55 protein-coding genes and 1 riboswitch (2 of these 56 only partly in view) are annotated in these 56,308 nt (G+C 66.7%); of the genes, 38 read left to right on the top strand and 17 right to left on the bottom strand.

Features of this window, described 5'->3' with window-relative positions:
- Positions 1 to 1,245, bottom strand: partial view of a protein adenylyltransferase SelO family protein gene (locus ABU113_RS04690; RefSeq protein ID WP_454558325.1) — the 5' portion only. Its footprint begins 210 nt before the window's first position; 1,245 of the gene's 1,455 nt are visible here — the first part of the coding sequence; the start codon lies at positions 1,243 to 1,245; the stop codon falls past the left edge of the window.
- Between the two features lie 67 nt (positions 1,246 to 1,312).
- Positions 1,313 to 1,927, bottom strand: coding sequence for a TetR/AcrR family transcriptional regulator (locus ABU113_RS04685; RefSeq protein ID WP_454558324.1), 615 nt, complete (start codon positions 1,925 to 1,927; stop codon positions 1,313 to 1,315).
- Positions 1,928 to 2,098: 171 nt separating this feature from the next.
- On the opposite strand from ABU113_RS04685, the gene ABU113_RS04680 reads away from it, so the two are divergent.
- The 9 genes from ABU113_RS04680 to ABU113_RS04640 all read left to right on the top strand — a co-directional run bounded on the left by ABU113_RS04680 (position 2,099) and on the right by ABU113_RS04640 (position 9,049).
- Positions 2,099 to 2,962 (top strand): alpha/beta fold hydrolase, encoded by an 864-nt coding sequence (locus tag ABU113_RS04680; RefSeq protein WP_454558323.1) that lies wholly within the window; start codon positions 2,099 to 2,101, stop codon positions 2,960 to 2,962.
- Positions 2,963 to 3,037: 75 nt separating this feature from the next.
- Positions 3,038 to 3,739 (top strand): response regulator transcription factor, encoded by a 702-nt coding sequence (locus ABU113_RS04675; RefSeq protein WP_454558322.1) that lies wholly within the window; start codon positions 3,038 to 3,040, stop codon positions 3,737 to 3,739.
- The gene (locus tag ABU113_RS04670; RefSeq protein WP_454558321.1) at positions 3,736 to 5,346 is read left to right on the top strand and encodes a stimulus-sensing domain-containing protein; all 1,611 of its coding nucleotides are present in this window, start codon (positions 3,736 to 3,738) and stop codon (positions 5,344 to 5,346) included. Before ABU113_RS04675 ends, ABU113_RS04670 begins: the two co-directional genes overlap by 4 nt.
- A gap of 10 nt (positions 5,347 to 5,356) precedes the next feature.
- A complete protein-coding gene (locus tag ABU113_RS04665; RefSeq protein ID WP_454558320.1) occupies positions 5,357 to 5,782 on the top strand; it encodes an HPr kinase/phosphorylase in 426 nt (141 codons plus the stop codon).
- 9 nt (positions 5,783 to 5,791) lie between these two features.
- Positions 5,792 to 6,748, top strand: a complete 957-nt coding sequence (gene rapZ / locus ABU113_RS04660; protein WP_454558319.1) for an RNase adapter RapZ — start codon at positions 5,792 to 5,794, stop codon at positions 6,746 to 6,748.
- The gene (locus tag ABU113_RS04655; protein ID WP_454558318.1) at positions 6,745 to 7,146 is read left to right on the top strand and encodes a PTS sugar transporter subunit IIA; all 402 of its coding nucleotides are present in this window, start codon (positions 6,745 to 6,747) and stop codon (positions 7,144 to 7,146) included. The genes rapZ and ABU113_RS04655 overlap by 4 nt, the downstream gene beginning before the upstream one ends.
- Positions 7,147 to 7,157: 11 nt before the next feature.
- Entirely contained in the window at positions 7,158 to 7,427 is a 270-nt protein-coding gene (locus ABU113_RS04650; RefSeq protein WP_454558317.1) for an HPr family phosphocarrier protein, read from the top strand.
- Positions 7,428 to 7,536: 109 nt separating this feature from the next.
- Positions 7,537 to 8,067, top strand: coding sequence for a hypothetical protein (locus ABU113_RS04645; protein WP_454558316.1), 531 nt, complete (start codon positions 7,537 to 7,539; stop codon positions 8,065 to 8,067).
- A gap of 304 nt (positions 8,068 to 8,371) precedes the next feature.
- Entirely contained in the window at positions 8,372 to 9,049 is a 678-nt protein-coding gene (locus tag ABU113_RS04640) for a hypothetical protein (RefSeq protein ID WP_454558315.1), read from the top strand.
- A gap of 17 nt (positions 9,050 to 9,066) precedes the next feature.
- On the opposite strand, the gene ABU113_RS04635 is transcribed toward ABU113_RS04640, so the two are convergent.
- Positions 9,067 to 9,525, bottom strand: coding sequence for a GFA family protein (locus ABU113_RS04635; protein ID WP_454558314.1), 459 nt, complete (start codon positions 9,523 to 9,525; stop codon positions 9,067 to 9,069).
- Positions 9,522 to 11,216 carry a DUF885 domain-containing protein gene (locus ABU113_RS04630; protein WP_454558313.1) on the bottom strand — a complete coding sequence of 565 codons (1,695 nt, stop codon included), beginning with the start codon at positions 11,214 to 11,216 and terminating at the stop codon, positions 9,522 to 9,524. Before ABU113_RS04630 ends, ABU113_RS04635 begins: the two co-directional genes overlap by 4 nt.
- A 285-nt stretch (positions 11,217 to 11,501) precedes the next feature.
- Here ABU113_RS04630 and ABU113_RS04625 point away from each other — a divergent pair, with 285 nt between their 5' ends.
- From ABU113_RS04625 to scpA, 3 genes are all read left to right on the top strand, one after another.
- Positions 11,502 to 13,517, top strand: coding sequence for a putative bifunctional diguanylate cyclase/phosphodiesterase (locus ABU113_RS04625; protein WP_454558312.1), 2,016 nt, complete (start codon positions 11,502 to 11,504; stop codon positions 13,515 to 13,517).
- Between the two features lie 73 nt (positions 13,518 to 13,590).
- Positions 13,591 to 15,507 (top strand): PhoX family protein, encoded by a 1,917-nt coding sequence (locus ABU113_RS04620; protein WP_454558311.1) that lies wholly within the window; start codon positions 13,591 to 13,593, stop codon positions 15,505 to 15,507.
- 217 nt (positions 15,508 to 15,724) lie between these two features.
- Positions 15,725 to 17,869, top strand: a complete 2,145-nt coding sequence (scpA, locus tag ABU113_RS04615) for a methylmalonyl-CoA mutase (protein ID WP_454558310.1) — start codon at positions 15,725 to 15,727, stop codon at positions 17,867 to 17,869.
- Positions 17,870 to 17,940: 71 nt separating this feature from the next.
- Here scpA and ybaL read toward each other — a convergent pair whose 3' ends face one another.
- The 7 genes from ybaL to ABU113_RS04580 all read right to left on the bottom strand — a co-directional run bounded on the left by ybaL (position 17,941) and on the right by ABU113_RS04580 (position 27,749).
- Positions 17,941 to 19,596: a YbaL family putative K(+) efflux transporter gene (gene ybaL, locus ABU113_RS04610; protein WP_454558401.1), complete on the bottom strand. Its 1,656-nt coding sequence runs from the start codon at positions 19,594 to 19,596 to the stop codon at positions 17,941 to 17,943.
- 178 nt (positions 19,597 to 19,774) lie between these two features.
- The gene (locus ABU113_RS04605; protein WP_454558309.1) at positions 19,775 to 20,785 is read right to left on the bottom strand and encodes an aromatic ring-hydroxylating oxygenase subunit alpha; all 1,011 of its coding nucleotides are present in this window, start codon (positions 20,783 to 20,785) and stop codon (positions 19,775 to 19,777) included.
- A gap of 67 nt (positions 20,786 to 20,852) precedes the next feature.
- The gene (locus ABU113_RS04600) at positions 20,853 to 22,022 is read right to left on the bottom strand and encodes an oxidoreductase (RefSeq protein WP_454558308.1); all 1,170 of its coding nucleotides are present in this window, start codon (positions 22,020 to 22,022) and stop codon (positions 20,853 to 20,855) included.
- Positions 22,019 to 22,834, bottom strand: coding sequence for an SDR family oxidoreductase (locus ABU113_RS04595; protein ID WP_454558307.1), 816 nt, complete (start codon positions 22,832 to 22,834; stop codon positions 22,019 to 22,021). The genes ABU113_RS04600 and ABU113_RS04595 overlap by 4 nt, the downstream gene beginning before the upstream one ends.
- A gap of 95 nt (positions 22,835 to 22,929) precedes the next feature.
- A complete protein-coding gene (locus ABU113_RS04590) occupies positions 22,930 to 24,735 on the bottom strand; it encodes a carbamoyltransferase family protein (RefSeq protein WP_454558306.1) in 1,806 nt (601 codons plus the stop codon).
- Positions 24,736 to 24,790: 55 nt separating this feature from the next.
- Complete coding sequence (locus ABU113_RS04585) at positions 24,791 to 26,494, bottom strand: FAD-binding protein (RefSeq protein ID WP_454558305.1); 1,704 nt, start codon at positions 26,492 to 26,494, stop codon at positions 24,791 to 24,793.
- 64 nt (positions 26,495 to 26,558) lie between these two features.
- Positions 26,559 to 27,749 (bottom strand): Rieske 2Fe-2S domain-containing protein, encoded by a 1,191-nt coding sequence (locus ABU113_RS04580; RefSeq protein ID WP_454558304.1) that lies wholly within the window; start codon positions 27,747 to 27,749, stop codon positions 26,559 to 26,561.
- Between the two features lie 364 nt (positions 27,750 to 28,113).
- Here ABU113_RS04580 and ABU113_RS04575 point away from each other — a divergent pair, with 364 nt between their 5' ends.
- Positions 28,114 to 29,295, top strand: coding sequence for an NAD(P)/FAD-dependent oxidoreductase (locus ABU113_RS04575; protein WP_454558303.1), 1,182 nt, complete (start codon positions 28,114 to 28,116; stop codon positions 29,293 to 29,295).
- A 2-nt stretch (positions 29,296 to 29,297) separates the two neighbouring features.
- Here ABU113_RS04575 and ABU113_RS04570 read toward each other — a convergent pair whose 3' ends face one another.
- Together ABU113_RS04570 and ABU113_RS04565 are read right to left on the bottom strand one after the other, a co-directional pair.
- Complete coding sequence (locus ABU113_RS04570) at positions 29,298 to 30,383, bottom strand: helix-turn-helix transcriptional regulator (protein WP_454558302.1); 1,086 nt, start codon at positions 30,381 to 30,383, stop codon at positions 29,298 to 29,300.
- A 134-nt stretch (positions 30,384 to 30,517) separates the two neighbouring features.
- The gene (locus ABU113_RS04565) at positions 30,518 to 31,003 is read right to left on the bottom strand and encodes a 2,4'-dihydroxyacetophenone dioxygenase family protein (RefSeq protein ID WP_454558301.1); all 486 of its coding nucleotides are present in this window, start codon (positions 31,001 to 31,003) and stop codon (positions 30,518 to 30,520) included.
- A gap of 184 nt (positions 31,004 to 31,187) precedes the next feature.
- Here ABU113_RS04565 and ABU113_RS04560 point away from each other — a divergent pair, with 184 nt between their 5' ends.
- The 6 genes from ABU113_RS04560 to ABU113_RS04535 all read left to right on the top strand — a co-directional run bounded on the left by ABU113_RS04560 (position 31,188) and on the right by ABU113_RS04535 (position 37,892).
- A complete protein-coding gene (locus ABU113_RS04560) occupies positions 31,188 to 33,422 on the top strand; it encodes a TonB-dependent receptor (protein ID WP_454558300.1) in 2,235 nt (744 codons plus the stop codon).
- A 184-nt stretch (positions 33,423 to 33,606) separates the two neighbouring features.
- Positions 33,607 to 34,392 (top strand): SDR family NAD(P)-dependent oxidoreductase, encoded by a 786-nt coding sequence (locus ABU113_RS04555; protein WP_454558299.1) that lies wholly within the window; start codon positions 33,607 to 33,609, stop codon positions 34,390 to 34,392.
- A gap of 10 nt (positions 34,393 to 34,402) precedes the next feature.
- Complete coding sequence (locus ABU113_RS04550) at positions 34,403 to 35,191, top strand: glucose 1-dehydrogenase (RefSeq protein WP_454558298.1); 789 nt, start codon at positions 34,403 to 34,405, stop codon at positions 35,189 to 35,191.
- Between the two features lie 33 nt (positions 35,192 to 35,224).
- Complete coding sequence (locus ABU113_RS04545; RefSeq protein WP_454558297.1) at positions 35,225 to 35,770, top strand: VOC family protein; 546 nt, start codon at positions 35,225 to 35,227, stop codon at positions 35,768 to 35,770.
- Between the two features lie 28 nt (positions 35,771 to 35,798).
- A complete protein-coding gene (locus ABU113_RS04540; RefSeq protein ID WP_454558296.1) occupies positions 35,799 to 37,520 on the top strand; it encodes a thiamine pyrophosphate-binding protein in 1,722 nt (573 codons plus the stop codon).
- Positions 37,521 to 37,631: 111 nt separating this feature from the next.
- Positions 37,632 to 37,892 (top strand): Lrp/AsnC ligand binding domain-containing protein, encoded by a 261-nt coding sequence (locus tag ABU113_RS04535; RefSeq protein WP_454558295.1) that lies wholly within the window; start codon positions 37,632 to 37,634, stop codon positions 37,890 to 37,892.
- 11 nt (positions 37,893 to 37,903) lie between these two features.
- On the opposite strand, the gene ABU113_RS04530 is transcribed toward ABU113_RS04535, so the two are convergent.
- Positions 37,904 to 38,488 (bottom strand): lambda-exonuclease family protein, encoded by a 585-nt coding sequence (locus ABU113_RS04530; protein WP_454558294.1) that lies wholly within the window; start codon positions 38,486 to 38,488, stop codon positions 37,904 to 37,906.
- Between the two features lie 92 nt (positions 38,489 to 38,580).
- On the opposite strand from ABU113_RS04530, the gene ABU113_RS04525 reads away from it, so the two are divergent.
- The 12 genes from ABU113_RS04525 (at position 38,581) to ABU113_RS04470 (ending at position 47,536) form a co-directional block, all read left to right on the top strand.
- Entirely contained in the window at positions 38,581 to 39,756 is a 1,176-nt protein-coding gene (locus ABU113_RS04525) for an aromatic ring-hydroxylating oxygenase subunit alpha (RefSeq protein ID WP_454558293.1), read from the top strand.
- Positions 39,757 to 39,764: 8 nt separating this feature from the next.
- Positions 39,765 to 40,151 (top strand): nuclear transport factor 2 family protein, encoded by a 387-nt coding sequence (locus tag ABU113_RS04520; protein WP_454558292.1) that lies wholly within the window; start codon positions 39,765 to 39,767, stop codon positions 40,149 to 40,151.
- Positions 40,152 to 40,214: 63 nt separating this feature from the next.
- Complete coding sequence (locus ABU113_RS04515; protein ID WP_454558291.1) at positions 40,215 to 40,829, top strand: ribonuclease D; 615 nt, start codon at positions 40,215 to 40,217, stop codon at positions 40,827 to 40,829.
- Entirely contained in the window at positions 40,826 to 41,467 is a 642-nt protein-coding gene (gene lptC / locus ABU113_RS04510; RefSeq protein WP_454558290.1) for an LPS export ABC transporter periplasmic protein LptC, read from the top strand. Before ABU113_RS04515 ends, lptC begins: the two co-directional genes overlap by 4 nt.
- 51 nt (positions 41,468 to 41,518) lie before the next feature.
- A complete protein-coding gene (locus ABU113_RS04505) occupies positions 41,519 to 42,031 on the top strand; it encodes an LptA/OstA family protein (RefSeq protein WP_454558289.1) in 513 nt (170 codons plus the stop codon).
- 157 nt (positions 42,032 to 42,188) lie between these two features.
- Entirely contained in the window at positions 42,189 to 42,992 is an 804-nt protein-coding gene (gene lptB / locus ABU113_RS04500; protein WP_454558288.1) for an LPS export ABC transporter ATP-binding protein, read from the top strand.
- Between the two features lie 20 nt (positions 42,993 to 43,012).
- Positions 43,013 to 44,611, top strand: coding sequence for an RNA polymerase factor sigma-54 (rpoN, locus tag ABU113_RS04495; RefSeq protein ID WP_454558287.1), 1,599 nt, complete (start codon positions 43,013 to 43,015; stop codon positions 44,609 to 44,611).
- Between the two features lie 183 nt (positions 44,612 to 44,794).
- On the top strand, positions 44,795 to 45,373 hold the full coding sequence (gene hpf, locus ABU113_RS04490) for a ribosome hibernation-promoting factor, HPF/YfiA family (protein WP_454558286.1): 579 nt from the start codon (positions 44,795 to 44,797) through the stop codon (positions 45,371 to 45,373).
- Positions 45,374 to 45,473: 100 nt separating this feature from the next.
- Complete coding sequence (gene ptsN, locus ABU113_RS04485) at positions 45,474 to 45,938, top strand: PTS IIA-like nitrogen regulatory protein PtsN (protein WP_454558285.1); 465 nt, start codon at positions 45,474 to 45,476, stop codon at positions 45,936 to 45,938.
- 206 nt (positions 45,939 to 46,144) lie between these two features.
- Complete coding sequence (locus ABU113_RS04480) at positions 46,145 to 46,429, top strand: DUF2061 domain-containing protein (RefSeq protein ID WP_454558400.1); 285 nt, start codon at positions 46,145 to 46,147, stop codon at positions 46,427 to 46,429.
- Between the two features lie 65 nt (positions 46,430 to 46,494).
- Positions 46,495 to 46,806 (top strand): alkylphosphonate utilization protein, encoded by a 312-nt coding sequence (locus ABU113_RS04475; RefSeq protein ID WP_454558284.1) that lies wholly within the window; start codon positions 46,495 to 46,497, stop codon positions 46,804 to 46,806.
- A gap of 76 nt (positions 46,807 to 46,882) precedes the next feature.
- Positions 46,883 to 47,536, top strand: coding sequence for an MT-A70 family methyltransferase (locus ABU113_RS04470; RefSeq protein WP_454558283.1), 654 nt, complete (start codon positions 46,883 to 46,885; stop codon positions 47,534 to 47,536).
- A 100-nt stretch (positions 47,537 to 47,636) separates the two neighbouring features.
- Here ABU113_RS04470 and ABU113_RS04465 read toward each other — a convergent pair whose 3' ends face one another.
- Positions 47,637 to 48,215: a BglII/BstYI family type II restriction endonuclease gene (locus tag ABU113_RS04465; protein WP_454558282.1), complete on the bottom strand. Its 579-nt coding sequence runs from the start codon at positions 48,213 to 48,215 to the stop codon at positions 47,637 to 47,639.
- A 101-nt stretch (positions 48,216 to 48,316) separates the two neighbouring features.
- The gene (thiC, locus tag ABU113_RS04460) at positions 48,317 to 50,236 is read right to left on the bottom strand and encodes a phosphomethylpyrimidine synthase ThiC (RefSeq protein ID WP_454558281.1); all 1,920 of its coding nucleotides are present in this window, start codon (positions 50,234 to 50,236) and stop codon (positions 48,317 to 48,319) included.
- A 39-nt stretch (positions 50,237 to 50,275) separates the two neighbouring features.
- Positions 50,276 to 50,381: riboswitch (TPP riboswitch) on the bottom strand.
- 123 nt (positions 50,382 to 50,504) lie between these two features.
- Here thiC and ABU113_RS04455 point away from each other — a divergent pair.
- The 5 genes from ABU113_RS04455 (at position 50,505) to ABU113_RS04435 (ending at position 53,117) form a co-directional block, all read left to right on the top strand.
- Positions 50,505 to 50,885, top strand: a complete 381-nt coding sequence (locus ABU113_RS04455) for a PilZ domain-containing protein (RefSeq protein ID WP_454558280.1) — start codon at positions 50,505 to 50,507, stop codon at positions 50,883 to 50,885.
- 5 nt (positions 50,886 to 50,890) lie between these two features.
- A complete protein-coding gene (locus ABU113_RS04450; RefSeq protein WP_454558279.1) occupies positions 50,891 to 51,235 on the top strand; it encodes a DUF1491 family protein in 345 nt (114 codons plus the stop codon).
- Positions 51,236 to 51,392: 157 nt separating this feature from the next.
- Positions 51,393 to 52,145, top strand: coding sequence for a cell wall hydrolase (locus ABU113_RS04445; RefSeq protein ID WP_454558278.1), 753 nt, complete (start codon positions 51,393 to 51,395; stop codon positions 52,143 to 52,145).
- A complete protein-coding gene (locus ABU113_RS04440) occupies positions 52,142 to 52,534 on the top strand; it encodes an Hpt domain-containing protein (RefSeq protein WP_454558277.1) in 393 nt (130 codons plus the stop codon). The genes ABU113_RS04445 and ABU113_RS04440 overlap by 4 nt, the downstream gene beginning before the upstream one ends.
- 55 nt (positions 52,535 to 52,589) lie before the next feature.
- Positions 52,590 to 53,117: an MmcB family DNA repair protein gene (locus ABU113_RS04435; protein ID WP_454558276.1), complete on the top strand. Its 528-nt coding sequence runs from the start codon at positions 52,590 to 52,592 to the stop codon at positions 53,115 to 53,117.
- A gap of 35 nt (positions 53,118 to 53,152) precedes the next feature.
- Here ABU113_RS04435 and ABU113_RS04430 read toward each other — a convergent pair whose 3' ends face one another.
- Complete coding sequence (locus ABU113_RS04430) at positions 53,153 to 55,060, bottom strand: HD domain-containing phosphohydrolase (protein ID WP_454558275.1); 1,908 nt, start codon at positions 55,058 to 55,060, stop codon at positions 53,153 to 53,155.
- Positions 55,061 to 55,174: 114 nt separating this feature from the next.
- Here ABU113_RS04430 and ABU113_RS04425 point away from each other — a divergent pair, with 114 nt between their 5' ends.
- On the top strand, positions 55,175 to 55,852 hold the full coding sequence (locus tag ABU113_RS04425; RefSeq protein ID WP_454558274.1) for a transglutaminase-like cysteine peptidase: 678 nt from the start codon (positions 55,175 to 55,177) through the stop codon (positions 55,850 to 55,852).
- Positions 55,853 to 55,930: 78 nt separating this feature from the next.
- Positions 55,931 to 56,308 carry the 5' portion of a TetR/AcrR family transcriptional regulator gene (locus ABU113_RS04420; protein ID WP_454558273.1) on the top strand. Its footprint extends 204 nt past the window's final position, so only the first 378 of its 582 coding nucleotides appear in the window; the start codon lies at positions 55,931 to 55,933; its stop codon lies beyond the right edge, outside the window.

Below are 56,308 nucleotides of genomic sequence, written 5' to 3'. Positions count from 1 at the left end.
GGCGGCAAAAGGCATGAAGGCCTCGCCAGCATAGCTGTCGCGGGCCGGCGAGCGCGCCCGCCGCGCGGCCGAGGCCGGACCGCCGAACCAGTCGAAGTAGAAGCGGTCGAGGCCGACACCGGTGCCCGCCAGCGCCCCCTCCATCGCCGCCAGCAACGCCTGGTCGGCGGCGGCACCGCGCGACCGCACCCCCAGCCGGGCCAGTATTCTGGCGGTGATCGCCGCCTCCAGCCGACCGGGAAAGGTTTCCAGCGCCGGCACCAGCGCCTCCTTGGGCACGATCAGCAGCAGCGCGCGGGCCAGCTGATAGACGTTCCAGTGCAGCGCCTCGATCTGCCGGCCGTAGGCATAGAGGCCGTGCTCGTCGAAATAGGCGGCGGTGAAGCCGGGGTCGAATACCGGCGCGAAGCGGTAGGGGCCGTAGTCGAAGCTCTCGGCGGTGATGTTGATGTTGTCGGTGTTGAGCACGCCATGGACGAAGCCCGCCGCCATGTAGCTCGCCGCCAGATCCGCCGCGCCACCGACCGCGTAATCGATCAGCGCCGCCACCCGGTCATCGAGCGTCGCCGCCGGCCCCGGCCCGCCGGGCACGAACTGCGCCAGCACATAGTCGACCAGCCGGGTCATCGACGCCTGGTCCTGCAACGCCGCCAGCCGCTGGAAGGTACCGTAGCGGATATGGCTGTGGGACAGCCGCACCAGCACCGACGACCGGGTGGGCGACGGCTCGTCGTGGCGGCTCAGCGCCTCGCCGGTCTCGATCAGCGAGAACGACTTGGAGGTGGAGACGCCCAGCGCCTCCAGCATCTCGGTGGCCAGCACCTCGCGCACACCGCCCTTGAGCGTCAGCCGGCCGTCGCCGAACCGGCTGTAGGGGGTCTGGCCCGAGCCCTTGGTGCCGAAGTCGAGCAGACGACCGTCGCGTGGGTCGCGCAGCTGGGCGAACAGGAAGCCGCGGCCGTCGCCGATGTCCGGGTTGTACACCCGGAACTGGTGGCCGTGGTAGCGCAGCGCCAGCGGCGCCGGCAGCGAACCCGGCAGCGGCTCGAACCGGCCGAAGTGGGCGATCCACTGGTCATCGTCGAGCGCGCCCAGCCCCATCCGCTCGGCCCAGCGCTGGTTGCGGAAGCGCAGGATGTGGCGGGGGAAGCCGGCCGGCGCGACGACATCGTAGAAGGCATCGCCCAGGGCTTCGATGGCCCGCTCGGGCCGGAAGAACGGGGTGGAAGGGGAGGGAACGGTCATGATCGTCAGATAAGGCGTCGGCCGCCGGCGGAAAGCCCTGGCACCGGATTACCGGTCATCGCGCTGTTCAGGCAGCGACCCTGCCATGCCAGCCGCAGGAGCATTCGACAAAGCGGATCAACTCGGCCATCACGTCTTCCGGCTGCGCATCGGGCTCCGGGCCGAAGCAGCGCATCAACGCATCATGGACCGCGGCATGGATGAACGAGGCCGCCAGCGGAATGTTGACGTGGCAATCCGCCTTGCAGCCCACCGTGGCGCGCAGCATGTCCTCGACGAACTTGACCGACACCTCGCGGGCAGCGGTCGAGAATGGCTGACCTTCCGGATCATCCTCCTCGACACCGATCAGGTCGGTGGGCTTGCCATAAGTGGCGCAGAACTCGAACACCCGGGGGATGGTGATCGCCGGTGTCAGTTCAGCCATGTCCCTGGCGTCACCCCGCATGGCGGCGATCAGACTCTGCGCCCACTCCCGGCCCAGCGCCGCCAGCAGGTTCCGCTTCGACCCGTAGTGGTAGAAAATGGAGCCTTCGGCGACTCCGGCGTGGGCGGCGATATCCGCCGTCGATGTATTGACGTAGCCTCGCGTCCGGAACAGCGTGCGGGCGGCATCGAGAATGCGTTCCCGCGTCTCTTCCGGTTTGTAGCGCCGTGCGCGTTCGACCGGTTGCTCCGCCAACAGACTCTCCTCACCTAGGATACGCATGACCGGCCCATGTATTGAGCCTGCCTCAGGGGTATCACGGGAAACGTTGACGGTCATCGGTAAAATGTCCAAGTGCTTGAGGCTGAGCCGGGGTTCGCGCCATAAGCGGCAGATATGGCACCCGGCGCGGGCAACGGAGGAACGATGAAAGCGTTCGAGGATCGCTATTTCTGGTCGCGTGACGGCTTGCGCCTGCATTATCGCGATTATGCCGGTCCCGATGACCGGCCAACCGTGCTGTGCATCCCCGGCCTGACCCGCAACGCCCGGGATTTCGAGGGCGTCGCCGGTGCGCTGGCGGGCAGCTGGCGGGTGTGGTGCCTGGATCTGCGCGGCCGGGGCGACTCCGGCTACGCCAAGGATCCACTCACCTACACACCGCTGGTCTACCTGCAGGACATCGAAGCCCTGCTTGCGGAAGCCGGCGCCCGCAAGCTTGTGGTCATCGGGACATCGCTGGGCGGCATCATGGCGATGCTGATGGCCGGCACACTCAATCAGCATCTGGCAGGCGTCCTGCTCAACGACATCGGGCCGGAGATCGACGAGGCCGGCCTCGCGCGGATTCGCGGCTACGTCGGCAAAACCGGGCCCTGGCCGACCTGGATGCACGCGGCCTGGGCAATGCGGGAGCTGGCGGCCGACATCTACCCCGATTTCACCATGGAAGACTGGCTGCGCATGGCCAAGCGCGCCTGCTACCTGCAGCCCAACGGTCGGATCGCCGTCGACTACGACCCCGATATCGCCACGCCCTTCAAGATGCCCAGCGGTGCTGTCGCCATGGACCTGTGGCCAGCCTTCGACGCCCTGGCCGGCCTGCCCGTGGCCGTGGTGCGCGGCGCCACCTCCGACATCCTGAGCGCGGCGACCTGCGCCGGCATGCGCCAGCGACGGCCCGACCTGATGCTCACCGAGATTCCGCGTGTCGGCCACGCCCCGACGCTCGACGAACCCGCAAGCCGGACGGCGATCGACGCCCTGCTGGCACGGGTGATCCCGGGTTGAGACTCCGGGCCTTGATGCCCCGGGATTACCCGGGCAAATAGATCACTGCCATATCCTTGTGGGACCAAGCCACCCGTGTCCGCCACCATCGCCCTCGTCGATGACGATCGCAACATCCTGACCTCCGTCAGCATCGCGCTGCAGACGGAGGGTTATACGGTGCGTGTCTATTCCGATGGTGCCACAGCGCTCAAGGCCCTGCTGGAGAACCCGCCCGACCTGGCGGTGCTCGACATCAAGATGCCGCGCATGGACGGCATGGAGTTGCTGCGCCGGCTGCGCGAAAAATCTCGGATCCCCGTCATCTTCCTGACCTCGAAGGATGATGAGATCGACGAGGCGCTGGGTCTCGCCATGGGTGCCGACGACTATATCGGCAAGCCATTCTCGCAACGGCTGTTGATCGAGCGCATCCGCGCTGTTTTGCGTCGCGCCAGCGCCCGCCACGATGCCGATGGCCAGAACGAGCCGGAGGAACAGGCCATGGTGCGCGGCCGGCTCACCATGTACCCGGCCAAACATGAAGTGACCTGGGAGGGCAAGGATGTCTCGCTCACCGTCACCGAATTCCTGATCCTGCAGGCCCTCGCCCAACGGCCGGGTTTCGTCAAATCACGCGATCAGCTGATGGACGCCGCCTACAGCGACGACGTCTATGTCGATGACCGCACCATCGACAGCCACATCAAGCGGTTGCGCAAGAAATTCCGTGCCGTCGACGATAATTTCCGCGGCATCGAGACGCTGTACGGCGTCGGCTACCGGTTTAACGAATGATCCGTGGCGACGCGAGCGCGCGACCGCAGCAGCCCCGCTTCCTCTCGCCCCTGACGGCCCGCATCCTCGCGGTCAACGTCTTCGCCTTGCTCATGCTGGGTGGCGGCGTTCTCTACCTCGACGAATTCCGCATTCGCCTGATCGAACAGCGACGCGGAGAACTGTCGGCACAAGCGGCGCTGATGGCCGACAGCTTCGCCGAGATCGCGGCGCTGGAACCACTGGATCCCACCCTGGACCCGCGACGGACCAGCGAGCTTCTGGCGACCCTGGCCACCGACGCCCTGGCCCGGGTGCGCATCCTCACCCCCGACGGCCGGCTGCTTGCCGACAGCGCGCTGGTGGTGCCGGGACATCGCGTCGAGGCAACGTCGCTGAAGAAGCCGGGGTGGCGACGCGAGGCCGCGCAGTTTCTTGACCAGATGATCGAAACGATCGGTTCATCACCAACGCTCCCCCCCTATGACGAGCCGTCGCCCGCGCAAATCCGGCGCCTGCCGGAAGTCGCCACGGCGATGCAGGGACAGCCGGACAGCGCACTGCGCCGGCGCGCCGAGACCGGAACCACCGTGGTCAGCATCGCGGTGCCGATCCAGCGCGTGCACAAGGTGCTCGGCGTGGTGCTGCTGACGGGCGACACCCGCGACATCACCAAAGTGGTGCGGGCCGAGCGGCTGGCCTCGTTCCAGCTGTTCTGCCTGGTGTTCGCGCTGACCCTGTTCCTCTCGGTCTTTCTCGCCCGCACCATCGCCCGACCGATTCGACGGCTGGCGCTGGCCGCCGACCGGGTCAGGCTCGGCCGCGCCCGGGATGTCGCTGTGCCGCGCCTGCCCCGACGCACGGATGAAATCGGTCAGCTGGCGCGGGCGCTGTCGGATATGACACAGGCCCTGCATTCCCGGATGGACGCTATCGAATCGTTCGCCGCCGACGTCAGTCATGAGATCAAGAACCCGCTCAGCTCCCTGCGCAGTGCCGTCGAATCGCTGGGCCGTGTCAAGGACCCGGCCCTGCAGGCCCAGCTGCTGGCGATCATCCGCGATGATGTGGCGCGCCTTGACCGACTCATCACCGACATCGCGGATGCCTCGCGCATGGACGCCGAACTGTCGCGGGTGAAATTCGAGCCGGTTGACCTGGGCGAAATGATTGCCACGCTGCTCGATGTGTATAAGCTGACCGGCCAGAAACAGGGCGTCAGCATCGCTTACGCCCGCCCGCCCAAGGGAGCGGCAGTGGTCATGGGCATGGAGGTTCGTCTGGGACAGGTCGTGCGTAACCTGATCGACAATGCCACCTCTTTCTCGCCCGCCGACGGCAATGTTCGCGTCATGCTGTCGGCGACATCCGACCAGGTCAGGCTGATCGTCGACGACGACGGGCCGGGCATTCCCGATGGCAACCTGCACGACATCTTCCGCCGATTCTACTCCGAGCGCCCCTCGGGGGAGGATTTCGGCCAGCATTCCGGCCTTGGCCTTGCCATCTCCAAGCAGATCGTCGAGGCGCACGGCGGCACCATCCAGGCCTTCAACCGCCGTGACAATGGACGGGTACTGGGGGCACGCTTCATCGTCGAGCTGCCCCGATCAGCCACAGGCCGATGAGAGGCGGGTAATGGGAAGCTCACCATATGTCCATGGCAGCTGCGTGGCGATCGGCGGGCGGGCGGTGTTGCTCACCGGCCCCTCCGGGTTTGGCAAGTCCGATCTGGCGCTGCGCCTCATTGACCGGGGCGCCATGCTGGTTGCCGACGATTATGTCGCACTGTCGTGCGATGGGGACCGGCTGATCGCCGCCCCGCCGCCCCGCATCGCCGGCCTGCTGGAGGTTCGTGCCGTCGGACTTGTCCGCCTGCCCTATCTGCGGCGGGCACCTGTGGCGCTGGTGGTGGACCTGGGAGTGGAGGATGAGCGACTGCCTGAATCGCACTGGTGGCTGCATGGCGGCAGCAAAGTCCCATCGGTCTGGATCGATGCCATGCGTGATGATGCCCCGCTGAAGGTCGAGATCGCTTTGTGCGACATCCGGCTTCCGCTATAAGACGCCGCCATGCCGAAACGTCGCAAGCCAGCCCGCCGGGCGCCATCGACCCGAATATTGCTGGTCACCGGCATGTCCGGCGCCGGCAAGTCGTCCGCCCTCAAGGCCGTCGAGGATCTGGGCTATGAAGCGGTCGACAACCTGCCGATCAGCCTGCTGACCAAGCTGCTGGCCACCGAGGACATCCGCCCCGACCAGGGCGCCGAGCGCCCGCTGGCCATTGGCATCGACAGTCGCACCCGCGCCTTCGATGCCGAGGCAATCGTACAACATCTCAAGGAGTTGCGTGAGAAGCGCGGCCTTGATGTCCATGTCCTGTTTCTCGATTGCGCGGGTGAGGAACTCGCCCGCCGCTTCTCCGAGACCCGACGCCGCCACCCCCTGGCCCTCGATCGCCCGGTGATGGATGGCGTGGCGCGCGAGCGCGAGCTGATGTCGCCGCTGCGCCGCTGGGCCGACGTGGTACTCGATACGACGGACTACACCATCCACCAGCTGCGCCGGTCGATCGCCGATCGCTTCGCGCTGACCCGCTCCGAATCACTGACGCTCACACTGATGTCATTCGGGTTCTCGCGCGGCGTGCCGCGCGACGCTGATCTCGTTCTTGATCTGCGCTTCCTGTCCAATCCGCACTGGGTGGATGAATTGCGACCCCTGACCGGCCTGGATCAAGGCGTTGCGGAGTATATTGAGGGCGATCCGGCCTTCGGCGAATCGTTTCGCCGCCTCCATGACCTTGTATCCTACCTTCTTCCGCTTTACCGGAAGGAAGGGAAAGCCTATCTCACCGTCGCTTTCGGCTGCACCGGTGGCAAGCACCGATCGGTCTTTGTGACGGAACGAATGGCTGCAATGCTCAAGGGAGAGGGTCACGCCTTGTCGGTCGTTCACCGCGACCTGCGGGCACAGACCCATGGCGCGGACCAGCCATTGACCGAGGGACCAGAGAGTATCGTCGTATGATTGGATTGGTGTTGGTCACCCATGGCCGCCTGGCCGCCGAGTTCATCTCCGCCATGGAGCATGTTGTCGGCCCCCAGGAAGCGGTTCGCGCCATCTGCATCGGCCCGGATGATGACATGGAGGCGCGCCGACGCGACATCGCCGAGGCGGCGGAAGCCGTGGACTCCGGCACCGGCGTCATCCTGCTGACCGACATGTTCGGCGGCACCCCCTCCAACCTCGCCATCTCGCTGATGGGCAAGCCCAATGTCGAGGTCATCGCCGGCATCAACCTGCCAATGCTGATCCGGCTGGCCACCGTACGGCGGACCATGGACGTGACCGCCGCCGTTGAGGCGGCCCAGGAAGCCGGACGCAAATATATCTCCGTCGCGTCGAAGATTCTCGCCGGGGTGTGATAATGGGCGACATGGCGCTGGCGCAAACGGTAACCATCCTGAACAAGCGGGGGCTGCATGCCCGGGCATCCGCCAAGTTTGTCACCCTCGCCTCCCGTTTCAATGCGCAGGTGACCGTCAGCAAGGATGGGTCCGACGTCGTCGGAACCTCGATCATGGGACTGATGATGCTGGCCGCCGCCATCGGCGAGGAAATCCGGATCGCCGCCTCAGGGCCGGAGGCGCCCCAGGCGCTGGCATCGCTGGTGGCCCTGGTCGAGGCCAAGTTTGAAGAAGACTAGAACCATGCGGCCGTGTCGACTGGCTGCGTTGACCATCCTTTACGTGTCCGCCGCCGTTTGCGTCCTCGGCATCACGCCGGCACGGGCGGATGTCGACCCGGCATTGCTGGTGCGCCAGCCCGACGGTGCATACGCGCCGGCGCCTCTGGTCGGCCTTCCCGGCACCGTGGCCGAGCAACCTTGTTTGAAATACAACAACTTCTGGTGTCTCAAAGGCACGCAGTGGCGGGGCCAGACCAAGGTCGGCACACATCGGCTGGCTGTGTTCGCGGACCCCGCCGACGCCGCGCGCGCGTTTGCCATCACCCTGCAGGCCTATCGCTTCAAGCATGGTCTGAGCACACCCACCCAGATCATGAGCCGGTTCATCCTCAACCCCGGCTGCCTGAAAGGCGGCAGAAGCAAGGCCGGCTGCGCCAGCATGTGGAAGCTGGTCGACCGCCATGCCGGGCGCCTTGCCGGCGCGCTTGGCATCGGCCCGCACGAGGACACCGGAGTCTTTGTCGATCGAACGCGCGTCAATATCGAACGTGCCCGCATCCTTTTCCGGGAGGTCGCGCACATCGAAATCGGCACCACGCTGCGCGTTCGGGACTCCGTCACCGACGAGGGCCTGACGCGTGCCGGGATCAGCTGGTAATCGGCACGGCAGCACGCCGCTTTGACGGAAAACCGGCGGCGATCGCGGTACCGGGGCGACCGTTAACCAATAGACAACCAGATGATATTCAAAGGGAAATCAACAAAGTACCGGCGCGCACTTGCATTATTGTCAAGAATTCGTCAAACAACGCCCGCGTCTGGCGACAAATGCCGGCGCACGACGGGATGTTTCGGCCGATGGATTGCCGTGCAACATCTCAGGCTCTTGGAGCCCGTTGTTTGACGTGCTTTCGCGTGTGTCAAAACAACAGTTGTATGTAGTTGACCCAAGGAGATGACCCATGCTCCGCATCTGTGTCGCCACTGCGGCGATGCTCTTGCTCGGCGTTGGGCCGCACCAGGCCACAGCAGGCGCCACGGCGCCACACGCCATCGCACGACCGGCGCCCACGCCGGTTCACACGGATACCCATCCCCACCTGCTGATCCGCCAGCGCGGGGGCCATTACGCGCCAGGCAGCCTGTCCAGGTTGCCGCGCTCCGAAGCCAACCAGGTCTGCCTTGCCTACAATAATTACTGGTGCCTGAAAGGAACCAGGTGGGAAGGTCAGGTCCGCGTCGGCAAGCAGCGGCTGGCCGTCTTCGACAACGGCACACAGGCCGCCCGCGCCGTCGCCCTGACCCTTCAGGCCTACCGTTTCAAGCACGGGCTGCGCACGCCCCGCCAGGTCATGACCCGCTATGTGCTCAGCGCCGAGTGCCGCAAAGGCGGCCGCGCGACCCCGGGCTGTGAAACCATGTGGCAGAAGGTGGACCGCTATGCCGCCCGCATCGGTCAGGCATTGGGCATACGCCCGGACGATCCGATGGGCGTCTTCAAGGCGCGCAACGTCGTCGACCGCCAGCGCGCCCACACACTGTTTCGTGAAATGGCCCACATCGAAGTAGGCGACAGCGTGCGGGTTCGCGAGGAAGTGCTGGACGAAGGCCTTCGGCGGGCAGGCATCGCCGCCGCCTGAGGACGCCACCTCCCGATTTACGGCCTGATCTCGCCTGGTCTGGTGCCAACGCCGTAGGCCGCTTCCCAGCGGGCAACGATCTCCGGTGAGTCGTCGACCCGCTTGCCTGGCAGTCCATCCTCATGACTCCATCCGGGCACCCGGCTTTCGATGCCGAAATGGCTGCTGGGGTGCACGGCGACCGGGTCGTCGAGGCTGCCGATCGTCAAGTCCATACGATCGGAGTCGGGAAAGGCGAAGCTCAGCGGCGTGCCGCAACGGGCGCAAAAACCCCGTTCCGCAAGGCGTGACGAATGGTAGAGATCGGGGCCCAGCGTCGCCCAGTCGACGGCGGCCTTGGGAACATTGACAAACGCCGCAAAGACGTTGCCCACCGCCTTCTGACACATGCGGCAGTGGCAATAATACGCCTCAGGCGACTCGGTTTCCACGCGGTAGCGCTTGGCGCCGCACTGGCACCCACCGGTCAGAATCATGATCCTGCCTCCTGTTGATGGCGTTGTTTCCGGCCCGCGATCCAGCCATCAATATGCGCCTCCAGCACATCAAGCGGCACCGCGCCATTCTCCAGCACCGCATCGTGAAAGGCTCTGAGATCGAAAGCCGGCCCCAGCGCCGCTTGCGCCCGCGCCTTGAGAGCGCGGATGCGCAACTCGCCGATCTTATACGCCAACGCCTGACCGGGCCAGGTGATATAGCGGTTCACTTCCGCCTCGATGTTGTGCGGGCTGAGCGCCGTGTTGGCTGTCATGAAATCGATCGCCTGCTGCTTGGTCCAGCCCTTGGCGTGCAGTCCCGTGTCCACCACCAGACGGCACGCGCGCCACATCTCGTATGACAACCGCCCGAACTGGGTTTCCGGTTTGTCGTAGAGCCCCATGTCATGGCCAAGCGTTTCAGCATAAAGCGCCCAGCCCTCGACAAACGCGGTGAAGAAGCTGGTGTACTTGCGGAAATCGGGAAGATTCAGCTCCTGCTGAAGAGCAATCTGCAGATGATGACCCGGCACGGCCTCATGCACGGTCAGCGACGGCAGTTCGTACAGCGGTCGCTGATCAAGATGCGAGGTATTCACCCGGTACACGCCGGCCCGGCCCGCCGAGCCGGCGCCGGGTTCATAGTAGGCCGTCGTCGTGCCTTCCGCCTGATCAGCCGGAATTGGCTTCACCGTATAGGGAAGGCGCGGCAGTCGACCAAACAATCTTGGCAACTCGCCGTCGATCCGCTTGGCCAGCGCTCCGGCATGCAACAGCAGTTCATCGGGACTCCGTGCATAGAAACGCGGCTCCTCCCGCAGATAGCGGGCGTAGGTCTGGCGACCGGCAAACCCGGCGGCGAACGCCACCTTGTCCATTTCCTTCTGGATGCGCGCCACCTCATCGAGACCGATGCGATGAATCTGGTCAGGTGTCAGTTCGGTCGTCGTCATCGCCCGGGCGCGATAACGGTAATAGTCCGCTCCCTGCGGCAAGGCAGACGCGCCAACGCTTTGGCGGCAGCGTGGCGCATATTCCCCGGTGTAGAACGCCAGAAAATCCCGATAGGCCGGGATGACCTTGTCTCGCACCAGCGACAGGGCCCGCTTTTTCAGGTCTGCCCAGGCCGCATCGTCAATGCTGTCTGGCCGCCGGCCAAACGGGCGCATGAACACCGACTGGTCAACATCGTCGACAATGTGGGCCTCGATGGTCTTCTCGAACCCCACCATCGCCGCGCAGGGCTGGACGAACCCTCCCGACAGGGCCGCGCGTGTCGTGGCGATACCCTCGGCGTTCAGACGCGGATATTCCGCCAGACGGCCAAGATAGCTGTCGTAATCGGCGCGAGTGAAAAACGGCACCGCATCGGGCAGGCCGGCAAACTGGGTATGCCAGGCGCTGTAGGTGGTGAACAGCATCAGCCGCTGACCGAAAGCCAGGCCGTCGTGTTCCGTCTTCATATCGCGGATCAGGATGGCGCGATTGACCCGCTCCGCCGCTGACAGTCGAGCAGGGTCAATCGCCTCCGCCCGCCTGATCAGCGCCTCCAGCGACGCCCTCTGGCGATCCATCGCCGCGACCGACTGATCACCCAGCCTGCCATCCAAACGGCGCACGCCCAGTGACGTCGCCAGCACCGGATTTTCGTTCAGGACATAGGTCCAGTGATCATCCAGCAGTGTGGCCAACGCCTCAGACTCTGGCCGTCCTTGGACCTCCGCCGTCGACGCCGGTTGCCCCGCCCCCAACAGCAACACCAGCCCGACAGCAACCAACAGCCCTCTCGTCATCCGTACCTCCCCCTTGTCGGGCCGACATCAGCTTCACTCTACTCCAACCCCGGCAACGGCCAACTGTCCATCGCCCCGGCGTCGGGAGACCATTAACCGTCCTTTCACCTCGACTCGACACTATGACGACTGGGGATTGGGTTGAGTGAGACTGCCACAACTTTGTTGGGGTTGCGTAGGCCTATGACCGCGAAGCATACCGACACGGCTGAGATGCCGGCTACCGCCGCCGAAGCGACACGGCGCATTGTCCTCGGGACAGTCGGGTATCGCCGCCTGCCAGCGCTACTGGCGCTTGCCTACGCACTGGTGGGAGCCTTGTGGATTGCAGGCAGCGATCACCTGGTGAACAGCCTGCCCATGTCCGCCCAGCAGGTCGCCATACTGCAGACCTACAAGGGCTGGTTCTATGTCGGACTGACCGCCATCCTGCTCTATTCGGTCCTGTGTGTGACAGGCCGGCGCATTTGCGTGCATCAGGCACAGCTGCGTCATTATGGCGAACGGCTGGAACTCGCGCTTTCGGCCACCAGCAGTGGCGTATGGGAGTGGCATCTCGACAGCCGCACCCTGGTGCTGTCGCCCCAATTGAAAACGTTGCTGGGATTACCCAATGATGCAACGTTGCCAACCGACATTCTGCGTCAGCGGATGCATCCCGACGATCGGGAGCGCGCCACCGCAACGATGCGGCGCATGCTGCATCGCCCCTTCAAGGAGCAGGCCGACCAGTATCGCCTGCGACACAGCGATGGTCATTACTGCTGGGTCGGCATGCGCGGTCGGGTGATATGCGATGCCAATGACGTCCCAACCTGCCTGGTCGGCGTTGCCACAGACATCACCCATTCAAAGGAAGCGGATGTCCGCATCCAGCAACTGATACACTTCGACGCCCTGACCGGACTTCCCAATCGCGTCATGTTCATCGAAAAACTGCGTGAAATGTCAACCGGACCGTTGCTCAAGGACGAGCAGGTTCTGGTGGCCCGCTTCAACATCGAGCGTTTCCGCGAAATCAACAACGAGCTCGGCATGCGCGCAGGCGACCTGCTGCTGCGCAAAATGGCCCGCCGGCTGGAACGCGGCACGGGCGCTCTGGGTGTTGTCGCTCGCGTGGGGCCGGACGACTTCGGCGTGGTGGTCCGCGGGCTCATTGGTAACGCCACCACTCAGCAACTTGCTGAAAGATTGAGTCTGGCCGTGAACAAGCCCTACCGGCTGAACGGCGAGACGGTCCACCTGCGCGTAACGATGGGGGTCACCGTATTCCCGGCCGACGCGGCGGCGCCGGAGACCCTGCTGTCCGACGCTGAACTGGCGCTGGGGCGAGCGCGCGAACAGGGTCATCACCCCGTCGAGTTCTACGCCGCCGGCATGAACGAATCCTATCGCCTGCGATCCATGCTCACCCGTGACCTGCGCCAGGCTTGCGAGCGGGGTGAACTGCTGTTGCACTATCAGCCGATCTTCAGCGCACGTGACCAGACCCTGCAAGGCTTTGAAGCGCTGATGCGCTGGCGGCACCGGCAACTCGGCATGGTGCCGCCGTCCACCTTCATCCCGCTGGCCGAAGACATCGGCATGATCGGCGCGCTGGGCAACTGGGCGCTGCACGAGGCCTCCCGGCAGGTGTCGCAGTGGAACCGGATGGCCGGCACGACATTGATGGTGGCGGTCAATGTGTCGCCGCTGCAAACCCAGACCAACAACTTCATCGATCAGGTGGCGGCCGTACTGGCGCATACCGGCCTGCCCCCCCAGTGTCTTGAACTGGAGGTAACGGAAAGCGCGCTGATGGCCGACCCCGTGGCGGCAGCGGACCGGCTGCGTCAGCTGCGCGCCCTGGGGGTCCATGTCGCGATCGACGATTTCGGCACCGGCTATTCCTCGCTGGCAGTACTCAAGCAGTTGCCCGTCAGCAAACTCAAGATCGATCGCGCGTTCGTCAACGACCTTGATGGTAACGGCGAGGGCGTCCCCATTGTCACCACCATTATCGATCTCGCGCGCTCGCTCCAGCTCACTGTTACGGCAGAAGGCGTCGAGACAACCACCCAACTCGACTTTCTGCGCGATCACGGCTGCGACACAGTGCAGGGTTTCCTGCTTGGCAAGCCGCTACCGGCCGACCAGGCGGAACATCTGCTGCCACGGCCCGGCGCACCACGAACGGCAATCGGCGCAAAGAGCTGCTGATCTGTCATCGAACCGACACAGAGCCCTGCCAGAGGGAAGGCACGTTCTACCCTTCCTCTCGTGAGGCTCCCCCATGGCTGGTCTACCCTTCGCCGACATTGTCACGCATCGCTTTGGCCGCCGCGATGCCCTGAAAGCGGCGCTGGCCACATCCGCACTCGCTGTCCTGCCCAGCCCCTTGCGCGCGGCCGACGTGCGCGCCGGTGCAGCATCGCCCTCCTTCGAGTTCGGCGAAATCAGCCACGGCGTCGACGAAACCCACCATGTGGCGCCCGGCCACGATGCCGCGATACTGCTGCGCTGGGGTGACCCGGTGCTTCCAGGCGCACCTGCCTTCGATCCGATGCGCCAGACCGCCGCCGCGCAGGAAATGCAGTTCGGCTACAACTGCGACTACATCGGTTTCATCCCGATCAGCGCTGATCGCGCACTGCTATGCGTCAACCATGAGTACACCATTCCGCAACTGATGTTCCCCGGACTCATGAAGTCCTCCGGCGACGGCGTCACACTGGACCCGTCGGCCTATACGCCGGAAATGGCGCAGATCGAACTGGCAGCCCATGGCGTCTCGGTTATCGAACTGCGGCGCGATGGCGCGGGATGGGCAACGGTCGCCGACAGCCGGTTCAACCGGCGCGTCAGCTGCCGGTCGACCCCCATCGCCATCAGCGGCCCCGCCGCTGGCCACGACCGGATGAAGACCGGCGCCGATCCCGCCGGCCGGATGGTGACCGGGACCATGAACAACTGCGCCGGCGGCGTGACGCCCTGGGGCACCTACCTGACCGGCGAGGAAAACTTCGACCAGTATTTCCGGGGAGTGCTGCCTGAAGGTCATCGCGAGACGGAAAATCATTTCAACTATGGTATCGGTGCCGGCGGCTTCTCCCGGTTCAGCCTCGCCCAGAAGCGTTTCGACGTCAGCCATGAGCCCAACGAACCCAACCGTTTCGGCTGGATTGTCGAAATCGACCCGCAAAATCCGTTGTCAACGCCGAGGAAGCGCACCGCACTTGGCCGTTTCAAGCACGAGGGGGCGGAAACAGTCATCAACCCTGACGGTCGGATCGTGGTCTATTCGGGCGACGACGAGACCTTCCAGTATGTCTACAAGTTTGTCACCAAGGGGCGCTACGACCCGCGCAATCGCGCCGCCAACGTCGACCTGCTGGACGACGGCACGCTCTACGCCGCCCGCTTCGATGCCGATGGCTCGCTCACCTGGTTGCCCCTGATCTTCGGACACGGGCCACTGACTGCTGAAAATGGCTTTGCCAGCCAGGCGGACGTGGTCATCGAGGCCCGCAAGGCCGCGACTCTGATGGGTGCCACACCGATGGACCGGCCGGAGGATGTGCAGCCCCACCCCAGCAATGGGCGGGTCTACGTCATGCTCACCAACAACACTCGCCGCCAGGCCGGCGAGATTGATGCCGCCAACCCGCGCGCCGTGAACACCTTCGGCCATATCGTCGAACTGGTGGCCCCGGATGGCGATCATGCCGCCACCACGTTCCGCTGGGAGATCCTGTTGCGCTGTGGCAGCCCGTCGGTCGGCACCGTTGGCGCCACTTACAACCCGGTGACCAGCGCCAATGGCTGGTTTGGCTCACCAGACAACTGTGCCATTGATGCCGACGGCCGTCTGTGGGTCGCCACCGACCAGGGGGCGGCCTGGGGACAAACGGGCACCGCGGACGGTCTTTACGCCATCGAAACAGACGGGGCTCTGCGAGCAACCAGCCGCATGTTCTTCCGCGTGCCGGTGGGCGCCGAGCTTTGTGGCCCCTGCTTCACGCCCGATGGCCGCGCGCTGTTCCTGTCCATCCAGCACCCGGCAGCCGATGGCACCCGGGATTACGCTCCCTTCGGGCGCGACTCGTCGTTCGAGAACCCAGCCACCCGGTGGCCGGACTTCCAGCCCGACATGCCGCCGCGTCCATCGGTCGTGCTGGTCACGCGTCATGATGGAGGCCGCATCGGCTGAATGGCGAGCCGTGCAACGCCGGACGGCGGCAGCATGGCTTGCATCCGGCGTCGATCTCGCATTTTACAATTTTTGCAGGTTGCGGGGCGCCCGCCCGCCGATATTCGCATCTCGGCGCTTCAAATCTGTCACAAAATTTGCAATGCGATCATCGAGCATAGGTGCGTCCAGCGGGGATTCGGCCCGGGCGACGCGCGGACCGGAAGTCGAGGATCACATGTCGGAATCAAAAACGATCGCGGATTGGCAGGCGCTGGCACAGAAGGAGCTGGGCGAGACGCCACTCGACACGCTGACCTGGCAGACGCCCGAGGGCATTGCCGTCAAGCCGCTCTACACCGCCGCCGACACCGCCAGCCTGGAGGAAGACCTGCCCGGCTTCTTCCCCTTCACCCGTGGCGTGCGCGCGACCATGTACGCCAACCGGCCGTGGACCGTCCGTCAGTATGCCGGCTTCTCGACCGCCGAGGAATCCAACGCCTTCTACAAGCGCAACCTCGCCGCCGGCCAGATGGGCCTGTCGGTCGCCTTCGATCTGGCCACCCACCGCGGCTACGATTCCGACCACCCGCGCGTGGTGGGTGACGTCGGCAAGGCCGGTGTCGCCATCGACACGCTGGAGGACATGAAGATCCTGTTCCAGGACATCCCGCTCGACAAGATGTCGGTGTCGATGACCATGAACGGCGCGGTCATCCCGTGTCTGGCCTTCTACATCGTCGCGGCCGAGGAACAGGGCGTGTCGGCCGACAAGCTGTCGGGGACCATCCAGAACGACATCCTCAAGGAGTTCATGGTCCGCAACACCTACATCTACCCGCCGGCGCCCTCGATGCGGATCATCGCCGACATCATCGAGTACACGGCCAAGAACATGCCGAAGTTCAACTCGATCTCCATTTCCGGCTACCACATGCAGGAAGCCGGCGCGACGCAGGTGCAGGAGCTCGCCTTCACGCTGGCCGACGGCATGGAGTATGTCCGCGCGGCCATGGCCAAGGGCCTCGACGTCGATGCCTTCGCCGGCCGCCTGTCGTTCTTCTTCGCCATCGGCATGAACTTCTTCATGGAAGTCGCCAAGCTGCGCGCCGCCCGCCTGCTGTGGGCACGCATCATGAAGGACTTCGGCGCCAAGAAGGCCAGCTCGCTGATGCTGCGCACCCACTGCCAGACCTCGGGTGTCAGCCTGACCGAGAAGGACCCGTACAACAATGTCGTCCGCACCGCGCTGGAAGCGCTGGCGGCGGCGCTGGGCGGCACCCAGTCGCTGCACACCAACGCGCTCGACGAGGCGATCGCGCTGCCGACCGACTTCTCCGCCCGCATCGCCCGCAACACCCAGCTGATCCTGCAGGAAGAGAGCGGCATCACCAAGGTCGTCGATCCGCTGGGCGGCTCCTACTACGTCGAGAGCCTGACCAAGGAGCTCGCCGACAAGGCCTGGGCAATCATCCAGGAAGTCGAAGAGATGGGCGGCATGACCAAGGCCGTCGAATCCGGCCTGCCCAAGCTGCAGATCGAGGAAGCCGCGGCGGCCAAGCAGGCGCGCATCGACCGGCGCGAGGAAGTGGTGGTCGGCGTCAACAAGTACCGCCTGGCCAAGGAAGACCCGATCGACATCCTCGACGTCGACAACAACGCCGTGCGCGAGGCGCAGATCGCCCGCATCAACGCGGTCAAGGCCGGCCGCGACGAGGCCCGCGCCCAGGCCGCGCTCAACGCCCTGCGCGATGGCGCCAGGGGTCAGGCCAACCTGCTGGCGCTGGCGGTTGATTGCGCCCGCGCCCGCTGTACGCTGGGCGAGATTTCCAGCGCCATGGAGGATGTGTTTGGGCGTCACCGTGCCGAGATCAAGTCTGTGAGCGGCGTCTATGGCGCGGCCTACGAGGGCGATGGCGCGTTCCAGGCGCTGCAGGGCCGCATCGACGCCTTCGCCAAGGCCGAGGGCCGGCGGCCGCGCATCCTCATCGTCAAGATGGGCCAGGACGGCCATGATCGCGGCGCCAAGGTGGTGGCCACCGGCTTTGCCGACCTCGGCTTCGACGTCGATGTCGGTCCGCTGTTCCAGACCCCGGCGGAAGCTGCCCGTCAGGCCATCGACAACGATGTCCATGCCGTCGGCGTCTCCAGCCTGGCGGCCGGCCACAAGACGCTGGTGCCGGCGCTGATCGAGGAGCTGAAGGCCCAGGGCGCCGGGGATATCCTGGTGTTCTGCGGCGGCGTCATCCCGGCGCAGGACTACGACTTCCTGTACAAGGCCGGCGCCTCGGCGATCTTCGGCCCCGGCACCAATCTGGTCGAGGCCGCCGGCGGCGTGCTGGAGCTGATCGAGGCCAAACAGGGCCGGCAGGCGGCGGAATAGCGACCCCGCTGCCGTACCGCAACAGGTCAGCCCGACAAGGGGGGACGTGAACTCTCTCCTCCGCGTCCCGCCTACAAGGTGGCGGTAGCCGGCATGGCCAGACTTAACATGCGGCGCGCGGTCTCGTCCTCGCTCATCACCACATGAGTGCTGCCGAGGCGGCGCAGGTGCGCCACCTCGGCGTCCGAGTGGGCGCGCACGATGATGGCCAGGTCAGCACTGGCGTGGCGGGCCTGTTCCACCACCTGACCAGCGTCGAACCCTTCCGGGATGGCCACCAGCAACTGGGCGGCTTTCGCGAGATCCGCCTTGGCGAGAACTTCGGGACTGGCGGCGTTACCCACAATGACCTCGGCGCCATCCCGTCGCGCCGCCTCGGCCTGCTCGGCGATCTCCTCGATCACCACCAGCCTCGTCCGGTTCACCATGAGGGCCTGGCCAACACGCCGGCCGACCCGGCCATAACCGACAAGGACGACATGACCACCATGAGCGTCCGGGGCCGGCGGCGGCGTGCCGGGGGCTGACTGCTCGGCAACTCCCAGGGCCTCGGGATCGAGCCGGCCGATCCAGTTGAACAGGAACGGATTGATGAGGATGGAAAACATCGCGCCGGCAAGAACCAGATCCTGCCCATCCGGCGGCAGCAAATTCAGGCTGACCCCGAGGGCTGCAAGAATGAACGAGAATTCGCCAATCTGACCCAGGCTGGCCGATATAACCAGCGCCGTACCATGCGGATGCCCGAACAGGCGGACGATGACATAGCTCGCTAGCGACTTGCCCACGATGATGATGGTCACCGTGGCCAGCAGCGGCAGCGGTTGCTCGATGATGATCCGCGGATCAAACAGCATACCCACCGAGACAAAGAACAAGACCGCGAAGGCATCCCGCAGAGGCATTGTCTCTTCTGCCGCCCGCTGGCTCAACCGGGTTTCACCAAGGATGATCCCGGCAAAAAATGCTCCCAGCGCGAACGAAACGTCAAACAGCATCGCCGCCCCGAAGGCCACCCCCAGCGACATCACGAGCACCGCAAGGCGAAAGAGCTCCCGCGAACCGGTGTGCGCGACATAATGCAGCAGTGCAGGAATGGCGCGACGGGCAATCAGGAGCATGAAGGCAACGAAACCCGATACCTTGAGCAAAGTCAGCGCCAGTGCGCCGACAAATGCGCCGAACGTAACGCCCGCGCCGGTAGCGGCACTGGCAACGGCAGGCAAGAGAACCAGCGCCAGTACCATCGCCAGATCCTCGACGATCAACCAGCCAACGGCGATACGCCCCCGTTCGGTGTGGAGGAGATTGCGCACCTGCAAGGCCCGGAGCAGCACCACCGTGCTCGCCACCGATAACGCAAGGCCGAAGACGATGCCCGCTCCCAGTGACCAGCCCAGCAGCATCGCCAGCCCGACGCCGGCAAGCGTGGCCACCGCAATCTGGCCGATAGCGCCCGGTACCGCCACATGACGAACAGACAGCAGGTCACGCAGCGAGAAATGCAGTCCGACGCCGAACATCAGCAGAATGACACCGATTTCCGCCAGTTCCGCCGCCAGTCCGCCATCGGCGACAAACCCCGGCGTGAAGGGGCCGACAATGATACCCGCCAGCAGGTATCCCGCGAGAGGCGACACACGCAACCGATGGGAAAGCAGGCCGAAAATGAAGGCGACCGTCAGGCCGGCCACAATGGTCGGGATGAGAGGTCCATGTTGCATCAGCGATCGCCAGACACCTATTTGCCCCCTTTGGCGACGCCGTCGCGGAGAAAGCCCATCCTCACGGCGACCGCCGTGTTGCCAACATCATTGCTGCGCAGGCTTTAAAGATATGCAGGCCATCGCCTCCAGACAAGGCCGGGCATGCTGCGACGGCACTCCGCCTTATGTTGGCGCCCCGTCACGCGACAGGATAGAATTGCCGGAACCAGGCGCGGTACTGCAGGATCGGCCCGTCGCCATCGCACAGCAGGGGTTGGGCGCGATAGATCTTGTTGTCCCAGATCGGCAAGTCCGCTTCAACGCCCGCATAGTCGCCGCGTTGGCCGACCTGTTCCTCGATCAGCTCGTCGATCATCCGCTGGCGGAAGCCATCCTCGTAGGGCGGATGGAAAAAGGTGAAGCGCAGACGCGTCAGCGCGGTGTCGAGCGGCGTGATGGTCATGATGTTGAGCAGGCTGACATAGCGCTCCTGGCGCAGGATCTGCAGACCCGGCCCCCATTGCTGGAGGTTGAGCCGGTAGTCGCAGCTGTGCATCTGGCCGTCCTCGCCCTCGATCGGCAGCTGCGTATTGATCAGTGTCTGGCGTAGCGGTCCCGCGTACTGCGACTGGCCGTTGGGCACCACCGGCTGACCGTGGACATAGACCAGGTGGGGGCCATCGACGCTGTTCTCGCCGATCTCCTGGGCGATGGTGTGGATGTCGTGCACCGGCCCCGCCCGCTGCCGCCAGTCCGCCGGCACCGCCTCGACCAGCGCGTCGAGAGACCAGTCGGGCGCCGCGCCCGCCGGGTGGTACCAGGCCCAGATGCCGCCGGCCGCCTCGCGCACCGGCAGTGCCCGCAGCGCCGGCGCGCGTTCCAGCACCGGCGGCATCTTGCGGGCATAGGGAATGTCGCGGCAGAAGCCGGCGGTGTCGTAGCCCCACTTATGAAACGGGCAGCGCAGCAGCGCCCCGTCGACGACGCCGCCGACACCCAGATGGGCGCCCAGATGCCGGCAGTAGGGCTCCACCACACCGGCGGTGCCGGCCTGATCGCGGAACAGCACCCACTGGCCGCCGAACAGCGTCAGCGTGCGCACGGCGCCGGGCGCCAGCTCATCGGCCGGACACAGGTGATACCAGCCGACCGGGATCGGCAGGCCATAGCGTTGGGCGGGCGCAAGCGGCGACGGGGCGATGCTGGCCATGACGAGGTCTCCTTGCCGTAAACAGGGCCATAACGGGGCCGCAAACAGGGCCGATGACGGGGCGGCGCTAGATCAGGGTGGCGAAGGCGGCGGGCGAGAAGGCCGGCAACGGCGCCCCCTGGCGCAGCTTGCGAGCCCAGTCGGGATCGGCGAGCAGCGCGCGGCCGACCCCCAGCAGGTCGAACTCGCCGCGCTCGATCGCCACCACGGCGCGGGCGACATTGTCCTCCGCCGGCACCACCGCCATCAGCGAGTCCTTGAGCTCGCGGCTGAGGCCGACGCCGCCGACGGCGATCGCCGGCACGCCGGTAAGCCTGCGCGTCCAGCCCGCCAGCGACAGCGGCGACCCGGCAAAGGCAGGGCGATGGAACACCCGCGTGCTGACATCGAAAAGGTCGACGCCCGCATCGACCAGCGGCGCCAGCAGTGCCGCCAGCATGTCCGGCGTGTCGACCAGCCGGGCGTCATAGTCCTGCAGCTTCCATTGCGAATAGCGAAACGCCACCGGCAGCGCCGGCGCGGCGGCGCGCACCGCCTCGATCACCGCCACCGCGAAGCGGGTCCGCGCCGCCAGCGTGCGGCCCCAGGCGTCGACGCGACTGTTGGTCTCGGGCCACAGGAAGCTGTCGATCAGGTAGCCATGGGCGCCATGCAGGGCGATGCCGTCGAAGCCGGCCGTCTGCGCATGGGCGGCCGAACGCCCGAACGCGGCGATGACGTCGGCGATGTCGTTGTCCGTCATCGCCACGGTGGGCGGGCGCACCGCCTCAAGGTAATCCGGCGGCGCGCTGGTGCTGCCGTCGAGCGGGCCCCAGCGACCATCGGGCCGGCACGAGACAGCGCGCGGCTGCGGCCCGCTGCCGGGGCGCCGCAGCGGGCCCTGATGCCAGAGCTGGGCGAAGATAAGCCCGCCGGCGGCATGCACGGCATCGGTGACCGCCCGCCAGCCAGCGATCGCCGCCGCGCCCTGCAGCACCGGCATGTTGCGCTCGCCAAACGTGCCCTCGCCCAGCGCGGCGGGATGATCGACGCCGATGCCCTCGCTCATGATCAGGCCCACGTCGGCCGCCGCGCGCCGGGCGTAGTAGCTGGCGGTGGCGGGACCCGGCACACCGTCCTCGGCCATGCAGCGGGTCATCGGCGCCATGACGATCCGGCTGCGCAGATCGAGGCCGGCGAGGCGGCAGGGCGAGAACAGCAACGCCGTCCGGGCGTCGATGGAGACGGCGACGTTCATGCCTGGGCTCCCGGCGTGATGGACAGTGTCAGCGGGGTCCAGCGCAGGCATTCGGCAAGGTCCGCCTCCAGTTTGCCACGGACCAGCTGCAGCGCGTCCTGGCCCAGCACCAGAGTGGCCGGCGGCGCGCTCATCAGGCCGGCCTCGACGATGGCGGCCGCCGCCCGGTCGAGGTCGCCCAGCAGCGCCTGATCGAGCCACTGCGCCCAGCGCTCGCGGATGAAGCCATAGGCCGGCAGGCTGTCGGCGTGCGCCATGTTGGCGCCGAACGCGGTGGCCAGCGCGCCCGGCTCGGCGACCATGACGTGGATGCCCAGCGGCGCCAGCTCGCCCACCAGGGCCGTCGACAGTCCCTCGATGGCGCATTTCGACGCGGCATAAAGGCCCAGCCCGCCGACGCCGAACCGCGCCACGGCGGAGGAGATGTTGATGATCCGTCCCGCCGCGCGGGCGCGCATCACCGGCAGCACGTGGCGGATCATCCGCAAGGTGCCGAAGAAATTGGTGTCGAACACGGCGCGCGCCTGCGCCTCCGTCACTTCCTCCACGGCGCCGAACAGGCCGAAGGCGGCATTGTTCACCAGCACGTCGATGGTGCCGAAACGCGCCAGGCCCGCCGCCACCGCGTCGGCCACCATCGCCTCGTCCCGGATGTCCAGCCGCAGGGCCAGCGCCTGCTCGGGGTAGGCCGCGGCAAGCGGCGCGATGGCCGCCGGATCGCGGGCGGAGACGATCACCCGGGCGCCGCCGGCCAGCAGGCGGCGGGCCAGCGCCTGACCGAGACCGGACGAGGCGCCGGTGACGAACCACACACGTCCCGGTTCGGCGGCGGCCTCAGGGGCGCCCCCGGGCGCGGGCGACCCCGCGTGCCGGGGCGTGTTCCGGGGGGGGAACTCGGCGGCGGACATCACGCCAGCTCCCCGGCGAGCTGGCTGGCCGGCGCCGAGGCCCCCTCAGGCCGGGTCGCCAGATCCTTGGCCAGCAGATAGGGGCCGACGAACAGGCAGTCGATGCCGGTGCCGAGGAAGGTCTGCACGCCATCCTCGATGCTGTGGACGATCGGCTTGCCCATCACGTTGAGGCTGGTGTTGAGCAGCATCGGCACGCCGGTGCGGGCGGCGAACGCCTCGATCAGCCGGTGGTAGAGCGGATTGCGCGCACGGGTGACGCTCTGAGCGCGCCCGGTGCCGTCGGCATGGCAGACCGCCGGCACCCGCGCGCCCATCTCCGGCCGGAAGGTCAGCGTGCGCTCCATGTACGGGCTGTCCTGATAGTCGCTGAAATAGTCGGGACCGGCCTCATGCAGCACCGAGGGCGCGAACGGCCGGAACGCCTCGCGGAACTTGACCACCGCGTTGACCCGGTCCTTCATTTCCGCCCGGCGCGGATCGGCCAGAATGCTGCGGTTGCCCAGCGCCCGCGGACCGAACTCCGCCCGGCCCTGCATCCAGCCCACCACCTGGCCGGCGGCGATACGGCGGGCGGCTTCCGCCACCAGCACCGCCTCGTCGTCGAAGCGCGCCCACGGCAGGAACGGTGCATGACGACGGATCGCCTCCAGCGCATGAAGGTCGATGCTGGAACCCAGATAGGGCGTGTGGGCGTCACCGCCGGCGATCACCCCTTCGCCATGATCGCGCGCCGCCAGCATGGCGGCACCGGCGGCGTTGCCATCGTCAGCCGGCGCGCAGGGCACGAACAGCTGATCGAAGGCCCCCAGCCCGGCAATGCGGCCGTTGAAGGAGGAATTGAGGCCGCAGCCGCCGGCCAGCACCAGCACCTTCTCGCCGGTACGCCGGGCCAGCTCCCGGATCAGCGCGGTCGAGATGTCGGCGAAATAGCGCTGGAAGGTGTGGGCATAGTCCGCCGCCTTCTGGAAGTCCCGCTTGTGGCTGACGGGGTTACCGGCCAGCTCAAGGAAGATGTCCACCGCCTGGTCGGTGCAGTTCACGCTCAGGCCATCGACCGTGTAGAGCGCCTGCAGGCGGCGGTAGAGCGCCTCGTCGGTGCGGCCGTAGGGCGCCAGCCCCATGATCTTCCATTCCTCGCCCGCCACCGGCTCGAAGCCGCAGGCCAGGCAGACGAGAATGCCATAGTAAAGCCCGAGGCTGCCGTAGCAGGCGACCAGCGCCCCGCCATAGGGTTCGGTCTCGATGGGGTGCAGATCGCCGTCGCGATAGTGCCAGAACGCCGTGCCGCGCCCCTCGCCCTGGCCGTCCATCACCATCACCGCCGCCCGCTCGAACGGGCTGCTCCAGGCGCCGAACGCGGCGTGGCAGAGATGATGGTCATAGGCGCGGGTCTCGACCACCCGGCGGCCCAGCGCGCCAGCGGCGCGATGCAGGCCATGGCCGGCGATGTCGATGCTGGGCTTCATGAAATGGTCCCAGCTGTCGCGGTGGAACGTCACCAGCTGTTGCAGCACGTCGCGATGCTGCGGCAGCGCGGCGATGCTCTGGCGCAGCAGATCATTCTCGGCATGCCAGATGGCATCGGCCTGCGCGCTCCAGCTGCGGGCCAGCACGATCTCGTCGCCCGAGGCATGTTGGGCCAGCACGTTGCGGCAGTAATGGTGGTCGTCGGGCGCCATGCCGACCGCGAACTTGCTCTGGCGATACCGCTCGGCGGCCTCGGCAAAGGCCAGCGCGCGATTCTCGACCAGGGCCACGGCACCGTCGTGCCCCGTGCAGGACAGGCCAACAAATGTCTTCACCGAACCCATATCAGCACCTCTTCTCGGTTGATGCGTTGGCGGACGTGACGACCCGTCATGGCGCCATGTTGTAGCCGGCGATGTGGCGGGCCGCCTGATAGGCGAAGGTCATGGCCGGCCCGAGCGTGGCGCCGGGGCCGGGGTAGGACGGCAGCACGGCGGCCGCGCAATTGCCGTTGGCGTACAGGCCGCCGATGGGCCGGCCGTCGTCGGCCAGCACCTGGCCGTTCTCGTCGATGTCCAGCCCGCCGTTGGTGCCGAACTCGCCAAGATAAATCCGCACCGCGTAAAACGGCGGTCGGGCAATCGGCGCAAGACACGGGTTGGGCGTGACCGCCGGGTCGCCGTAGTAGCGGTCGTAGACGCTGTTGCCGCGACCGAAGTCGGCATCCTCGCCGCACGCGGCAAAGCCGTTGAACCGCGCGATGGTGGCGCCCAGCCCGGCGGCATCGATGCCCACCGCGCGGGCGAGATCGTCCAGGCTGTCGGCGCGGGTGAGGAATTCCGGGCAGAAATAGGCACGCGGGATCATCCAGTCCGGCATCAGCCGCGAGGTCAGGATCGGGCTGACGATGTATTTGCGCCGGAAGTCGGCATCAAAGATCAGCCACAGCCGGCTGGTGTCGGTGCCGCTGGCGTGCAGGCGATGGCATTCGCGCACATAGAGCTGGTAGTTCATCGACTCGTTGGCGACACGCTGGCCGCGCGCATCGACGACGCAGCTGCCGGGGTAGGATTTCTCCATGATCGACGGATAGGGGTGGGCGATCCCCGGCACTCGGAAGGTCGGCACCCACCAGGCGCCTTCCATGCGGCGCAGCCGGGCACCGTGGCGGCGCGCCAGCGCCACCGCCGTGCCGGTATTGGCCTTGTGGGTGGTGCTCCAGGCAGCCTGCGTCGGTTGCGGCAGATACTGCTCGCGCAGCGCCTGGTCATGCTCGAAGCCGCCGGTCGCCAGCACCACGGCCCGTCGGCAGCCGATCCGCCGGACACGACCGGCCTGCTCGACGACGACGCCGGTCACCCGGCCCTGCTGCACCACCAGATCCTTGAGCTCGACGCCCAGCGCCACCGGCACCTGGCGCTCTTCCAGCGACCACAGCAGCCGGGCGACGCCGGCGCTGCCGCAGGTGGCGCGGCGCGACTGGCGGGTGTGCCGCCGCTGCGGCAGATCGAGAAAATAGTGCAGCAAAAGTTTTGCTGCGGCCCATTGCCAGCCCGGCGCCTGAACGTTGAAGCTGTGTGCCTCGGTCTGGGTCATCGGCACGCGGTTGAGAATGCGCAGGATCGGGTGGCCGTCCTTCAGGCGCCGGCCGCGGTCCGCCAGCCGGGTGATGTCGACCGGTTCGGGCTCCAGCGAGCGATGGCCAGCGCGCGCGCCCGGCAGGTCGGAGAAATAGTCGGGATAATGCGCCAGCGAGACATAGCGCACCCGGCTGCGCTCATGCAGGAAGCGCAGCATGCGCGGGGCCTGCTCGATGTAGGTTTCCACCAGGCGTGCCGGCACGTCGTCCGCGCCATTGGCCGCCAGGGCATAGTCCCGGGCCTCGTCGAGCGAATCCTCGATGCCCGCCGCCGCCGCATAGTGATTGCCGGGCACCCAGATGCCGCCACCGCTCAGCGCGCTGGTGCCGCCGACCTCCATCGATTTCTCGATGACCATCACATCGCGCACGCCCATGTCGTGCAGGCAAAGGGCGGCCGTCAGGGCACCGTTGCCCGAACCCACGACGACCACATCGCGAGAGTCATCCCACATCGCGTTTACTCGAATCAGGTGTTGGCAGTTGAAGCGGCTGGCCGCGTGCGGCCGGCGCGGTCGGCTAGCTGAAGTCCAGGTCGTAGCCCTCGATCATCCGCTGGAACTCGGGCGTGAAGAACGTCGACTTCCACCAGCCGATATATTTGTCGATGATCTGGTCCTTCGCCCGGTAGGCCGGCTGGTACAGCCGCAGCTTGTCGGCGGTGTAGAAGGGCGGGTCCTCCTGACCGACGTAAAGGTGGTTGGCGAACATGTGCGCCTGCAGCCCCACGGCATTGAGCGCCTTCTGCACCGGGCGGGTCTTGAACGCCTTGATGGTGCGCGCGCCATGGCACATGAACAGCTCATAGGTGAAGGGGTCGATCGGCGTCACATACAGCCAGGACAGCAGGTCGATGCCGAACTGCGGCTCCCACCAGCGGCTCTTGGCAAGCCCGGGACCGATGCCCGCCGCCGTCACCCGCGTCAGCACCTCCGGCAGCGCCTTCTTGCTCCCCGGCGGGCGGGCGAACATCCGCCGCAGTCCGCGCAGGCGACCGGCGCGTGGATAGGCCTCGTCCACCTTGTGCACGTTGCGGGCCAGCAGCTCGAAACTGAAATAGCACTCCCGGCCATCGGGCGAGACGGAGAAGGCGTGATCGCACACCGGCTCCGGCGTGCCGTGCACGGTCTGGAAGTGCATGTAGTCGGCGTTGGCCATCAGCGGCACCAGCATGTCGCCGTTGAACACGCCGACCGACTGGGTATCGTAGAGGAAATCATCCTCGTCGACCTCGGAGAAGCCGAGATTGGGCACCGGCAGCGGCGGCGCCGTCCAGTCCCGCTGCCGCAGCGCCAGCACGAAGCCGTGATATTCGATGGTCGGGTAGATCCGCAGCGGCCCCGGGCGGCCATTCTCGATCTGGCGTTGCGGGTCGAAGCGCAGATGGTGGTAGGGGCAGACCATGATGCCGCCTTCCAGGCAGCCGCCGTTCTTGTAGCTGTCGAAGTGGGCGCCCAGATGCGGACAGTGCGCCTGGGTGCAGATCACCTGGCCGGAGTCCGGGTGACGGTAGATCACCACGTCCTGACCGAAGAACTTCTTCGAAATCAGCCGGTCGGTGCGCACCTTGTCGGCGAATTCAAGGACGAACCAGCCCTCTGGATAGGGGTCGACGTCGGGGTGCTGCAACAACAGATCCCGCAGCCGCTTGCGGCCCCGGGCCGGCACCTGCTGTTCCGCCGCCGCCGGCTTGCCCACCATGATGTTCATGCATCCCTCCCTGGCCTGACGGTGCACCGGCACGCTTCACGCCGGCGACACGAACGGGTCAATTCACACTCTTAGCGAGCTTTGTTGGGATCATTACTACTCATGGTAATACGAAGAATGCAACGATAAATTTTGCGCAATATGGGCATATCAGACACCACGACCCCCACAATTGCGCTTTATAGTAGATTTTGTAGGAGGTTATGGTCTTCGCGCGCTCCACTAAATACACGCATTGGGTGTATATACAGGACGGCGACGGCGGCGTGGCAGCGCCATCGCGATCGCCGGAAGATACCGAGGGCCGAATCATGCCCGCGCCGGCGGCCTTGCCTTCCCCGGCCGTCCCCGCCAAGAGCCCTGCATGACCGAATTCGATGCGATCATTCTGGGGGCCGGCGCCGCGGGCCTGTTCTGCGCGGCCACGGCGGGCCAGCGCGGGCGGCGCGTGCTGCTGCTCGACCACGCCGACCAGCCGGGCCGGAAAATCCTCATTTCCGGCGGTGGCCGCTGCAATTTCACCAATCTGCACGCCAGCGCCGAGCGCTACCTGTCGGACAACCCGCACTTCGCCAAGTCGGCGCTGGGCCGGTTCACGCCGGCCGATTTCATCGCGCTGGTCGACCGCCACTGCATCGCCTGGCACGAGAAGACGCTGGGGCAGCTGTTCTGCGACGGCTCCGCCCGGCAGATCGTCGCCATGCTCGCCGACGAATGCGGCCGCGGACAGGTGGATCTGCGGGTCGACAGCGCGATCCGCGCCGTCGACCACCGCGACAACCGCTTCCACGTCCGCACCGACACCACGACCTTCGCCGCGCGTGCGCTGGTGATCGCGACGGGCGGGCCTTCGATCCCCAAGATGGGTGCAACGGGCGTCGCCTACGACATCGGCCGCCGGTTCGGACTGGGCGTGGTCACCCCACGACCGGGTCTGGTGCCTCTGACCCTGGGCGCCGACGACACCCTGTTCCGCGCGCTGTCAGGCGTCGCCACCGAGGTGATCGTCAGCCTGGGGCGCACCCGCTTCCGCGAGGCGGCGCTGTTCACCCACAAGGGACTGTCGGGGCCGGCGATCCTGCAGATTTCATCCTACTGGAAACCCGGCGACCGCCTCGGCGTCAATTTCCTGCCCGGGCACGACACCGACTGGCTCGTTGCCGCCAAGCGGGCCCGGCCGCGCGCCGCATTGCGCGCCACACTGGCGGCCCCGCTGCCGCAGCGGCTCGCCGAGGCGCTGGCCGACCGACTCGATCTGCCGGCCGGCCCGTCGGAGCTGGGCGGCCTCACCGACAAGGCGCTGAGCGAGATCGCCCAGCGTCTGGCCGACTGGCCGTTCACCCCCAGCGGCACGGAAGGCTTCGCCAAGGCGGAAGTCACGGTCGGCGGCCTCAGCACCGCGGACCTGTCGTCCAAGACCATGGAGGCCCGGCAGGTGCCGGGGCTTTTCGCCATCGGCGAGGCGGTGGACGTCACCGGCTGGCTCGGCGGCTATAATTTCCAGTGGGCGTGGGCCAGCGCCTGGGCCGCCGCACAAGCGCTCTGACGTTACGCCACGCCAAACATCTGGGCGAGAAACTGGGTGCGGCTGGAGGCGCGCGCCTTGCCGTACATCGAGCGCAGGTGATTCTCGACGGTGCGGGTGCTGATCTGCAGCCGCACACCGATGGCATCGTTGGACAGCCCGGCGCCCAGCAGATGGGCGACCTCGATTTCCCGTGTACTGAGATCGAAGCGCCGGCACTGTTCCTCCAGGCGCGAGCGCATGCCGGCCGCGACGGTGGTGACAATCACCCGCACGGCGCCATCGGCCAGCGTCTGGCGATGCAAATGGGCACTCAAGCCGCTGCCGGCAACGTCCAGCGGCATGGGCCCGGTGCGGTCCGCCGGCAACCGGGCGGCGGCGGTGCGGATGGCCTCCAGCCAGGCGCGGCTGGTCTGCCGGTCGACGACGCCGAGGTCCGCCAGCCCCTTCTCGTTGGCGTGCAGCACATCGAACCGGCCGTTGAAAATCACCAGGCCGACCGGCTGGCGCGCCTGCGCCAGCGCATCCATCGCCCCGTCGACTTCCTCCATCGCGCCGGCCAGGCACAGGCGCGACAAGGTGGCGGTCACCACCGATTTCAGCTGGCGCAGGCGGCGGCTCTCCGCGGGCGTGAACGGCTCAAGGTCGCGCTGGCGATGCAGGCCGACACAGAGAATCTGGTCGTTGAGCGCCCGCACCGGAATGAACAGGCCGAGCACATCATTGATGCCGTAGCGGTGCAGAAACTCATGGTAATAGTCGCTGCGGTGGAATTCGCGCGGATCAGTGAGCTCGGTCAGCGTTACTACGTCGGCGGCCTTGGGCGAACTGTTGAGAATGCGCGAGGCCTGCGCCACCGGGTCGAAGCGGTAGAAGTGATCGACATAGCTGGCAAGGCTCAGCGGATTGAGCGCGAACGTGATGCCGCGATCCACCACCGGCCCGCCCGGGCGCAGCACGAACTGCAAAAAAACCGCGCTGGAGGCACCGACCTCGCGGGCCAGTGGCGCCAGCACGTCCCGGCCGAGATCGCGAAATCCCGAACAGCCGAGAATCCGCCCGTAAAGGTCGAGCGTTTCTTCAGCCGTGCGCGCGGGCAACTCGTCCATACCTGTCCTCCCCTGCACCGCCTTTTTGTTTTCGCGATGCCAGCACCGACGTCGATCGGTAACAACAGTGTAATCGACGCTGCCGGGATGGAGCAAGGCAGGGACGAGCGGGCCCGGCGCGTATCGGCGAGAAGTCAGGCGATATCGGTCCACTGCTCCGGCTTGGCGATGTGGCCGGCGACGCCATGTTCGCGCGCACGTTGGTACATCAGCTTGCCATCGACAACCGCAGCGATTGACCCATCCTCGTTGAAGCCGCACAGCGGGCCGTGGGCGACCGCGAACATCACCACGCCGTCATTGTCGGTGTCGGGCTGGTGGTTGATGCCGCCTTCCTCCAGCACATAGGCGCCCACCCGGCCGCGATCGGCGCCATAGCCGAAGCCGCCCTCGACGATATAGGCCTCCACCGTGCCGAGATGGCCATGCACCGGCGCCTCGTTGCCGGCATCGACCTTGAGCAGCATGGTGAAGCCGCCGGTGCGCGGGTTGATGCTGAGCAGCTTGTAGTGGGTGCCCTCCATCACCCACGGCTTCCACGGCAGGGTGCTGGTGTCGAAGAACGCCGGCTTGTGCGGCTGGGTGATGGTCATGGACGTGTGCTGGACGATGGCGGACATTCGGCTTCTCCCCATGTGTTGACGTCGGCGGAGGTCGTCATCCGTCAGGACCTCCCCCTTGTTTGCCGCGCTAAAAAGACGCCGGGCGATGCGACGAGGCAATGGGGGTTTCCCGCTATTGGCCCTCCCCGGGCAGCGGCTAGGGTGCGGGCAACAACAACGATCATCCAGTTGGGGAGGGCATATGAACGCGTCCAGGCGTTTCACCACGATTGCCATGAAGTCCGGCTTTGCCATGGTATCCGCCATCGCGCTGGCGGCGCCGGCGTGGGCCGACGACAATGCGGAAACCAGCACCGAGGTGCTGCAGGAGATGGTGGTCACCGCCACCCGTCGCGAAGCGGCCATCCAGGACATCGGCATCGCCGTGACCGCGCTGGGCAGCGAGGCGATGGAGGATCTGGCGATCACCGATCCCAACGACCTCACCAGCGTCGTCCCCGGCTTCTCGTTCACCGATACCGGCTCGCCGGTGGTCGGCCTGATTTCCATCCGCGGCGTGTCGCAGAACGACTTCGCCGGCCACCTGGAGGCACCGAACTCCTTCTACATCGACGAGGTCTATCTGCCGGCGATTTCCGCCACCTCGCAGAAGATGTTCGATGTCCAGCGCGTCGAAGTGCTGAAAGGCCCGCAGGGCACGCTGTTCGGCCGCAACGCGACCGGCGGCCTGCTGCACGTCGTCACCAACAAGCCGACTGACGAACTCGACGGCTACGCCTCGATCGCCGTCGCCGAACGGGACAGCGTGACGTTCGAGGGCGCTGTCGGCGGTCCGCTCAGCGACACGGTGAAGGCGCGTATCGCGGCCTACCGCTCGAAGTCCGACGGCTATTACAAGAACGACATCGGTCCCGACCTCAACGAGGAAAATGTCGTGGCCGCGCGCGGGCACATCCAGTTCACGCCCAACGAGCAGCTCGATATCCTGATCAGCGCCGACTATTACAAGCTGAAGCCGTCAACCACCGGCGGCGCCTACGCGACCGCCGGCACGCCCAACGCCGACGGGCTGGGTGTGCCGCTGCCCGGCGAGCCGACCTCGTTCGGTTACACGGATGCCGATGGCGATCCCTTCACCGGCTCGTTCGATGAGCCGGGCCGCGTCGCCAAGCGGATGTGGAGCACCACGGGGCATGTGTCGTACGATTTCGGCAGCGTGGTGCTGACCTCGCTGACCGCCTACTCGGAAGTCGACAGCGACTACCGGGAAGACAACGACCTGTCGCCGGTGCCGTTCACCGTGTTCACCCAGCGCGCCGACAGCACCAATTTCTCGCAGGAACTGCGGCTGAGCGGTTCGACCGACAAGATGAACTGGACCACCGGCGTCTATTATCTCGATATTGATGGCACCTACAATCAGGGCTTCGCTGTCCAGTACTTCGGCGCCGCCATGCTGGCCGACTACAGCCTGTCCACCAAATCGTGGTCCGTGTTCGGCCAGGTCGATTATGAGCTGAGCCCGACGGTGACGGTGGTCTCCGGCCTGCGCTGGACCCGCGACAAGAAGAATTACCACTACACCCAGAGCTGCACCAATACCGACAGCACCGGCGTCACCCTGCCGGACGCCTGCGGCATGCTGTTCGCGCCGGCGCCGGGCACCATGGCCGAGGCCGGGACCATCAACGACAGCCATGCGGAAAACGGCTGGTCGGGGCGGCTGGAACTCGACTGGCGGCCGGTCGACGGCCTGCTGCTCTACGGCAGCATCAGCCGGGGCTACAAGGCGTTCAACTACAACGCCGGCTTTGCCGGTCTGGCGCCGGTGGCCGGCGTCCGCTTCAAGGGCGAGAAGCTGACCGCCTTCGAGGTGGGCAACAAGCTCGACTTCTGGGATCGCAAGGCCCGCTTCAACCTCAGCGCCTTCTATTATGACTACAAGGACTTCCAGGCGTTCGACCAGCGCGGCCTGAACTTCACGCTGTATAACACCGACGCCACCATCTACGGCGCCGACGCGGAGTTCACCGTTCAGCCCGGTGCCGGCCTCACCCTCTATGCCGGCCTGAGCCTGCTGCACACCAAGGTGGAGGACGTGCCCATCGGCACCGGCTTCCGTGATCGTCAGGCGACCCAGTCCCCCGACGTCACCTTGAGCCTGATGGCGACCAAGGCGTTCGAGTTGAGCATCGGTACCGTTCGCGCCACCCTCAACGGCGTCTACACCGACGAGTTCTACTCGCAGCTCAGCAACGCGCCGGTGACGCTGGTGCCCTCCAACTGGCTGGTGAACGCCCGTATCGCCTACACCGACCCGCGGGAGCGCTTCGAGCTGGCGGTGTTCGTCAAGAACCTGATGGACGATAACCGCAAGATCTACGCCTTCGACATCACCGGCGCGCCGCTCGGGCTCGTCGAGAACAACTACGGCGAACCCCGGCAGTTCGGTGTGGAGGCCAAGGTCAACTTCTGACGCGCCTGACGCCAACGGGATCAGGAATGGCCACCCGCGGTGCGCTGCGCCAGCAGCCATCGCGGGTGGTTCCTGCCCCGGCGATCACGCCGTCAGGCCCGGCCGCGGGAGCACCCCCTCCCGCACCCCGGCCTGACCCACCGTTCAGCCGACCGATACAGCAGCAACCGGGGAGAATAGGGCAATGGCAAGACTGGCGAACAAGGTGGCGCTGGTGACCGGCGGCGGCTCCGGCATCGGCCGCGCCACCGCCCTCACCTTCGCCCGGGAAGGCGCAAGCGTGTTCGTCGCCGACATCAACCTCGCGGCGGCACAGCGCGTCGCCGGGACTATCGGCGCACAGGCCGAGGCCCACCTGCTCGACGTGACGTCGGAGCCGGCCTGGGAGGCCGCCGTCCAGGCCGCCATCGACCGCTTCGGCAAGCTCGACATCGTCGCCAACATTGCCGGCATCGGCCGCGGCGGCAGCATCGAGGACACGACGCTGGAAGACTGGCACGCGATGATCGCCGTCAACCTCACCGGCGTGATGCTGGGCTGCAAACACGGCATCAAGGGCATCGTGCGCTCGGGCGGGGCCGGCGCCATTGTCAACATGTCGTCGATGGGCGGCATCGTCGGCCCGTCCGACATCGCCGGCTATTGCGCCAGCAAGGGCGGCGTCACCGTGCTCACCAAGTCGGTCGCCATGCATTGTGCCGAGCAGCGCTACCCGATCCGCTGCGTCTCGATCCACCCGACCTATGTGGATACCGAAATGCTCGATCCGGTGGCCGAGGCCGCCGGTGCGCAGCGGGCCGACCTGCTGGCGGGCATGGCGCGTCTGGTCCCCATCGGGCGGGTGGCGACGCCGCAGGACATCGCCAATGCCTGCCTGTTTGCAGCCTCCGACGAGGCTGCGATGATCAGCGGCTCCGGTCTGCTGGTCGATGGCGCCCAGCTGGCCGGCCCTCCTTCCGCCCATTTTTGAAAGGTGAGTCATGACAGGACGCGTTGAAGGCAAGATCGCGCTGGTAACCGGCGCGGCACAGGGACTGGGCGAGGCGATTGCCGTACGCCTGGCCGAAGAAGGCGCGCGTGTCGTGCTCAGCGACGTCAACCCCGCCGGCGAGGCGGTGGCCCAGCGTATCGGCGGGCGCTTCGTGCGACACGACGTCAGCAGCGAGCAGCAGTGGCTCGACCTCTATGCCTCGATCGCGGCGCGGGAAGGCGCGCTGCACATTCTGGTCAACAACGCCGGCACCGAAGGGCGCGCCGATGCCCCCAAGGACCCGCAGGGCACGCCGCTGGCCGACTGGAACCGCATTTTCGAGGTCAACGCCACCGGCGTCTTCCTTGGCTGCAAATACGGCATCGACCCCATCGCCCAATCCGGCGGCGGCGCGATCATCAACTTCTCGTCGGTGGCCGCCCTGGTGCCCACGCCGTTCATCACCGCCTATGGCGCCTCGAAAGCGGCGGTCGAGCATCTCAGCAAGTCGATCGCGCTGCACTGTGCCCGCGGCGGACAGAAGATCCGCTGCAATTCGGTGCACCCGGGCCAGGTCCGCACGCCGATGCTGGAGACGCTGTTCGAGCGACTGTCGAGCGAAACAGGCGTCTCGAAGGAAGAATTCGCCGCCGGATTCGTTGCCCAGAACATTCCGATGGGGGCGTTCCAGGAGCCGGTCGACATCGCCAACGCCGTGCTGTTCCTCGCCTCCGACGAGGCCCGCTACGTGACCGGGCAATCGCTTGCCATCGACGGCGGCTTCACCCTCGCCAGCTGACACCGGGGCAGCTGAAAACGGAAAGGACTCTTCATGCCGCATTGGAACTGGGGCCAGCCGGAAAACGGCGTCATCCAGATGGCCTTCATCGTGCCGGACATCAAGGCCGCCCTGCCGGCCTACGCCAAACAGCTCAATGTCGGCCCGTGGTTCGTCATCGAGCATTTCGCCTTCGACTGGGTGCGCTATCGCGGCCAGCCGACCGATGTCGACCTGACGCTGGCGCTCGGCTTTTCCGGCGGCATGATGTTCGAGCTGATCCAGCAGAACAACGACGTGCCCAGCGTTTACACCGAGGTGCGCGACCAGCGCGGCTGGGGCTTCCACCACTTCGCCGTGGCCTGCACGCCGCAGAGCTATGACGACGTGCTCAAGGGCTATCTCGCCGACGGCTATGACCTGGCGCTGGAAGCCGAGGTCGCGGTGGGCGGTCGCGCCGCCTACGTCGACAGCCGGCGCGATCTGCCGGGCATGATCGAACTGATCGAGGTGACGCCCAAGGTCGAGGCGCTGTTCACGCCGATGCGCCTCGCCAATGTCGGCTGGGACGGCAGCGACCCTGTCCGCATCGTCGGCTGAATTCAATCCGGCGCAACGGGAGTCCGCCATGTCAGAAACTGTCAGCAGTGTTCTCATCAAGATCCTCAAGAAGCACGGCATCCGCCATGTCTTCGGTCTGCCCGCCGCGCAGATCGGCCTGCTGATGGACGGCGCCGGCAAGGATCCATGGTTCACCTACATCACCACCCGCCACGAGGAAGCCGCCGGTCACATGGGGCATGCCCTGGCCAAGCTTACCGACGGCATGGCGGTGTGTTTCGCCACTGTCGGCCCTGGCGCCACCAACATGGTGCCGGGCGTTGCCGCTGCCTGGGCCGACAATGTCCCGCTGCTGGTCATCACCCCCAACAACCAGGCGGATTCGGTCGATCCGGCCCGCGACCTGTTGCAGAACGCCGACCACATCGGGCTGTACAAACCGATCACCAAGTGGAGCGCGCAGATCCGCTATCCCGAGCGCGCCGGCGAACTCATCGAGCGCGCCATCCATATCGCCCGCTCGGGCCGGCCGGGGCCCGTGCATCTGGACATCCCCTGCGATGTCGCCGCCGCCCCCTGTTCGCATGACGTGGACAGCATCCCGGCTATCGCCCGACTGCGACCAGCCCCCAACGCCGCTGACGTCGCCCGGCTCGCCGACATGATCGCCAGCGCCCGCAGGCCGCTGCTGATCGCCGGTGGCGGCGTCGTGCGCTCCGACGCGGTGGCCGCCTTCCGCACCCTGATGGGCCAAACCGGCATCCCGGCGACCGCAACGCCCAACGCGCGCGGCACGGTGCCGGATGACGCGCCCGAGCATATCGGCAGTGGCGGCGTGCTGGGCGGCACCTCGATCACCAAGGCCTGCCACGAAGCGGACCTGATCGTCGCCTTCGGCTGCAAGTTCTCCAGCATGATGCCGGTCAACAAGCCGCCCAGCCACCCGGTGCCGGCCGGCCAGAAGATCGTCCAGATCGACATCGACGACGAGGCGCTCGGGCGCAACGTGCCGCTGGCGCTCGGGCTGCAGGCGGATGCCCGCGAGGCGCTGGACCTGCTGGCGGCGGCGCTGGCAGGGAGGCCGCTGGCGATGGATGATCGCTGGCCAGAAAGCCTGCGGGCCGAGCGCCGGCGGTATCGCCAGCGCGTCGAGGACATCGCCGATGCCCGCGTGACGCCGGGCACCAACATCCTCAACGAGGCGAGCTTTGCCCGCCAGGTCGCCGCCCTGCTGCCGCCGGACGCCATCGTCTGCTTCGACGGCGGGCAGATCATGGAATGGACCCATACCTTCATTCATCCCGATGATCCGCGGGCCAACCTGTTCGTGCCGGGCATGGGCCATCTGGGCTTCGGCCTGCCGATGGCCAATGCCGCCAAGCTGGTGCACCCTGACCGCACGGTGGTGTGCATCGCCGGCGACGGCGCCATGGCGATGACCAGCCAGGAGCTGGAAACCGCGGCGCGCTATGGCCTGAACGTCATCGTCATCGTCGCCAACGATTCCCACTGGGGCATGTATCGGCCGCTGGGCGAGCAGCTGTTCCAGAACCGCAATTTCGGCACCAAGCTCACCGATGTCGATTTCGCCAAGGTCGCGGAAGGCTATGGCTGCCGGGGCGAACGCATCGGCGCCATCGAGGACCTGCCGGCGGCTTTCGCCCGCGCCCAGGCCGCGCGCCAGCCGACGGTGATCGACGTGCAGGTCGATTTCACCGCCCACCCGATGGATGATTTCTGGACCGGGGTCATCCTGCGCGGCGTGAGCTTCGCCGCCCCGCCGGCTTGACCGCCTTGCCCAGACGAAACGTCACCCGGCGAAACGTCAGGAGAGTTGGAGTCACGCTTTCGCTGTGGCAAAGGAGCATGCCGGCGCTGCCGGGCAAGCGACGAGGATGCCATGGCCAAGTTCTACGTGTTCATCAAATGCGAGCTGGGGCACACCTATGCGGTTGGGCAGGCGCTACTCCAGACGATCGCCGAAGCAGTCGAAGTGGCCTCCGTCAGCGGCCAGTACGATATCCTGGCCCAGTTCGTCGTGCCCGATGACGTCAACATCGGCCAGTTCGTCAACGAACGCGTGCAGGGCATCACCGGCATCCGCGACACCTACACGATGATCGCCTTCACCATCTTCGACGACCGCTTCTGCGGCTTCTGACGGGCGGGCGGTCAGGGCGCGATGACCGCCTCCCACAGGCGTTGTTCCGCCTCCAGCAGCCGCGCGATATAGTCCTCGTCGCGCGCCACCGTGACGAGCAGGTCGGGCAGGCCCGGCCAATGGCAGAAGAAGTCGGCGGCCTCCAGGCCGGTCACCGCCAGTTGATGCTGCACCTGTCCGACGTAGAGTCTCGGCACCCGCCGGGCCTCGGCTGTCTTGCGATAGACCGATTCCCCGCACTTGATCTCCACCAGCCGCCCCCCCTCCGCCGACAAACCATCGGCACTGGCGCGCAACCAGTTCGTCCCCCGATGTTGCAGGCATACCGGCACCACGTCGATGCCGGTACGTTCGACATAACGACGACGGGCGACAGGTTCGAGCCGCGAGCCGCGCGCCATCGCGCCGTTGATATAACGCTCGACCGGCGGCTGGCGCTTCTCGCGCAGCACGGCCCGGGCGCTGCGCCACGGGTTCTCGCCCATGATCGCCGGCGCGTCGGAGGCGCCGATGCCGCCGTGTCGCCAGGCGCGCCAGGCCGCCGAACCCTGCTCCAGCGTTACAATGTCGTAGGGGCGATCAGCGGACATCGACATGGGCCTGTCAGGATTGACGGTTGAGGTCGCGCCCCGCCGGCGCGACAAGCAGAGGCGGTGACAGATAACGACCACCGCCTTGGGAGACAACAATGGACATCATCGCAGACTATACGCGGACGGCGGCTGCCCTGCTCGACCACGTTGAAGGCGGCACCACCGACCAGGCCCCGGCCACGATGACCGTGCCGGTCTCCCGCTATACCGATCCTGCCACCTGGCAGCAGGAGATGGACCTCATCTTCAACCGCCTGCCGCTGATGCTGGCGATGAGCGCCGAGCTGCCCAATCCGGGCGATTACAAGGCGATGGAGGTGATGGGCAAGCCGGTGCTGATCACCCGCGGCAAGGACGGCAAGGCCCGCGCCATGCTGAACGTCTGCACCCACCGCGGCGCGCATGTCGTGAACGACGGCAAGGGCAACTGCAATCGCTTCACCTGCATCTACCACGGCTGGACCTATGCCAATGACGGCAACCTGATCGGCGTCGCCGACCGGCCGAAGTTCGGCGATGTCGACAAGGCCCATCACGGCCTGACCCAGCTGCCGTGCGACGAAGCCGCCGGCATGATCTTTGTCATCCTGACGCCCGGCCTGCCCATCGACCTGCGCGGCTTCCTCGGTGGCATGCTCGACGACCTTGAGCACTGCGGTTTCAAGGACTGGCATTACCTCGACAGCCGGGAGCTGGTCGGTGGCAACTGGAAGATCGCCTACGATGGCTATCTGGAGGGCTATCATTTCGCCACCGCGCACCCCCAGACCATCGCCACCCGCACCTTCTCCGACATCATGACCTTCGAGGCCTTCGGCCCCCACCTGCGCATTGGTTTCCCCCAGGTCGACATCGCCAAACTGCGCGATATTCCGCAGGCGCAATGGGGAACGCGCGAGAACAACGGCTACGACTTTGTCCGCACCCTGTTCCCCAATGTGTCGATCTTCGTGGCACCCGAGTTGTGCCAGATCGCCCAGTTGCTGCCCGGGCCGACGCCGGACCGCAACCGGACCATCCTCAACTTCATCAGCCGCAAGGCGCCCGCCGACGATGCCGAGCGCGACGAGAAGATGAACATGATCCAGTTCCTGCGCGACGTGGTGAACGACGAGGACTATCTGCTCGGCCTCTCCGTCCAGCGCGGCTTGGATTCCGGCGCCATCAAGCACGTCACCTTCGGCCGCAACGAACGCGGCAACCAGTATTTCCACAAGTGGGTCGACTACTATCTGCAGAACGACCCGTCCCTGCCGACCCCCGAACTGTGAGAGACACCATGGCCGACAAGAAAACCGTCGTTGAAACCCTTTATGATCGCTGCGCCGCCGGCGACTGGGCAACCGTCGAGGCTCTGCTGACCGAGGACTTCACCCTGATCGAGGCCGACGGCCTGCCCTACGGCGGCACCTACAAGGGCCGGGGCGCCTTGCGGGAGGTCTATGAAAAAGTTTTCGGCTACTGGAGTGAGCTGTCGATCAACCTGCACGACATCACCATCGGCGACACCCACGCCATCGGCCTGCTGACGCTCTCCGGCACCGCCAAGCGCACCGGCAAGGACTTCTCGATGCTGCTGGGCGAGGTCTTCCGCTTCCGCGACGACAAGGTGGAAGCGATCATCCCGCTCTACTTCGACACCAAGGAACTGGCTGAAATCGCCTGATCCGGTCGGTCGGCCGCGGTTTCCCCATTGGCGGGCGCGGCCGAACCGGCTAAGCCTCGGCCCATGACGATCTTTCTGCATGAAGGCGATCTGCCGGCGGACGTGTTGACGCAAGGCTCGGTCGCGATCGACACCGAGACCTTGGGGCTCATCCCGAGCCGCGACCGCTTGTGCCTGGTGCAACTGTCGGACGGCAATGGCGACGAGCATCTGGTGCGTTTCCGGCCCGGTCAGTATGACGCGCCGAACCTCAAGCGTCTGCTGAGCAATCCCGAGCAGCTCAAGATCTTTCATTTCGGCCGCTTCGACCTTGCGGTGTTGAAACAGTATCTCGGCGTCACCGTGGCGCCGGTTTACTGCACCAAGATCGCCTCGCGGCTGGTACGCACCTATACCGATCGCCATGGCCTGAAGGAGCTGACCAAGGAGCTGCTAGGCGTCGACATTTCCAAGCAGCAGCAGTCGTCCGACTGGGGCGCCGACACGCTGAGTGAGGCCCAGAAGGACTATGCCGCCAGCGATGTGCGGTACCTGCATCGCCTCAAGACGATTCTCGATGAACGCCTGGCACGCGAGAATCGTACCGCCCTGGCCCAGGCCTGCTTCGATTTTCTGCCTGCCCGCGCCGACCTAGACCTCGCCGGCTGGCCGGAGATCGACATCTTCGCCCACGCGTGACCGCGCAACCGCCCTCCGTTGACGGCTGGCAGACCCATCGGCGGGCCGCGATTCCCATTGGCGGCGGCTACGACCGTTTTGTCGCGGTCACCAAGGTTGCCCTGCCTGCGCTGTCTTTCCTGCTGTTCGCGACCATCCTGGTGTGGCCGGCCGCCAACAGCCAGGAAATGTCGTTCGTACTGTCCAAGGACCGGGTCGAGACCAGCCCGGAACGACTTCGCATGGAGTACCCTAGCTACCGGGGAGTGGACTCCAAAGGACGCCCATTCGAGATTTCCGCCCGGCGGGCGGTGCAAAAGACCTCCGCCACCCCGGTGGTTGAACTGACGGATGTATCGGCGCGTATTTCCCTTGTGGATGGCGATGCCCGCGTCCGGGCCGCGACGGGCAGCTATGACCTGGAGAGTGAGAAGCTGACCGTCATCGGGGATCTCAAGCTTGAGACCGACTCCGGCTACAGGTTCGCCACACGCGATGCCATAGTGGACCTCGCCTCGCGAACCGCCTATGGCAAGGGCGGCGTCGACGGTACGGGGCCACTGGGTCATTTCAGCGCCAGCGGCTTCCGCGCCGATATCGCCACCCATACCGTGGTCTTCGAAGGGCGTACGAGCACCCGCATCACGCCGCGCCCCTGACGACCGCAGTACAGAAAAGGACCTAGGCAGATGCGATTGGCAACGTCAGCAGTGTTGGTAGTCCTGATGCTGGGAGCGGGCTCCGCCGTGCAGGCTCAGTCCGTCTCCGCGCTCAAGCAGCACAACACGCACGCGCCAATCGACGTCAACGCCGACCGCATCGAAGTGCGTGACCGTGAGTCACAAGCGATCTTCCAGGGTGACGTGAAGGTTGTCCAAGCCAATCTCACTCTGGAATCGGCCCGCGTTCGCGTTTTTTATGATCGAGGCGGCGGCGACAAACTGACCATCCTGCGCATCGACGCCGACGGCGCCGTGCGCCTGACTTCTCCGTCGGAGCGCGCGAGCGCCAACTACGGCATTTACGACGTCGAGGATCGCCAGCTGACGCTGGTGGGGAACGTCATCCTGACCAAGGGCGAGTCGGTGCTCAAAGGGCAGCGCCTTGAGGTTAACCTTGAGAATGGTGTCACGCGCCTGGATGGCGCCCCGGCCGGCGCTGGCCAACGCGGCGACCGGGTAACCGGGCGGTTCGCCGTGCCCGCCCGTGACAAGACGCCCTGACACGCCAGCGCCCGACGGGCACGGCCGTATCACGGGGTTTTCCGTCGATTGACCTTTGCTTTAAACGACCCCATGCATATTCTGGGCCAGTCGCTCTCTGGCGATACCAAATCTTAAACCTCATCAGGCTAACTCTTGAGACGAGCAACGGTGACGCATGTCTGAATCCAGCAATGATCTCGCCCGCAGCAGCCTGAATGGCGGGTCTGACGGATCGACAGGCGGCAACCCGGCGGGCCGTGCCGGCCTTGAAGTGGTGTCCATGGGCAAGAGCTACGACAAACGGGTCGTTCTCCGGGACGTGTCACTGTCAGTCCGACGCGGTGAAGTCGTTGGCCTGCTGGGTCCCAATGGTGCCGGCAAGACCACCTGCTTCTACTCGATCATGGGGCTGGTGCTGCCGGATCAGGGCCGCATCCTCCTTGACGGGGCGGACATTACTCGACTGCCGATGTACCGGCGCGCGTCGCTGGGATTGGGGTATCTACCGCAGGAAACCTCGATCTTCCGCGGCCTGAATGTGGAGGAGAATATCTTGGCCGTTCTGGAGGTCGTCGAGCCGGATGCCGAGGTGCGCCAGGCGCGCCTTGAGCAACTGCTGGAGGAGTTCTCCATCGCCCGCCTGCGCAAGGCCCCCGCCATGGCGCTTTCCGGCGGCGAGCGGCGACGGACGGAAATCGCCCGTGCGCTGGCGGCGGCCCCGTCCATCATGTTGCTCGACGAGCCTTTCGCCGGCATCGATCCGATATCCATTGCCGATATCAGGTCGCTGGTCGCTCACCTGAAGGACCGCGATATCGGCGTTCTCATCACCGATCACAACGTCCGAGAGACGCTCGACATCGTCGATCGCGCCTGCATCATCTATGATGGCAAGGTACTTTTCGAGGGTGTGCCTGAAGCACTGGTCGCGGATCCCCAGGTCCGGCGCGTCTATCTGGGCGAGAATTTCTCGCTTTAGGGAGCTGCGAGCCCATCGTCATGGCACTTGGACCCCGCCTCGACCTTCGGCAAAGCCAGCAGCTGGTGATGACACCCCAGCTGCAGCAGGCGATCAAGCTGCTGACGCTGACCAATCTGGAGCTTGAAAGCTTCATCGCCACGGAAATCGAAAAGAACCCGCTGCTTGAAAGCGGCGACGCGGACGGGGATCTGGCCACGGAGAACCGCCCGGAACCGGACAGCGAGGGCTTCGGGGATGTTCAAGGTGGCGACAGCGACGATTTCGGCGAGCCCACCGAAATCTCCGCCGCCGACGCCATGCTGCGTGACAATCCTGGTGGCGACAGCGAGTCGCCGCTGGACGTCGATCTGGGCGAGGACGTCTATCATCACGATGCCGCCCCGGATCGCCAGGAGGCCAGCGCCTTCGACAGCGGCGATGCCATGCTCAGCCTCAACGGCCAGGGCGCGGTCACGGGCGGCGGTGGTGGCGAAGACGACATGCCGGGCCTGGATGCCCTGCTGGTCGAGGACAAATCGCTGCACGACCACCTGCACGATCAGGCGCGCCTGGCCTTCACCACCCCCGACGACCGGCTGATCGCCGCCCACCTGATCGACCTGATTGACGAATCCGGCTATCTGTCCGCGCCGCTCGACGACATCGCGTTGCGCCTGGGCGTCACGCTCCCCGCGGTCGAGGCCGCATTGCGGATAATCCAGACCTTCGAGCCGACCGGGGTCGGTGCCCGCTCGCTGTCGGAGTGCCTGAAGCTGCAGGCGCGGGAGGCTGACCGGCTTGATCCGGCCATGGAGATGCTGCTCAACAACCTGGAACTGCTGGCGCGTGGCGATCTCAACGCCTTGCGCCGGCTGTGCGGCGTCGACGCCGAGGATATGGCGGATATGATCCGCGAGCTGCGCAACTACAACCCCAAGCCGGGCCTGGAATTCGGGGGCGAGCGGGTGCAGACCGTGGTCCCTGATATCTTCGTGCGCAAGACGCCCGTAGGCTCATGGGGCGTGGAGCTCAACACCGCGACATTGCCGCGCGTGCTGGTCAGCCGCAGCTACTATACTGAGCTGACCAGCCGCACCAGCAATCGCGCCGAACGGGTGTTCCTGTCGGAATGCCTGCAGTCGGCCAACTGGCTGGTCAAGGCGCTGGACCAGCGGGCGCGCACCATCCTCAAGGTCGCCGCCGAACTGGTACGTCAGCAGGAGGATTTCTTCGAGCAGGGCGTGCGCCACCTGAAGCCGCTCAACCTCAAGAACATCGCGGACGTCATCGGGATGCATGAATCGACTGTCTCCCGTGTGACCGCCAACAAGTTCCTGTCCTGCCAGCGCGGCGTATTCGAGCTGAAATACTTCTTCACCTCCGCCATCCAGTCAGCCGACGGCGGCGATGCCCACTCGGCGGAATCCGTGAAGCAGCGGATCAAGGAGCTGATCGACGCCGAACAGCCCAGCGACGTGCTGTCGGATGACAAGCTGGTCGAGATTCTGGTCGCGGAAAAATTCGACATCGCCCGCCGAACAGTGGCAAAATATCGCGAGTCCATGAAGATTCCCTCCAGCGTGCAACGCCGCCGCCTGAAGATGCTGGAAGCCGGCCAGCGGCTGGCCGCGCGCTGAAAACCGGTGGTCGATCCAAATGATCGAATTGCATGGCAGACACTCTTGCCGACTCACGCTACCGTCACGACATGTCATTGACAGGGGGCATGGCCGCGCCTAGCGTCCGCCGCCTTCGGCCCGCCGGGTAACCCGCCGGTCGGCCGTGGATTGATAACGGGGGCCAAAATCAAGGAGGGTCCTATGGACATTCGCGTCTCTGGTCATCAGGTCGATGTGGGCGATGCCTTCCGCAGCTATGTGGGAGACAAACTGCGGCAGCTCGCCGAGAAGTATTTCTCGCGCACCCTCAGTGCCGGCGTCACCCTGACCCGCGAGGCGCATGGCCATGGCTTCCATGTTGATTGCGCCATGCATGTCCGCCAGGGCGTGCTGCTGAAGGCGGAAGGCAGCAATGCCGACCCGCACATCGCCTTCGACATCGCGGCCGACCGGATCGAGAAGCAGCTGCGCCGCTACAAGCGCCGGCTGAAGAACCACCACAATGGTGCCGCCCGCGAGCTGGACGTCCAGCCGGCCGCCTATACGGTGATCGAGTCGCACCACGAGGAAGATGCGCCCGAGCACGACAACCCGGTGATCGTCGCCGAGACCCAGACCGACATTCCGCAGGTGTCGGTCTCCGACGCGGTGATGCTGATGGACCTCCGGCACGCTCCGGCGCTGATGTTCCGCAACGCCGGTAACGGCCGGATCGCCATGGTCTATCGCCGAGGCGACGGCCATATCGGCTGGGTCGAACCGACCGCCACCCCCGCCTGACCCCCACCGTGACGGCACTGATCCGGGGCCGTTCATCGGGCATCAACCGGCGCTGGCCTAGACTGGCGCCATTAAGAGACGACCCAGGAAGCTTTCCGCAATGGAACTCGTGGACTTGATGGTCCCCGGCGCGATTCTGGCCGGAGCCAAATGCACGTCGAAGAAGCAGCTGCTGACCCTGCTGTCCGCCCATGCCGCCCGGCTCGCCGGGCTGGACGAGCGCCGGGTGCTGGAGGCAATCCAGGAGCGCGAGCGGCTGGGCACCACCGGCATTGGCGGCGGCTTCGCCATTCCGCACGCCAAGCTGCCGGAGCTCAAGGGCCTGATGGGCGTGTTCGCCAAGCTGGACACGCCCGTCGAGTTCGATTCGCTCGACGGCCGGCCCGTCGATCTCGTCATGCTGTTGCTGGCGCCCGAAGATGCCGGTGCCGACCACCTGAAGGCACTGGCCCGGGTCTCCCGGCTGTTCCGCGACAGCAGCGCGGTAGCCAAGCTGCGCGGCGCCGCCTCGGCCGATGCCGTCTATGCCGTGCTGGCGGCCCAGGGCCAGCCGCGCGCCGCCTGACGGCCGCCCGCCGACTACCCAGGAGCCACAGGCCCGCACTGGCCCGCCCTCGCGCCGGCACTGAGCGAGCGGCTCGATCACCGTGAGCGGGACTCCTCATTGGCATTATTGCGAATGATTATTAAATACAGTGGCAGAGCCCAAGGAGTTCCGCCATGCAGACCGCCGTTCCCGCCTTACCCGATCCGTCCCTGCGGTCGCCGTCGCTGCGGCCGAGCCGGACCGAGCTGGCCAAGACCGCCACCTATCTGGCGATCCACCTGACCGTCGGCTTCTCGGTGGCCTATGCGCTCACCGGCTCGGTGGAAGTGGCCGGCGGCATCGCGCTGATCGAGCCGTGCGTCAACGCGGTGGCCTTCTTCTTCCACGAGCGCGCCTGGCAGGCCGATTGGCGCGTGTGGCGCCGCCGCGCCGGTGACGCGGTCGCCCGCTGGATCGACAGCCGGCTGGGCGGCGGCAACGGGGTTGATCTGGCGGCCGCCGCCCGTTAGGGCTGCCGCCTACCAGTGCCCCGGCAATCCCTGCCCCGGCCCCACCCCGAGGCGGGAGAGACATGATGACCGACGCCGGCGATGACGAGTATGTCTATGACGAGGCCAGCGGCGACTGGCTGCCGGCCAGCGAGCTGAAGGCCCGTCAGGCTGCCGCCAACGCGGTGGAAGTGCGCGACTCGGTCGGCAACCTGCTGGCCGACGGCGACAGCGTGGTGCTGGTGAAGGACCTCAAGGTCAAGGGCGCCGGCCAGACGCTGAAGGTGGGCACGGTGATCAAGTCGATCCGCCTCACCGGCGACGACCAGGAGATCGACTGCCGCTTCGAGGGCATCAAGGGCCTGGTGCTGCGCGCCGAGTTCGTCCGCAAGCGCTGAAGCCAGGCGGGGGGAGGGGAGCGGGCGGGGCCGACACGGCCTTGACAGACGCATGCAGGTGTAGAAAGATCCACTTATGTTCTCGTCCGATGCCATGCCGCCCGCTTCCGCCGATCTTCTGACCGTGGCCAACGGGGCACGGTTCGGTACCGTGCTGGCCGACCCGCCGTGGCAATTCCAAAATCGCACCGGCAAGGTGGCGCCGGAACACAAGCGGCTCAATCGCTACGGCACCATGTGCCTTGAGGACATCTGTGCCCTACCTGTGGCGGATATCGCCGCCGACCCATCGCATCTGTACCTGTGGGTTCCCAATGCGCTGCTGCCCGAGGGCATGGAGGTCATGCGCCGGTGGGGCTTTCGCTACGTCTCGAACATCGTCTGGCACAAGGTCCGCAAGGATGGTGGTTCGGATGGACGTGGCGTCGGCTTTTACTTCCGCAACGTGACCGAGCTCTTGCTGTTTGGTGTGCGAGGCAAAAGCGCCCGAACGTTGCCGCCCGGCCGTAGTCAGGTCAACATGATCCAGTCCCGCAAGCGCGAGCACAGCCGGAAGCCGGATGAGCAATATCCCTTGATTGAAGCGTGCAGCTGGGGGCCACGGATCGAGTTGTTCAGTCGTGGCGCCCGCAACGGCTGGACGGTGTGGGGAAATCAGGCGGACGAGACTTACAAGCCGTCTTGGGATACCTACAGCTACAACAGCGCCATGGAAATCGCCGCCGAGTGACGGTGTAGTCTTGGCACCGCCACGACCGCCCATCTGCTGTTGCAGGCTTAATCACCGACGCGGGTGATGTAGGCGACCTCCCCACACCAGCGCGTGGATGTTAGACTAGGTCATCCACGTATAGGTCCGGCCTGATGGCAAAGGTCAGCACCGGACAGCCACCACCACCACCGCCTTCAAGGCGTGGCCATAGCTTCTCATGATGCGTGGTCGAGGCCCCGTAGGACGCCCCTTTACCAAGCGCTTTGAAAATTTCCTGCAACTGCGTCGAACGGGTGACAATGACACCGACATCAATGGCGCCTAACTCGAACAACAGGCGGAAATTGTTCAAGTCCCTGTCAAAGAACGGATCTTTGTTGTTCCATTCCAGCTCGACGGCCACCCTACCCTTGAAACAATCGACCTTATGGGTGGGGCTTTCGCGGATGGTGTCATCAATCATGATCGCCGTGCGGAATTGCTTCTCTACCCACCCGCGACCATAGAACGCAGCGTCAATCTGATTGGCGATGGGTGATTTCGAGCCCCCGGCGGTCTCCACCGCTGACCGCAGCAGCCGAAAGGCCCGCAGCACCGCAATGATGTCCTGCCATTCCTGTGGACAGGCGGTCTGCAACACGCCCGTCGCGTTGCGCCATTCCCGCACATGGTAGAGTTGACGCAGATCTTCGGGCACGAGGTGTAGAGTTGTCATGATCCACAACTATCGCGGAAATGGCACCCCGTGAAGGGGCAAGGGAAAAGGGCGGCGGCCGTTATCACCAGCCACCCGGCCCCCTACTCCGCGGCCGGCAGGTAGAGCTCGTTGCCCTTTTCCTTGTAGAGCTTCGACATCTCGGCCATGCCCTGTTCAGCGCCCTGCTCGGCGGCGCCGGGGCTGGCCGCCAGAAAGCCCTCGGCGCCCTGGTTCTGCTTGGCGGCGAAGTCGCGTACTTCCTGGGTGATCTTCATCGAGCAGAACTTCGGCCCGCACATCGAGCAGAAATGCGCCGTCTTGGCGCCTTCGGCCGGCAGCGTCTGGTCGTGGTACTGCTCCGCCGTGTCGGGATCGAGGCTGAGGTTGAACTGGTCGCGCCAGCGGAACTCGAAGCGCGCCTTCGACAGCGCGTCGTCGCGCACCTTGGCCGCCGGGTGGCCCTTGGCGAGGTCGGCGGCGTGGGCGGCCAGCTTGTAGGTGACGACGCCGACCTTGACGTCGTCGCGGTCCGGCAGGCCGAGATGCTCCTTGGGCGTGACGTAGCAGAGCATCGCCGTGCCGTACCAGCCGATCATGGCAGCACCAATGCCGCTGGTGATGTGGTCATAGCCCGGCGCGATGTCGGTGGTGAGCGGGCCCAGCGTGTAGAACGGCGCCTCGCCGCAGGCGGCGAGCTGCTTGTCCATGTTCTCCTTGATCTTGTGCATCGGCACGTGGCCGGGGCCTTCGATCATCACCTGGACGTCGTGTTCCCACGCCTTCTTGGTGAGCTCACCCAGCGTGAACAGCTCGGCGAACTGGGCCTCGTCGTTGGCGTCGGCGATCGAGCCCGGGCGCAGGCCGTCGCCCAGCGAGAAGGCGATGTCGTAGGCCTTCATGATCTCGCAGATGTCTTCGAAGTGCTCGTAGAGGAAGCTCTCCTTGTGGTGGGCCAGGCACCACTTGGCCATGATCGAGCCGCCACGGCTGACGATGCCGGTGACCCGCTTGGCGGTGAGCGGGATGTAGGGCAGCCGCACCCCGGCGTGGATGGTGAAATAGTCGACCCCCTGCTCGGCCTGCTCGATCAGCGTGTCGCGGAAAATCTCCCACGTCAGCTCCTCGGCGATGCCGCCGACCTTCTCCAGCGCCTGATAGATCGGCACCGTGCCGATGGGCACCGGGCTGTTGCGCAGGATCCACTCGCGGGTGTCGTGGATGTTGCGCCCCGTCGAGAGGTCCATCACCGTGTCGGCGCCCCAGCGGATCGCCCACACCATCTTGTCGACTTCCTCGGCGACCGAGGAGGCGACCGCCGAGTTGCCGATGTTGGCGTTGATCTTGACCAGGAAGTTGCGGCCGATCGCCATCGGCTCGGTTTCCGGGTGGTTGATGTTGGACGGGATGATCGCCCGGCCGCGCGCCACCTCGTCGCGGACGAATTCCGGCGTCACATGGTCCGGGATGGCCGCGCCCCAGCTCTCGCCGTCGCGGGCGAGCTTGTCCTTCAGCGCCGCCCGGCCGATGTTCTCGCGGATGGCGACATATTCCATCTCCGGCGTGATGATGCCGCGCTTGGCATAGTGCATCTGGGAGACGTTCATGCCGGCGCGCGCCCGCAGCGGCCGGGTGACGACGTTGGGGAAGGGCTGGACGCGGCCGTTGCGCGAAGCGGCGGCATCGAGCCCGGCGCCAGCTTTCGGGCCACCATCCTTCAGGCCATTATCCTCGGGCTTCACGGCGCGGCCGTCATAGGCCTCGACGTCGCCACGCGCCAGAATCCAGTCCCGTCGCAGCGCCGGCAGGCCGGCGGCGATGTTGATGGCGGCCTTGGGGTCGGTGTAGGGGCCGGAGGTGTCGTAGACCCGCACCGGCGGCTCGTCGCCGGTGAGCGCGATCTCGCGCATGGCGACGCGGATGCCACCGGGGCCTTCGACATGGATCTTGCGCGAGCCGCGAATGGGGCCGGTGGTGACGCCGATGTCCAGCTTGCTGTCGATCTTGCCATCAATGTCGGCCATGGGGTCTCTCCTTGGCGAGCGGTCAGGAGAAGGCGGACCCGTCATGCGGCAACCCCTCCCTCCGCCCGTGCTAACGGGTTCAGGTTCGACGGGTCGCAGGCCGCAACGCCTGCCTCTCAGCCGCATGGCTCCCCGGGGAAGCGCACAGATTACGCGGATGCCGGCGGGATGTCGAGAGGGCCGGGGCGGCAGCGTGGCGGGACGGGATATTTCTTAACCATTCGGCCATAAGCTGCTAGCCGTGGTAACCATGAACACAACGGATCACATGACCGAGACCGACCCGCACGGGCTCGTCGACCCCGCCCACGACGATCGCCGGCGCCATCCGCGCCGGGCAGTGGTGTGGCGCGGCAGCGTCAGCATCGCCGGGCGCCGGCTCGCCTGCTGGGTGCGCAACGTCGCGCCGGGCGGCATGCTGGCCGAGATCGAGCTGCCGCTGGCGGCCGGTGCACTGGTGACCGTCGAGCTGCCCAAACTGCGGCCGCTGCCGGCGGTGATCGCCTGGTCGTCCGGTGTGTTCCACGGCCTGTCATTCGTCGAGCCGGCGCCGCAGGTGATCCAGGCCTTCGGGGCCCGCGCCACCGCGCTGGGCTTCACCGAGGCGACCGATTCCCCTCGCCCTGACGCCCCCACGCCCGAAAGCTGACCGCCATGACGCTGCCCCGCCTCGCCACCCGCTTCTGGGTGTCCTCCATCGTGCGCCGCTGCTCGGGGCTCGGCATCCCGGCGACGGTGGTCCGCCACGGCTATGACGAGGCCGGCGCGGTACTGCTGCTGGCCCGTCATCGCGACGGCCTGTGCCGACTGTTCGGCGCCACCACCGGCCGCGACGACGCCCGCGCCTGGCTGCCGCTGAGCGGGTCTGTGCCGGTGCCGGCGGCGGACGCCGACGCGCTGATCGAGCGCCAGCGCCGCATCGACCCCGATGTGTGGGTGCTGGAACTGGAGACCGACGCGCCGGAGGCGCTGGTGGAGGAGCGCTTCCTGCCCGCCTGAGCGGGGCGCTCCCTGATCATCTGGGCGCCGGCGATTTCCCGCCGGTTTTCCTTTTGTTAACCAAATTGCCGTTTCCTTGATGCTGGACTGACAGCCGCCGGGCGCCCGGGCGCACAGGGCTGGCCGTCCGCCGGATCAACAGGGCCCGCCATCGTTCATGCCTTCTTTGTCCACTATCCGCCTGTCTGAGGGCGTCTCCCGCCTGGCCGCGCGCCTGCTGGCGCTGCTCCTGGTGAGTGTCGCCCTGCCCGGCGCCGACCTGCCGCCCGTGACGGTGCTGCACGGCCCGTTCGTCGACCTGTCGCTGCCCGATACCCCGGACACCCCCGACGCTGCGGCATCGGATGCCGGCGCGACAGCACCGCGACTCGAACTGGCGGCGCTGACCAACGACCGCATCGTCCTGCTGGCGGAAGCCCCGGTGCTGCAACGTCAGCCCCGGCTGGCACTGACCCGGCTGGTGGAGGCCACCGCCGCCAGCCCGCTGCCGCCGCTCTCCGCCGAGCTGGAGTGCCTGGCCCGCGCCATCTATTTCGAGGCCCGTGGCGAATCGGTGGAGGGTCAGCTGGGCGTCGCCCAGGTGGTGCTCAACCGTCAGGCGCGCGACGGCTACCCGAACTCGCTGTGCGGCGTGGTCTACGAAAAGCGCCCCGGCGCGCGGACCTGCCAGTTCACCTTCGCCTGCGATGGCCTGCCCGACATCCCGCGCGAGGACGCCGCCTGGCGACAGGCGCGTGCGATCGCCTTCGTCGCCACATCGCGGGCCTGGAAGGACGTGACCGGCAACGCCACCCACTTCCACGCCACCTATGTCTCGCCGAGCTGGGGTTTCCAGTTCGCGCCGACCCGCCTGCTCGGCCAGCACGTCTTCTACAAGGAAGGCGGACGCGGCCAGGGGGGGCGCTCATGACCGCCGCCGCCGCCGATCCGGCGCTGATCGACAGCTACCGGGAGTGGACGGCCAATGCCCTGGCCGAGTTCGGCCGGCTGCTCGACGACTGGCACGCCGGCACCCTGCCGGCCGATGCCGCCCGCCAGCGGCTGTTCGAGATCGGCCACAACATCAAGGGGATGGGCGCCAGCTTCGGCTATCCGCTGATGTCGGATGCCGGCGCGCTGCTGTGCAGCTACCTGAAGCTGAAACCCGGCGACCCGCGGGAACGCGCGGTGCTGGAGGCGCTGCACAACGGCTTGCAGGCGATCCTGGCGCTGACGCCGGAACAGCAGACCCCGGCGATGGCCGCCCGGCTGGTGACACCGCTGCGGCTGCTGTGCGACCTGCCCGACATCGCGATCTGAGCAGCCTGATCAAGGGGCTTTTGTTCCCGGTTTGATCCGCCTATGCTGCGACGCCATGACGTCGCGACTGCCGCTCCCCGATCCTCTGCCCGACCCCGTGGCCTGCCGCGTGGCCACCCCGCCGGCCGACGCGCCCGCCGGACCACTGACGGCCGACGACGTGGCGCGCGGGGTCTGCCGGCTGCTCGCCGCCCAGGGTCGGGCCGCCCTGCTGGAGTTTCCGCTCGGCAACGGCCGCCGGCCGGACGTGGCGGCGCTCGACCGCGACGGCCGGATCACGCTGATCGAGATCAAGGTCTCCCGCGCCGACCTGCGCGGCGACCGCAAGTGGCCGGACTATCTGGATTACTGCGACGAGTTCTATTTCGCGGTGCCTGCCGGATTCCCGCTCGACGACTTCGACACCCCGGCTTTCGCGCCGGCCACCGCCGGGCTGATCGTCGCCGACCGCTTCGAGGCGGCGGTGCTGCGTCCGGCCGCCGTGCGACCGCTCAACGGCAACCGCCGCCGGGTGGTGACGCTGCGCTTCGCCCGCCGCGCCGCCGACCGGCTGAGCCGCCACCTCGACCCCGGCCTGGGCTGAGACTCCCCGGCGGCGGGATGGCGCGTCGCCGGCCCCTACAGCCCGAGGGCTGCTCGGCCGGCGTGCTGGCCGAGCAGCCGCTCCAGCGCGTCGATGATGGCACCGTCCTCGGGGTCGGCGGCCTCGCGCAAGGCGGCGAGCGCGGCGGCATCGGCCAGCGGTGCGCGGAAAGCGCGCGGGCTGACCATCGACACGAAGGCGTTGGCGATGCGCAGCACCCGCGACAGCGACGGCGGCGGCACCTCCTCGACGCCAGCCACCGTCTCGGCCACCGGCCCCTCGAACGGTACCCCGCGCAGGATGTCGGCGCTCTGGGCCAGCGCCGCGCGCACCTGCGCCCGCTCGATGTCGTCCAGCGGCCCGGCCTTGGTGAGGATGGCGCGCGGCACCATGATCTTGCCGAGGTTCATCAGCTGTCCGGACAGCCGCAGCGTCTCTACCTGTTCGCCCGGTAGACCCAGCGCCCGGCCGAGGCCGGCCGCCACCTGCGCCACCTTGCCGGAATGATGGCGGCTGCCGGGATCACGAGCGTCGATGAGGCCGGTCAGCGTCGCTACCAGTGCCGCCATGCCGGCCTCGCGACGGGCCCGTTCGGCCAGCAGCTCGGTGATGTCATGGGCGACCAGCAGCGTCCGTCCGTCGGCCAGCTGCACGGCATCGGCGTGGTGGCGGCGGACGAGACCGCCCGGCGCCGGCAGGTCGAGCAGCGCGTCCGCGGTGCCCTCGCGACGCGCCGTCGCCAGCAGCCGCACCAGGGCCGGGCCGGCATCGCCAAGCTGGTCGGGCAGCCGGGTGCCGGGCGCGTCCGCCTCGACGCCGAGCCAGCGGTTGAGCCCGGCGTTGGAGAACTCCAGCCGATCGGCGGCATCGACCACCGCGATCAGCGTCGGCTGGCGATCAGCGATGGTCTGAAGGAACTGGCGCAGCGCTGTCTCCCGCGCGGCGGTGGCCCGGGCCTCGGCGGCAGCCCGTGCCGCCCGGCGCGAGGCGCCATGACGCCAGGCCAGCAGCACCATGGCGGTGGCGAACGACACCAGCGACACCAGCGCCATCAGCCGTGACCGCGCCTGGCTCTCGATGGGGGCCAGCGCCTCCTGGGCGTCGATGCCGCGCACCACATGCCAGGGCGTGCCCGGTACCGCGTCGGCCAGCAGCAGGGTGCCGCCGGCCTCGACCAGCTGGCCCGGTGCCCGCAGCGCCTCGGCCAGACGGGCCATCGGCGGCAGTTCGCGGCTGCCGGCCACCACGCCCTCGGCATCGACCAGCGCCATGCGGGCGGTGCGGAAGCGTTCATTCTCCGGCTCCAGCCGACCGGCCAGCGCGTCGAGCGGCCGCACGCCGTAGACGACGGCCACCGGATCACCGCCTTGCGGACCGGCAACCGGCGCGAGAATGGCCAGCGCCGGCCGGCCGCCGAGGCTCGCGGCCGGATCGACCCGGGTGGCGCTGACCGTCGTGGCGAGCAGCGGCCGCGGGTCCGGCAGCGCGCCACCGAAGCGGGCGATCGGCCGGCCGTCCGGCGCCACGATGGCGAGCCCCGCCGACGGCGGCAGGCTGACGTTGGCGCGCGGCTGTACGCCGGGTTCGGCGAAGCCCGAGCGCGCCGCCGTTACCTGCAACAGTGAGTCGAGATACTGCGCCTGGCCTGCGCCGGTGCCGGGGTCCTGACTGCCCAGCGCATAGACCGCCACCGCCGGATTGCCGGCCAGCCCCTCGACGACGCCGCGCTGCAGGTCGAGCCAGCCCGCCACCGCCTGGACCCGGCCGCGCACCACCAGCGCCACTTCCTGCTCCAGCAGGTCGCGGGCGCGGGCCCGATCGCGCGACGAGGCCTGCCAGGCCAGCCCCAGGCCGCCGGCGAACAGGAAGGCGATCAGCCCCAGCCACAGCCAGATGCGGCGTCCGGCGCCCCCGTTGATGGTGTCATCCCCTGTCAGCGTCACGGCGGTCTCCCGAGAGTCTGCTATCATACGGCGATGTCGCCGGTCGGCAGCGGATAGCCACGCGGCCCCCAACCATTGACCAATTCTTAATGCGAACCGACACAAAACGGAATCATGCGACGTGCATTAACCTTCTTTGGCACCTGCCCGCTGCTGGCGATACTGTTGATCGCCGGTCTGGCGGCGACCCCGGCCGAGGCCGGGTTGTTCGGCAGCACCGAGGTCCGGCGCGCGTCGCTGACACCGTTCACCAAGTGGACCGACATGCTGGCCCGCGACCGGCGCGCCGACGGCGACCAGCAGACCGCGCCCGGCCCGCTGGGCCGCTCCGGCGCCTGCCGGCCGGACTCGCCGATCGGCTGCGCGCGGCCGGACTGGGAGGCGATCGTCGCCACCCTGCGCGGCGGTGATCGCATGGCACAGTTGCGGGCGGTCAACGCCGCCATGAACCGCTACCGCTACATCACCGACCCCGAAAACTGGGGCGTGCCGGACTACTGGGCGACGCCGCGCCAGTTCCTGCGGCGTGACGGCGACTGCGAGGACTATGCCATCGCCAAGTACATGGCACTCAAGACGCTGGGCTTTCCCGCTGCCGCCATGCGCATCGTCATCGTCCAGGATCTCAATCTCGGCGTGCCGCACGCGGTGCTCAGCGTCGACCTCGACGGCCGCGAGCTGATTCTCGACAACCAGATCCAGGACGTGCTGCCGGACACCGCCATCGTCCACTACCGGCCGATCTACTCGATCAACGAAACCGCCTGGTGGCTGCACCAGCCGCGATCATGAGACCGGCCGTCGACACTTGACTACACCGAACGTTCGGTTGATTATGGTGTCAGCACCCCGCAGCACTGGAGCCGGCCGATGGCGCGCCCGAAAGTCGACGACCCGCACGCCCGTCGGCTGGAAATTCTCGACGGCCTGATCGTGGTGTTCAAGCGGCACGGCTATGACGGCGCGTCGCTGGCCGATCTCGCCGAGGCCACCGGCATCGCCAAGGCCAGCCTCTACCACCGCTACCCCGGCGGCAAACCGGAGCTGGGCCGGGCGGCGCTGACCGAGGCGGGCCGCCGCTTCACCGTGCTGATCCTCAAACCGCTGCAGGGCGACCAGCCGCCGGCCGAACGGCTGAGCGCCATGCTCGCCGGCGTCGCCCGCTTCCATGCCGGCGGTACGCCCGCCAGCCTGATGAACACGCTGACACTGGGCGACGGGCTGGCGCTGTTCGGCAAGGACATCCGC

It is taken from the genome of Parapedomonas caeni (assembly GCF_041060555.1).
Classification (GTDB): domain Bacteria; phylum Pseudomonadota; class Alphaproteobacteria; order Sphingomonadales; family Sphingomonadaceae; genus CAUJIW01.
This window is presented reverse-complemented; position numbering and strand designations above follow the sequence as displayed.

What these genes read in the sequence shown, in the direction of transcription:
- ABU113_RS04680 (WP_454558323.1), top strand. Translation starts at nt 2,099, where the DNA reads ATGAAAGCGTTCGAGGATCGCTATTTCTGGTCGCGTGACGGCTTGCGC.
- ABU113_RS04670 (WP_454558321.1), top strand. Translation starts at nt 3,736, where the DNA reads ATGATCCGTGGCGACGCGAGCGCGCGACCGCAGCAGCCCCGCTTCCTC.
- ABU113_RS04665 (WP_454558320.1), top strand. Translation starts at nt 5,357, where the DNA reads ATGGGAAGCTCACCATATGTCCATGGCAGCTGCGTGGCGATCGGCGGG.
- rapZ (WP_454558319.1), top strand. Translation starts at nt 5,792, where the DNA reads ATGCCGAAACGTCGCAAGCCAGCCCGCCGGGCGCCATCGACCCGAATA.
- ABU113_RS04655 (WP_454558318.1), top strand. Translation starts at nt 6,745, where the DNA reads ATGATTGGATTGGTGTTGGTCACCCATGGCCGCCTGGCCGCCGAGTTC.
- ABU113_RS04650 (WP_454558317.1), top strand. Translation starts at nt 7,158, where the DNA reads ATGGCGCTGGCGCAAACGGTAACCATCCTGAACAAGCGGGGGCTGCAT.
- ABU113_RS04640 (WP_454558315.1), top strand. Translation starts at nt 8,372, where the DNA reads ATGCTCCGCATCTGTGTCGCCACTGCGGCGATGCTCTTGCTCGGCGTT.
- ABU113_RS04635 (WP_454558314.1), bottom strand. Translation starts at nt 9,525, where the DNA reads ATGATTCTGACCGGTGGGTGCCAGTGCGGCGCCAAGCGCTACCGCGTG.
- ABU113_RS04625 (WP_454558312.1), top strand. Translation starts at nt 11,502, where the DNA reads ATGACCGCGAAGCATACCGACACGGCTGAGATGCCGGCTACCGCCGCC.
- ABU113_RS04620 (WP_454558311.1), top strand. Translation starts at nt 13,591, where the DNA reads ATGGCTGGTCTACCCTTCGCCGACATTGTCACGCATCGCTTTGGCCGC.
- scpA (WP_454558310.1), top strand. Translation starts at nt 15,725, where the DNA reads ATGTCGGAATCAAAAACGATCGCGGATTGGCAGGCGCTGGCACAGAAG.
- ABU113_RS04605 (WP_454558309.1), bottom strand. Translation starts at nt 20,785, where the DNA reads ATGGCCAGCATCGCCCCGTCGCCGCTTGCGCCCGCCCAACGCTATGGC.
- ABU113_RS04600 (WP_454558308.1), bottom strand. Translation starts at nt 22,022, where the DNA reads ATGAACGTCGCCGTCTCCATCGACGCCCGGACGGCGTTGCTGTTCTCG.
- ABU113_RS04585 (WP_454558305.1), bottom strand. Translation starts at nt 26,494, where the DNA reads ATGTGGGATGACTCTCGCGATGTGGTCGTCGTGGGTTCGGGCAACGGT.
- ABU113_RS04580 (WP_454558304.1), bottom strand. Translation starts at nt 27,749, where the DNA reads ATGAACATCATGGTGGGCAAGCCGGCGGCGGCGGAACAGCAGGTGCCG.
- ABU113_RS04575 (WP_454558303.1), top strand. Translation starts at nt 28,114, where the DNA reads ATGACCGAATTCGATGCGATCATTCTGGGGGCCGGCGCCGCGGGCCTG.
- ABU113_RS04570 (WP_454558302.1), bottom strand. Translation starts at nt 30,383, where the DNA reads ATGGACGAGTTGCCCGCGCGCACGGCTGAAGAAACGCTCGACCTTTAC.
- ABU113_RS04565 (WP_454558301.1), bottom strand. Translation starts at nt 31,003, where the DNA reads ATGTCCGCCATCGTCCAGCACACGTCCATGACCATCACCCAGCCGCAC.
- ABU113_RS04560 (WP_454558300.1), top strand. Translation starts at nt 31,188, where the DNA reads ATGAACGCGTCCAGGCGTTTCACCACGATTGCCATGAAGTCCGGCTTT.
- ABU113_RS04555 (WP_454558299.1), top strand. Translation starts at nt 33,607, where the DNA reads ATGGCAAGACTGGCGAACAAGGTGGCGCTGGTGACCGGCGGCGGCTCC.
- ABU113_RS04550 (WP_454558298.1), top strand. Translation starts at nt 34,403, where the DNA reads ATGACAGGACGCGTTGAAGGCAAGATCGCGCTGGTAACCGGCGCGGCA.
- ABU113_RS04545 (WP_454558297.1), top strand. Translation starts at nt 35,225, where the DNA reads ATGCCGCATTGGAACTGGGGCCAGCCGGAAAACGGCGTCATCCAGATG.
- ABU113_RS04540 (WP_454558296.1), top strand. Translation starts at nt 35,799, where the DNA reads ATGTCAGAAACTGTCAGCAGTGTTCTCATCAAGATCCTCAAGAAGCAC.
- ABU113_RS04535 (WP_454558295.1), top strand. Translation starts at nt 37,632, where the DNA reads ATGGCCAAGTTCTACGTGTTCATCAAATGCGAGCTGGGGCACACCTAT.
- ABU113_RS04530 (WP_454558294.1), bottom strand. Translation starts at nt 38,488, where the DNA reads ATGTCGATGTCCGCTGATCGCCCCTACGACATTGTAACGCTGGAGCAG.
- ABU113_RS04525 (WP_454558293.1), top strand. Translation starts at nt 38,581, where the DNA reads ATGGACATCATCGCAGACTATACGCGGACGGCGGCTGCCCTGCTCGAC.
- ABU113_RS04520 (WP_454558292.1), top strand. Translation starts at nt 39,765, where the DNA reads ATGGCCGACAAGAAAACCGTCGTTGAAACCCTTTATGATCGCTGCGCC.
- ABU113_RS04515 (WP_454558291.1), top strand. Translation starts at nt 40,215, where the DNA reads ATGACGATCTTTCTGCATGAAGGCGATCTGCCGGCGGACGTGTTGACG.
- lptB (WP_454558288.1), top strand. Translation starts at nt 42,189, where the DNA reads ATGTCTGAATCCAGCAATGATCTCGCCCGCAGCAGCCTGAATGGCGGG.
- rpoN (WP_454558287.1), top strand. Translation starts at nt 43,013, where the DNA reads ATGGCACTTGGACCCCGCCTCGACCTTCGGCAAAGCCAGCAGCTGGTG.
- hpf (WP_454558286.1), top strand. Translation starts at nt 44,795, where the DNA reads ATGGACATTCGCGTCTCTGGTCATCAGGTCGATGTGGGCGATGCCTTC.
- ptsN (WP_454558285.1), top strand. Translation starts at nt 45,474, where the DNA reads ATGGAACTCGTGGACTTGATGGTCCCCGGCGCGATTCTGGCCGGAGCC.
- ABU113_RS04475 (WP_454558284.1), top strand. Translation starts at nt 46,495, where the DNA reads ATGACCGACGCCGGCGATGACGAGTATGTCTATGACGAGGCCAGCGGC.
- ABU113_RS04470 (WP_454558283.1), top strand. Translation starts at nt 46,883, where the DNA reads ATGTTCTCGTCCGATGCCATGCCGCCCGCTTCCGCCGATCTTCTGACC.
- thiC (WP_454558281.1), bottom strand. Translation starts at nt 50,236, where the DNA reads ATGGCCGACATTGATGGCAAGATCGACAGCAAGCTGGACATCGGCGTC.
- ABU113_RS04455 (WP_454558280.1), top strand. Translation starts at nt 50,505, where the DNA reads ATGACCGAGACCGACCCGCACGGGCTCGTCGACCCCGCCCACGACGAT.
- ABU113_RS04450 (WP_454558279.1), top strand. Translation starts at nt 50,891, where the DNA reads ATGACGCTGCCCCGCCTCGCCACCCGCTTCTGGGTGTCCTCCATCGTG.
- ABU113_RS04445 (WP_454558278.1), top strand. Translation starts at nt 51,393, where the DNA reads ATGCCTTCTTTGTCCACTATCCGCCTGTCTGAGGGCGTCTCCCGCCTG.
- ABU113_RS04440 (WP_454558277.1), top strand. Translation starts at nt 52,142, where the DNA reads ATGACCGCCGCCGCCGCCGATCCGGCGCTGATCGACAGCTACCGGGAG.
- ABU113_RS04435 (WP_454558276.1), top strand. Translation starts at nt 52,590, where the DNA reads ATGACGTCGCGACTGCCGCTCCCCGATCCTCTGCCCGACCCCGTGGCC.
- ABU113_RS04425 (WP_454558274.1), top strand. Translation starts at nt 55,175, where the DNA reads ATGCGACGTGCATTAACCTTCTTTGGCACCTGCCCGCTGCTGGCGATA.